General features: G+C 63.5%; 43 protein-coding genes (2 of these 43 cut by a window edge). 25 read left to right on the top strand and 18 right to left on the bottom strand.

Going from position 1 to position 57,671, the window contains the following annotated elements:
- Positions 1-159, top strand: the 3' end of a protein-coding gene (locus ACQY7R_RS01455) for a transposase (protein ID WP_428303823.1). It extends 720 nt beyond the left edge of the window; only the last 159 of its 879 coding nucleotides appear in the window; its start codon lies off the left edge, out of view; the stop codon is at positions 157-159.
- Positions 160-287: 128 nt separating this feature from the next.
- Here the strand turns inward: ACQY7R_RS01455 and ACQY7R_RS01450 are convergent, their stop codons facing one another.
- Positions 288-4,184, bottom strand: a complete 3,897-nt coding sequence (locus ACQY7R_RS01450; protein WP_428303822.1) for a hypothetical protein — start codon at positions 4,182-4,184, stop codon at positions 288-290.
- Positions 4,185-4,679: 495 nt separating this feature from the next.
- Here ACQY7R_RS01450 and ACQY7R_RS01445 point away from each other — a divergent pair, with 495 nt between their 5' ends.
- Positions 4,680-5,642 (top strand): GNAT family N-acetyltransferase, encoded by a 963-nt coding sequence (locus ACQY7R_RS01445; protein ID WP_428303821.1) that lies wholly within the window; start codon positions 4,680-4,682, stop codon positions 5,640-5,642.
- A 436-nt stretch (positions 5,643-6,078) separates the two neighbouring features.
- The gene (dnaA, locus tag ACQY7R_RS01440) at positions 6,079-7,548 is read left to right on the top strand and encodes a chromosomal replication initiator protein DnaA (protein WP_428303820.1); all 1,470 of its coding nucleotides are present in this window, start codon (positions 6,079-6,081) and stop codon (positions 7,546-7,548) included.
- A 68-nt stretch (positions 7,549-7,616) separates the two neighbouring features.
- On the opposite strand, the gene ACQY7R_RS01435 is transcribed toward dnaA, so the two are convergent.
- On the bottom strand, positions 7,617-9,512 hold the full coding sequence (locus ACQY7R_RS01435) for a sigma 54-interacting transcriptional regulator (RefSeq protein WP_428303819.1): 1,896 nt from the start codon (positions 9,510-9,512) through the stop codon (positions 7,617-7,619).
- 301 nt (positions 9,513-9,813) lie between these two features.
- On the opposite strand from ACQY7R_RS01435, the gene ACQY7R_RS01430 reads away from it, so the two are divergent.
- On the top strand, positions 9,814-10,644 hold the full coding sequence (locus tag ACQY7R_RS01430; protein WP_428303818.1) for an enoyl-ACP reductase FabI: 831 nt from the start codon (positions 9,814-9,816) through the stop codon (positions 10,642-10,644).
- A 495-nt stretch (positions 10,645-11,139) separates the two neighbouring features.
- Positions 11,140-12,123, top strand: a complete 984-nt coding sequence (locus ACQY7R_RS01425) for a hypothetical protein (RefSeq protein WP_428303817.1) — start codon at positions 11,140-11,142, stop codon at positions 12,121-12,123.
- 130 nt (positions 12,124-12,253) lie between these two features.
- Here ACQY7R_RS01425 and ACQY7R_RS01420 read toward each other — a convergent pair whose 3' ends face one another.
- From ACQY7R_RS01420 to ACQY7R_RS01395, 6 genes are all read right to left on the bottom strand, one after another.
- On the bottom strand, positions 12,254-13,198 hold the full coding sequence (locus ACQY7R_RS01420; protein WP_428303816.1) for a phosphatidate cytidylyltransferase: 945 nt from the start codon (positions 13,196-13,198) through the stop codon (positions 12,254-12,256).
- 2 nt (positions 13,199-13,200) lie between these two features.
- The gene (locus ACQY7R_RS01415; protein ID WP_152099266.1) at positions 13,201-13,803 is read right to left on the bottom strand and encodes a lysophospholipid acyltransferase family protein; all 603 of its coding nucleotides are present in this window, start codon (positions 13,801-13,803) and stop codon (positions 13,201-13,203) included.
- Between the two features lie 315 nt (positions 13,804-14,118).
- A complete protein-coding gene (locus ACQY7R_RS01410; RefSeq protein ID WP_428303815.1) occupies positions 14,119-15,351 on the bottom strand; it encodes a glycosyltransferase in 1,233 nt (410 codons plus the stop codon).
- A 23-nt stretch (positions 15,352-15,374) separates the two neighbouring features.
- Entirely contained in the window at positions 15,375-16,934 is a 1,560-nt protein-coding gene (locus ACQY7R_RS01405) for a lipopolysaccharide biosynthesis protein (protein ID WP_428303814.1), read from the bottom strand.
- Between the two features lie 101 nt (positions 16,935-17,035).
- Positions 17,036-17,905 (bottom strand): polysaccharide deacetylase family protein, encoded by an 870-nt coding sequence (locus ACQY7R_RS01400; RefSeq protein WP_428303813.1) that lies wholly within the window; start codon positions 17,903-17,905, stop codon positions 17,036-17,038.
- Between the two features lie 52 nt (positions 17,906-17,957).
- On the bottom strand, positions 17,958-19,073 hold the full coding sequence (locus ACQY7R_RS01395) for a GNAT family N-acetyltransferase (RefSeq protein WP_428303812.1): 1,116 nt from the start codon (positions 19,071-19,073) through the stop codon (positions 17,958-17,960).
- A 311-nt stretch (positions 19,074-19,384) separates the two neighbouring features.
- On the opposite strand from ACQY7R_RS01395, the gene ACQY7R_RS01390 reads away from it, so the two are divergent.
- Genes ACQY7R_RS01390 through ACQY7R_RS01375 form a run of 4 tightly spaced genes read left to right on the top strand, consistent with a single transcriptional unit; the run spans position 19,385 to position 24,748 of the window.
- On the top strand, positions 19,385-21,223 hold the full coding sequence (locus ACQY7R_RS01390) for a GumC family protein (RefSeq protein WP_428303811.1): 1,839 nt from the start codon (positions 19,385-19,387) through the stop codon (positions 21,221-21,223).
- 28 nt (positions 21,224-21,251) lie between these two features.
- A complete protein-coding gene (locus ACQY7R_RS01385) occupies positions 21,252-22,643 on the top strand; it encodes an O-antigen ligase family protein (RefSeq protein WP_428303810.1) in 1,392 nt (463 codons plus the stop codon).
- Positions 22,644-22,682: 39 nt separating this feature from the next.
- Positions 22,683-23,477 carry a WecB/TagA/CpsF family glycosyltransferase gene (locus tag ACQY7R_RS01380; protein ID WP_428303809.1) on the top strand — a complete coding sequence of 265 codons (795 nt, stop codon included), beginning with the start codon at positions 22,683-22,685 and terminating at the stop codon, positions 23,475-23,477.
- A gap of 53 nt (positions 23,478-23,530) precedes the next feature.
- Positions 23,531-24,748 (top strand): sulfatase-like hydrolase/transferase, encoded by a 1,218-nt coding sequence (locus ACQY7R_RS01375; RefSeq protein ID WP_428303808.1) that lies wholly within the window; start codon positions 23,531-23,533, stop codon positions 24,746-24,748.
- Positions 24,749-24,868: 120 nt separating this feature from the next.
- On the opposite strand, the gene ACQY7R_RS01370 is transcribed toward ACQY7R_RS01375, so the two are convergent.
- On the bottom strand, positions 24,869-25,837 hold the full coding sequence (locus tag ACQY7R_RS01370; RefSeq protein WP_428303807.1) for a DUF6690 family protein: 969 nt from the start codon (positions 25,835-25,837) through the stop codon (positions 24,869-24,871).
- Between the two features lie 202 nt (positions 25,838-26,039).
- Here ACQY7R_RS01370 and ACQY7R_RS01365 point away from each other — a divergent pair, with 202 nt between their 5' ends.
- The 5 genes from ACQY7R_RS01365 (at position 26,040) to ACQY7R_RS01345 (ending at position 31,526) form a co-directional block, all read left to right on the top strand.
- On the top strand, positions 26,040-27,257 hold the full coding sequence (locus ACQY7R_RS01365; protein ID WP_428303806.1) for a THUMP-like domain-containing protein: 1,218 nt from the start codon (positions 26,040-26,042) through the stop codon (positions 27,255-27,257).
- 223 nt (positions 27,258-27,480) lie between these two features.
- Positions 27,481-28,350, top strand: a complete 870-nt coding sequence (locus ACQY7R_RS01360) for a sugar phosphate isomerase/epimerase family protein (protein WP_428303805.1) — start codon at positions 27,481-27,483, stop codon at positions 28,348-28,350.
- Positions 28,347-29,099, top strand: a complete 753-nt coding sequence (locus ACQY7R_RS01355; protein WP_428303804.1) for a UbiA family prenyltransferase — start codon at positions 28,347-28,349, stop codon at positions 29,097-29,099. Before ACQY7R_RS01360 ends, ACQY7R_RS01355 begins: the two co-directional genes overlap by 4 nt.
- Positions 29,100-29,254: 155 nt before the next feature.
- Positions 29,255-30,088, top strand: coding sequence for a sugar phosphate isomerase/epimerase family protein (locus ACQY7R_RS01350; RefSeq protein WP_428303803.1), 834 nt, complete (start codon positions 29,255-29,257; stop codon positions 30,086-30,088).
- 112 nt (positions 30,089-30,200) lie between these two features.
- On the top strand, positions 30,201-31,526 hold the full coding sequence (locus ACQY7R_RS01345; RefSeq protein WP_428303802.1) for an alkaline phosphatase family protein: 1,326 nt from the start codon (positions 30,201-30,203) through the stop codon (positions 31,524-31,526).
- An 87-nt stretch (positions 31,527-31,613) separates the two neighbouring features.
- On the opposite strand, the gene ACQY7R_RS01340 is transcribed toward ACQY7R_RS01345, so the two are convergent.
- A complete protein-coding gene (locus tag ACQY7R_RS01340) occupies positions 31,614-32,426 on the bottom strand; it encodes a TatD family hydrolase (RefSeq protein WP_428303801.1) in 813 nt (270 codons plus the stop codon).
- 112 nt (positions 32,427-32,538) lie between these two features.
- Positions 32,539-32,793 carry a hypothetical protein gene (locus ACQY7R_RS01335; protein WP_428303800.1) on the bottom strand — a complete coding sequence of 85 codons (255 nt, stop codon included), beginning with the start codon at positions 32,791-32,793 and terminating at the stop codon, positions 32,539-32,541.
- Positions 32,794-33,117: 324 nt separating this feature from the next.
- Here ACQY7R_RS01335 and ACQY7R_RS01330 point away from each other — a divergent pair, with 324 nt between their 5' ends.
- Together ACQY7R_RS01330 and ACQY7R_RS01325 are read left to right on the top strand one after the other, a co-directional pair.
- Positions 33,118-34,776, top strand: a complete 1,659-nt coding sequence (locus ACQY7R_RS01330) for a HEAT repeat domain-containing protein (RefSeq protein ID WP_428303799.1) — start codon at positions 33,118-33,120, stop codon at positions 34,774-34,776.
- A complete protein-coding gene (locus ACQY7R_RS01325; RefSeq protein ID WP_428303798.1) occupies positions 34,773-35,183 on the top strand; it encodes a hypothetical protein in 411 nt (136 codons plus the stop codon). Before ACQY7R_RS01330 ends, ACQY7R_RS01325 begins: the two co-directional genes overlap by 4 nt.
- Positions 35,184-35,395: 212 nt before the next feature.
- Here ACQY7R_RS01325 and ccsA read toward each other — a convergent pair whose 3' ends face one another.
- The 4 genes from ccsA to ACQY7R_RS01305 form a co-directional block, all read right to left on the bottom strand.
- Positions 35,396-39,079, bottom strand: a complete 3,684-nt coding sequence (ccsA, locus tag ACQY7R_RS01320) for a cytochrome c biogenesis protein CcsA (protein WP_428303797.1) — start codon at positions 39,077-39,079, stop codon at positions 35,396-35,398.
- A gap of 15 nt (positions 39,080-39,094) precedes the next feature.
- Complete coding sequence (locus tag ACQY7R_RS01315) at positions 39,095-40,363, bottom strand: hypothetical protein (protein WP_428303796.1); 1,269 nt, start codon at positions 40,361-40,363, stop codon at positions 39,095-39,097.
- Positions 40,364-40,656: 293 nt separating this feature from the next.
- Positions 40,657-42,207, bottom strand: coding sequence for a helix-turn-helix domain-containing protein (locus ACQY7R_RS01310; RefSeq protein WP_428303795.1), 1,551 nt, complete (start codon positions 42,205-42,207; stop codon positions 40,657-40,659).
- A 113-nt stretch (positions 42,208-42,320) separates the two neighbouring features.
- Positions 42,321-42,659: a hypothetical protein gene (locus ACQY7R_RS01305; RefSeq protein ID WP_428303794.1), complete on the bottom strand. Its 339-nt coding sequence runs from the start codon at positions 42,657-42,659 to the stop codon at positions 42,321-42,323.
- A 404-nt stretch (positions 42,660-43,063) separates the two neighbouring features.
- On the opposite strand from ACQY7R_RS01305, the gene hisN reads away from it, so the two are divergent.
- From hisN to ACQY7R_RS01280, 5 genes are all read left to right on the top strand, one after another.
- Entirely contained in the window at positions 43,064-43,882 is an 819-nt protein-coding gene (gene hisN / locus ACQY7R_RS01300) for a histidinol-phosphatase (RefSeq protein WP_428303793.1), read from the top strand.
- Positions 43,883-43,936: 54 nt separating this feature from the next.
- Entirely contained in the window at positions 43,937-45,118 is a 1,182-nt protein-coding gene (locus tag ACQY7R_RS01295; protein WP_428303792.1) for an SGNH/GDSL hydrolase family protein, read from the top strand.
- A 43-nt stretch (positions 45,119-45,161) separates the two neighbouring features.
- Positions 45,162-45,713, top strand: a complete 552-nt coding sequence (locus tag ACQY7R_RS01290; RefSeq protein WP_428303791.1) for a DUF1697 domain-containing protein — start codon at positions 45,162-45,164, stop codon at positions 45,711-45,713.
- 180 nt (positions 45,714-45,893) lie between these two features.
- Positions 45,894-47,261: a dockerin type I domain-containing protein gene (locus tag ACQY7R_RS01285; RefSeq protein WP_428303790.1), complete on the top strand. Its 1,368-nt coding sequence runs from the start codon at positions 45,894-45,896 to the stop codon at positions 47,259-47,261.
- Positions 47,262-47,343: 82 nt separating this feature from the next.
- Positions 47,344-48,441, top strand: coding sequence for an NADH:flavin oxidoreductase/NADH oxidase (locus ACQY7R_RS01280; protein ID WP_428303789.1), 1,098 nt, complete (start codon positions 47,344-47,346; stop codon positions 48,439-48,441).
- 82 nt (positions 48,442-48,523) lie between these two features.
- On the opposite strand, the gene ACQY7R_RS01275 is transcribed toward ACQY7R_RS01280, so the two are convergent.
- From ACQY7R_RS01275 to ACQY7R_RS01265, 3 genes are all read right to left on the bottom strand, one after another.
- On the bottom strand, positions 48,524-49,915 hold the full coding sequence (locus ACQY7R_RS01275) for a DUF1254 domain-containing protein (RefSeq protein WP_428303788.1): 1,392 nt from the start codon (positions 49,913-49,915) through the stop codon (positions 48,524-48,526).
- A 216-nt stretch (positions 49,916-50,131) separates the two neighbouring features.
- A complete protein-coding gene (locus ACQY7R_RS01270; protein WP_428303787.1) occupies positions 50,132-52,507 on the bottom strand; it encodes an arylsulfatase in 2,376 nt (791 codons plus the stop codon).
- Positions 52,508-52,629: 122 nt separating this feature from the next.
- A complete protein-coding gene (locus ACQY7R_RS01265; RefSeq protein ID WP_428303786.1) occupies positions 52,630-54,300 on the bottom strand; it encodes an arylsulfatase in 1,671 nt (556 codons plus the stop codon).
- A 285-nt stretch (positions 54,301-54,585) separates the two neighbouring features.
- Between ACQY7R_RS01265 and ACQY7R_RS01260 the strand changes: the two genes are divergently transcribed.
- The 4 genes from ACQY7R_RS01260 to ACQY7R_RS01245 form a co-directional block, all read left to right on the top strand.
- A complete protein-coding gene (locus ACQY7R_RS01260) occupies positions 54,586-55,671 on the top strand; it encodes a linear amide C-N hydrolase (RefSeq protein WP_428303785.1) in 1,086 nt (361 codons plus the stop codon).
- A 153-nt stretch (positions 55,672-55,824) separates the two neighbouring features.
- The gene (locus tag ACQY7R_RS01255) at positions 55,825-56,541 is read left to right on the top strand and encodes a YMGG-like glycine zipper-containing protein (RefSeq protein ID WP_428303784.1); all 717 of its coding nucleotides are present in this window, start codon (positions 55,825-55,827) and stop codon (positions 56,539-56,541) included.
- Between the two features lie 83 nt (positions 56,542-56,624).
- Complete coding sequence (locus tag ACQY7R_RS01250; protein WP_428303783.1) at positions 56,625-57,437, top strand: transporter; 813 nt, start codon at positions 56,625-56,627, stop codon at positions 57,435-57,437.
- 181 nt (positions 57,438-57,618) lie between these two features.
- Positions 57,619-57,671, top strand: the start of a protein-coding gene (locus tag ACQY7R_RS01245) for an arylsulfatase (protein ID WP_428303782.1). It continues 1,546 nt past the right edge of the window; only the first 53 of its 1,599 coding nucleotides appear in the window; it begins with the start codon at positions 57,619-57,621; its stop codon lies beyond the right edge, outside the window.

The raw sequence follows: 57,671 nt of genomic DNA, 5'->3' as shown, positions 1-57,671 counted from the left end.
CAGTTCGGCGTCTTGGCAAGCACCGGAGGAGTCTTAGCCCCGCTGCCAGCCTGGGTGCGACGCTTCCACCGAGTCCGACATTGGGTGCAAGCCAAATTCATTCTCAACGGCCTCCGGTGGATCAAAATCCGGCAACCGGAACTGCTGGCACTTGCATAATCCTCCTCAAGGGGAGGGGACCTCAACATTCACTATCTGTTAAGGTCGACGCCGCAACGCTTAGCGGAATGGTGAGCGACCCCCGGGCGGAGCCCGGGGCTAGGGTTGATGCGCTGCATCGACTCGCGTTAACGCAGAATGCGCGGCACCATGCCGCGGAGGCGGTCGCTGATGCCGCGTTGCTCTTCGGCTGAGGAACCAGCCGTTGGCGTCGGCAAGACATCGTTCGGCTTGGCGGCGATGCTTGCGATCGGAGCTTGCTCCACGAACAGCCGTGGCCAGTAGCCGTCGATCAGGCGCTGGCAGTCCATCAGTTGGCCGTCGTCGAGGGCCGACTTTGCGGCGTAGAGCCGCTTGGAGATTTGGTATCGCTGCTCTTTCGAGAAGCGAAGGTCGTACAGCCGCACGTCGTCGATCCAGGCTTCGCCGTGGCCGACGAGGTGGAACTGTAGCCGCATTTGGCCCGTGCTGGCGAGCGGCAGGTCGTCGACGGCGAACTCGTACTCAGTCCACGCGGCGTTGAGCTGCTGCTCGCCGCCGACGGCGACGTAGCGTTGCCGCGTGACGCCGGCTGCTTCGTATTCGAACCAGGCGTAGAGCTGCGATTTCGCGGCTCCCGCGGCGCCATGAATTCTGGCGCGGACGGTGAGTTGGCCGGTCGGCGGAATCGGGAAGAGGTGGCTTTGCACGGCGACGCCGAGGGCGTCTTCGCTGTGGAGGTGGAGCGAGTGGCCGGTGACTGGTTCGGTTTCGGGGGCGAGGTCGACGACGCCGGCGGCGCCGATTCGCGGTTGCCAGCCGAGCATTTGGCCCGCTTCGCCGGTGAGTTCGAAGTCGGGGTTTTGCAGTTCGCTGTAGACGCGTTCGAAATCGAGCGCCGCCATCCGCTGTTCGAATTCGGCGAGCCGGCGGGCGAGTTCGGCCTTGGCGGCGGGGCTCATCTTCACTGTCCACGCGCCGATCTTCACCGCTGGCGACGAGAAGCGGCGGGCTTGCACCCCGTGCGGCGGCAGAATTGTCGTCCAATTTTTGGGGCCGTTCGGCAGCGTGCCGCTGATCGTCGGATCGCTCGCGGCTTGCGATGCTTCGAGCGTGGGATCGACGCCCAGTCGGCGCCACACCATCGTGCCGCTGGCTTCGAGCGGGATGGTGAGTTCGAGCGGCCAGGCCGATTCGTTGACGACGCAGAGGGTCGTCGACTCGGCTTCGCGGTAAATGCGAAGCGTGACCGGTTGCTTGCGTTCGGTGCGCGTTTCGCCGCCAGCGGCGGGGAGCTCTTGGAAGAGCCGCATCGCATCGCGGTGGATGTCGCCGTCGGCCAGTGGGAATTGCGTGCCGCCGCTGATGGCGAGATTGAAGTCGCGGGCCGTGAGAGCGGCGGCGATGCCGCGCGTCGACTGCTCGTGCGCTGCGGTCGACGCGGCGACGAGCGTGAGGTTCGTATGGCTGGCGCCGAACGGGCTTTGGGCGTCGAAGGTCGCCAATCGCAACTCGCTCGGCACGTGGTAGAGCTCTTCGCCGCAGCTGACGCGACTGACGAACAGCTGTTCCAACTCGGGGGCATGGTTCAGACGGAGATCGGTCGCTGAGGCGTCGACGGAGTCTTCCGAGGCGATGCGCCGCGGCCGGAGGAGCGTAACGCCAGGCGTCTTCGCGAGTTGGGCGAGATCGAGGCCCGTTTCGGCAATCGCGTCGTCGAGCGTTGCCCGGCCGGAGACCGCTTGGCGGAGGCGTTCGGCAGCATTGGCGCCGGCGAAGAGGTCTTCGGTACAGAGAATCAGGCGTGCATCAGGCCGACGATTGGATAGCTGCGATGCGACGTTCGCGTAGAAGTTCGTCGTTTGCTGGTAACGCCACGCGTTCCATGCGGGAGCCAGCGGGCCACGGGCTTGTTCGCCGCGGCGGGCGAAGCGCTCGTGGCCATCGACGAGCAGTGCGGTTTCGCTGGCGACGGCGAAGCTGGTCGCCGTTTCGTCGTCCATGCCCCACGCGATGCCGGGCGTGACGCCGTAGCCGCCGCCGTGGAGTTGCAGGGCGACGCCGCCCCAGGCAGGATGCGTGTCGTAACGCTGAGCGATGCGATCGACGACTGCGGCGAGTTCGGTTTGCACGTCGGCGTGCAAAAGGTTGTAGTGGGGCGTCGTCGCGGTGGGCGGATGCTGACTCATCGCCCACGATTGGCCGTCGACGCCAATCCATTCGATACCGCCGACGCCGGCTGCGGCGGTGCGACGGATTGCTTCAAGCGCCGGCAGTGGCGACGCGAGTTCCACGGCAGGAACGAGCGTGAGGCCTTCGCGATCGAAAATGCGGAGCAGCACTTCGAGCACGTCTTTGCGGATCGGATCTTCGCCGGTCGCGGCGAGCAGGCCCGAATCGAAACGCGGCGACACGCCGAGTCCCGCGACGGGCGCGAGCGAGGCGCCTTCGCTGGCGATCGAGAGGACGGCGCCGTTGTAGCCGGCGGCATGCAGTTGCTGGGCGAGCCGATTGGCGGCGGTGAGGAACGTGTGCCACGTTTCGATGCTGCGGCCACTCTCGGCGTCGTACTCGCCGGCGGCGCCGAAGGAATCGGCAAACGTTGGCGCCGCGATGTAGGCGGCGGCCAGACGCTGTTTCGCTGCGGGGCTGGCGGGATCGTTCGGCGCGGCCTTCGTCGTGCGATGTTGGAGACGAATTTTGCCGTAGAGGGCGCCATGCTCGTGCGAGCGATTGGCGATCAGCACGGCAGGCGATTTCGTGCGCGGCCAGAAAGCGATGCGATGCGTGACGACGCCGGTTTTCGCGTCGACGGTTTGCGTGGTTTGATCGGCGGTAAAAACGCCCCAGTCGCGGCCGAACGTGCGGACTTCGCCGGCGGCGTCGGGTTCGATGATGCTGACGGCGAGGTGTTGCTCGTAGTCGCGCGGGACTTCAATCTCGATGCCGTGCGGCTCGCCGACGCTTTTTACGGGCAGCAGATAGGCTTGCCAGGCGAGATCGTCGGACGGGGACGTGGGCGGCAGTTCAACGAGGCTTTGGCCGAGCGGCGAGAGGAGCGGTTTGACGTTGCCAAGCGGCCGCGGCGTCGAGAAGCCGGGCAGCTTTTCGACCTGCGTCCAGTGGGGCAGGCGTTGCCACCACGACGAACTCGTGGCGTCGATCATCGCGACCGTTTCCCATTCGTCGGTGAGACGCGGAAGCTTGGCAGCGGGATCGACGACGACGAAGCCGATGTTGCGAGCGGCGAGTTCCGAACCTTTTTCCCAAGGCGCCAAGCGGCTGGCGAAGCCGGCCGGGCGTTCGACGAGCGTGATCCGCAGGCGGTAGGCGCCTTCGGCTTTCGGGACGGCGAGTTCGACGGGAATTTCGCTCAGGTTTTGCGGATCGCAGGCGAAGGTCGCTTGCCAGAGAACGGCGGACGATCCCTGGCGGTAGAGTTTCGCTTCAAGCGTCGCGGGCGCCGTGAGGATCGTAGCGACTTGCGGTCGCAGCGTCAGCCGCAGCGACTCTTCGGGATTGAACACCAAATGATCGCGATTGAGTTGCACGCGGAGCAGGTCGCCCGGGGCGCGCTCGACGCGGACGTAACTGCCGAGATCGTCGAGCGGCGTTTGCTGCTTGGCGGCAGCGAGGTCGCCGAGTTTGAACTCAATCGGCTTGACTGGTTCTTCAGGAGACTTGCGGAGATCGACGACGACGCTCGCGGTTTCATCCGCGCGGATGGTGACGTCGCAGCCGTCGGCTTGGCGGCGGAGCAGGGGGGCGATGGCGACGCGATTCTCGATTAGCCGAACGGCGGCCGCTTCGTCGGCTTCGACGCCGAGGGGTTGCAGGTCGCTCAGTTCACCGCCGGCGACGGCAATGGAGCCGATCCATTTTTGCTGCGACTGAGCGTTAGCGCCCCAGCCGAAGCGGAGGCGAACTTCGATCGTTTCGGCAAGTGCGCACTCCGAGCCGAACGCCAGCGCCGCGATGGCCGCCACAAGGGCGACGAATCGCGTCGGCGCGTTGGGCCGGCAGATCGGACTTCCTTGTCCGAGCATCGCGTGACGATCCTAGAGTGCGAGCAGTGAATGCTGAGAGCAACGGAGGAGCCCGGCGAGCGGCCAAATCCGTGGCAGCGCGGCGGGATTGTAGGAGGCGGTAGGTTGCCTCACTAGGTCACTTATCGGGTGCAAGTGAAGTGAAACTCGCGACTTGCGCCGATTTTTGCGGCAGTGCCCCGTCGTTGACGGAACCACGCTAGCGTCGGCTGAATGCGCTAAGGGCCGTGGCTTAGAATGAGGCCCAAAGAATGCGGCGATGCCTCGATTTACGTTGGTTGAAAGCCATGAACGCCCGAAAATTGGCGAGAATGGGGTGCGTGTAGCCTTCAGCTAAAGAGGCTGCCCTGCGCGTATTCACCATCCTAGGGCGTCTGGGGGATGGGCTTGCCCAGGAGGTTCGAGCAACGGAAAACCTTCCGCGATGCGTGGCGTTGGCTTCGTCGCCCCGCTCGCGCTGCAGCGAGTCGCCCGCCCATCAGTTATGCTGTCGCGATGCCTGAGAAGTCGTGCACCGTCGTCCGCTGTCCACCGCATTGGCGGCCCGCTGCGCTTCGCAAGTTGCACGACAGCTTGCCCGCGGAACTGCAAGCTGGGCTGGCACAGGCTCTGCATACAACCGGCGTGGCGACCGCCACGGCATGGGATGGCTTGCTCATCGCGGCGTCCGATTCGGCCGCTCCAGTGAACATCGAGATCAGTCCCGATTCCATCACGGGAGTCGCCTGGGTCCAAAGGCTGCCGGGCGAGACGGCCTGCCTGTGGATCCCCCCCAATCAGGGCGCCATCGGCAGCGCGATAATGCGGGCCGCGGCGGCCTTCGTCGACGAGCGGCAAATTCCGCTGACGCAACTGGTGGTAAGCCCCGACGACGGTTATTCAGACGCCGAATGCTCGGCTGCGGGTTTCCCGAAGTTTGCGACGCTGCGGTACCTCTACGTCGACCTTGCGGACGATTCACGTCGTGTTGATTCGCGAGGGCCATCGCTAACGCCCTCGCCGCTCGCGTTCGCCGCGCATGCGGAACGCGAATCAGGCCGCCTGGAGCGCATCGTTGAGCAAACGTACGTCGGCACGCTCGATTGTCCGGGTCTCGACGGCGTTCGCCCTCTCGCCGAGGTACTGCAGGGCTATCGCGCGCAAGGAACGCATCGCCCCGAGCACTGGTACCTCGCGCAAACCGAGGGACAAGATGTAGGGGCTCTCATCCTCGCGGAACACCCTGGGTTGGGGAATTGGGAGCTCGTCTACATGGGGATCACCGCCGAAGCGCGCGGCCGCGGCTACGGCGCACGCATCGTGGAGTTCGCCATCGACGTTGCCGCGCGCCATCATGCCGAACGGTTGGTGCTCGCCGTCGATGCGGCCAACGAACCCGCGCTTCGCGTCTACGGTCGACTCGGTTTTATCACGTGGGCTGAGCGTATTGTGTACGCCCGTTTACGCGCGCGAGCGTAACAAACGCTGCGATCAAGACTTCTGTTGCGAGTGTCGAATCATCCGACATTTTCCGACTCATTCGCATTCGTCGGCGAATCGCCGATACAAATTCCGACCCCAACACGTTATCCACGCACGGCCTTCTCGGGAGTTTAATTTTTTTCGCCGCGAGCGCACGATCGGGAGGGCCCGTTTCTCGACCCTTTTCATGAGCGGCGAAAAGTACGCGACGCCGAATGAAGTCAAGGGCTTTGACAGGAGTGCTAGCGTCCCTAGAATCGCCTCTCGCAGGTGACAACGAACAACGTCGATCGGCCGTTCACGCGACCGATCGCTTCTCCAACGGGTGGGCGCACGCACGAGTAATCAGCGGGGGCGATCGGGTAAATGAATTTCCCGGGTCGTTTCCGTCGCGGTCGTGTTGCGCGCTTTTGAAAGCTCACAGGAAGTGGTCATGGACGATTCGGACAGGCTGTCCGCATTGCGCCAAGAGTTACGCCGTAACCTCGGAAACGAGCGTTACGAGTTGTGGCTCGGGCCGCAAACGACGCTTACGCTCGCCGACGGCGTGCTGCTGGTGGGCTGCGCTTCGCAAATGGAAGTGCAATGGCTCCGCCGCAATCTGCACGAAGCGCTCGCCTCATGCAGCGCGAGCGTCTTTGGTTCGTCGCCGTCCGTGGAGTTTGCCGCAACCTCGCAACCTGCTCAATCCTCGCCAGCCGCCGCTAACGGCGAAGTGGCGACCCTCAAACGCGCCCCGCGCCACACGCGCCGCAAACAATACTGCCAGTCGCAGTTGTCGCTAGACGGCATCGTCGAGACTAGCGTCGTTTCGCAGCCCGCCGCTCAACCGCTGCCGGCGCTGCCCGAACAATCGGCCGAACGCAAACGCCCGCGTTGGACCTTCGAAGATTTTGTCGTCGGTGATTCGAATCGCATGGCGGCCGAAGCGGCCCGCACGGCGACTCAACAGCTGGGGCGCTTCAGCCCGCTGCTGATCTACGGCCCGTCGGGCACCGGCAAGTCGCATCTGCTCAGCGCCGTCGCGGCGATGGGGCGCGCCTCGCGGCAACGCCCGCGCGTGATGCAACTCACTGCCGAGCAGTTCACCGCGCAGTTTCTCGAAGCCCTCGATAAGCGGTCGCTCCCGGGTTTGCGGCAGAAGACCCGCAACCTGGACCTGCTGGCCATCGACGACGTCCACTTCCTCAACAACAAGCGGGCGACGCTCGAAGAACTGCTATACACGATCGACGCTGTGCAAAGCCGTGGCGGGCAGGTTGTGTTGTCGAGCGATCGGCAGGCTTCGGAACTCCAAGCCGTCAGCGTCGAACTTGCGTCGCGGATCTCGGCCGGCCTCGCGGTTGCGATCGATCCGCCCGATTACGCGACGCGGCTCGGCATCGTGCGGGCGATGAGCAGCCGCATGGACATCGCGATGGGCGAGGATGTGATGCAACTCGTCGCGCAGCAAGTCGTCGGCAGTGGCCGATTGATTAGCGGCGCCATCAACCGTCTGGTCGCCGCAAGCATGGCGGCCCGCAAGCCGATCACGTTCGAACTCGCCGGCGGAGCGATCGCCGACTTCTGCCGCCAACACTCGCCGCAAGTCCGGCTGATCGACATCCAGAAGGCCGTCTGCGAAGTCTTCGGCGTCGAGTCGACGAGCCTTAAGTCGCAACGCAAGTCGCGTGCGGTCGCCGAACCGCGGATGCTGGCGATGTGGCTCGCCCGCAAGTTCACCCGGGCCGCCCTCAGCGAAATCGGCGACTTCTTCGGCCGCCGCAGCCACAGCACGGTTGTTTCCGCGCAACGAAAGTTCGACGGACTCATCGCCGAGCGGGGCGAGATCGTCGTCGGCGATCAGCTCTGCCAGGTTGAGGAAGCGGTCCGCCGCATTGAAGCCAAACTCCGCACTGCGTAGCACGTTACCCCCCCGGTTCTTCAAACCGTTGGAATGCGGACCGCCAACCTCCGTGACACCCCGCATACCTACTCGTCCCCCTCATCCTCCGCCCCATCCGTCGCCATCCCCAACTGCCGCATTTTGCGGTAGAGATTCGACCGGTGCAGCCCCAACCGCTTCGCCGCGCTGCTCATATTGCCGCGCGAGCCATCGATCGTCTTGCGAATGTAGTGCTGCTGAAAGTCGCGAGTTGCATCGGCGAGCGAACCCTCGAACTCGGCGAGCCGATCGGCGTCGCTCCCGCCCGAGTCGATCAGCACCAAGTCGTCGACTTCAACGACGTCGCCAGTGGTGAGATAGGCGAGCCGTTCGGCCAGGTTGCGCAACTCGCGGACGTTGCCGGGCCAGTTATGCGACAGCAATCGCTTCCGCGCGGCGGCCGAGAACTTCGGCGCCTTCCGCCCCATCGTTCGGCAGAATGTCTGCAGAAAGTGATCGGCCAGCCGCAGCACGTCTTCGCCGCGCTCTCGGAGCGGCGGCAGTTCGAGGCTCACCACATTCAGCCGGAAGAACAAATCCTCGCGGAACCGTTTGGCACGGACCATCGCGCTGAGGTTTTGGTTCGTCGCTGCGAGGATGCGAACCTCGGTATGAATCGGCGTCGACCCGCCGACGCGGACCACCGTTTTGTCTTCGAGCACCCGCAGCAGCTTGGCCTGCCCGCCAAGGCTCATGTCGCCGATTTCGTCAAGAAACAGCGTGCCGCCCGAGGCGAGCTCGAACTTGCCCGGCCGCGATTCGCGGGCGTCGGTGAACGCCCCTTTTTCATGGCCGAAGAGTTCGCTCTCGAGCAGCGTCTCGGCGATCGCCGCGCAATTCACCGCGATAAACGGCTGTTCGCGTCGGCGGCTGAGGTAGTGAATCGATCGCGCCACGACTTCTTTGCCGGTGCCGTTGTCACCCAGGATAAGAATCGCGAGATCGGTGTCGGCAATCCGCCGAATCGTTGAGCGCACGGCCTCGACGGCCGGACTCTCGCCAATGAGTTGCAGTCCCTGGGCCGCTTCCGCGACCAGCTGTTGATGCTTCGTCAGCAGCTCTTCAAATTCTTGCGTATTCTGCAGCGCCACCGCGGCGTGAGCGGCGAGCTCGATCAGCCCGCGCTCGTCGTCATCCGTAAAGTGCCCCTGGCGTTTGTTGAGGACTTCAAAGGCGCCCAGGCAGCGGCCATTCGGCGCGAGCAGTGGCACGCAGAGAATTGAGTGCGTCGTGTAACCAGTCGAGCGGTCGACGTCGCGATCGATTTGCTCGTCGCCGAGCCCGCCGCCGACGCGACGCGGTTCGCCGCTGTGGATCACTTGGCCGACGATGCCCGAATCATCAGGGATACGCAGCTCGTTTCCTTTCACGCCAAGCGCTGGCCGACCGACCAGTTCGTGCTTGGGCCGATCCCACAGAAAGATGCTCGCGCGGTCGCCTTGCAGTAGTTCGGTGGCGGCTTCGGCCATCGCCTTAAGCAGCGCCTCCATTGAGTTCGTCTGCCGCCAGGCGTGGGTGATTTCGAGAATCGTCTCCAGCCGACGAATGCGATGCTCACGCCGTTGCCGGCCGAGCACCGAACGATCGGCCGCCGCGAGCCCTTCGGCAAACTGCCGGAACGCCGCCTGATCGCTCAGCCCGCGCGCCGCAATCGCATAACCCTCGCCGAGCGGAGCGGCCAGCCAATCAGCGCTGGAAGCAACGCCGTCGCGGTCGATCGCATCAGCGACGAGTTCCGCCGGAACCTGCCGCTCGCCCATGCCGCTGGCCGACTGCACCTCCCACTTGGGCGGGTTCGAGTGAACCACCACCAGCGAAGCGGCCGGTAGGAGCTCCCGCGCTTCCGGCAAAACCTCGTCGAGCAGCCCCTTGAGGGTGTCATGCCGGCCTGAGCTAGCGAGCAGCAGGCGGAGCAGCGGGATTTGATCGGTAGTGTTGGCCACGGGGCTGTTCTCAGTTTATGCCAGGGGAGTAATCGATCGGTGCAGCTGCAGCGGCAAGTGACATCTTTTAGACTCACGGCAAGTGTATCCTTTTGTAGACGTCAGGTCAAGCGGCTGTGTTGTCTAAATGATTTGCCGGGGCCAAATTCCGCGGAAATGCAGGGGTAAAACGCCCCCCTACCGTTGCCGGCGATAGCGGTGTATCCTGCGACGCTCGCGGATCCGCTCGGAGGGTCGGCGACTGCCGTGGGTCGTCCGACCCCGGCACTCCAGGGCATTCGCGGCGATTTAGGAGCGGGTTATGGGCATGTTCAGCGGCAAAAAGGGTCTCATCACCGGCGTCTTCAACGAGAAGTCGATCGCTTGGGCCATCGCGGAGCTGATCATGCGTGAGGGGGGCGTCTGCGGCTTCACCTACATGCCCGACAAGGCCGACGACGCCCGCCAGAAGAACCTCGGCCGCATCTCGAAGCTGGTCGAAGGCCAGGAGAACGCCAAGTTCTTCACCCCGATGGACGCTACCAACGACGAGCACATCGCCGCGGCGATGACCCGTTGCGAGGCCGAGATTGGCAAGATCGACTTCCTGCTCCACTCGATCGCCTTCGCCCCGCCGGAAGACCTGAAGGGCGACACGCTCGACACGAGTCGCGAAGGCTTCAAGATCGCGATGGAAATTAGCGCCTACAGCTTGATCGCGCTCACCAAGGGGGCGAAGGGCGTACTGAAGGATGGCGCCAGCGTGCTGACGCTTACCTACTACGGCGGCGAAAAATGCGTCCCCGGCTACAACATCATGGGCGTCTGCAAGGCGGCCCTCGACTCGATCGTAAAGTACTTGGCGTTCGACCTCGGCCCGCGCGGCATCCGCGTCAACGCCCTCAGCGCCGGTCCGCTGCAAACGATCTCGGGCCGCGGCGCCGGCGTTGATCAAATGCTGTCGCTCTACGAAGCGATGGCTCCGCTGGGCCGCAACATCACGCACGAAGAAGCGGGCAAGTGCGGTGCGTTCCTGCTGTCGGATATGTCCGCCGGCGTCACTGCCGAGATCCTGCACCTCGACGGCGGCTACAACGCGATGGGCTCGCCCGGGCGCATGGTCGACCAGATCAAAGCCGCGCAAGCGAAGTAGTACCAACTGCGAGCCGGAGGGTTTATCCCCTCCGGTCTTGGTTGTGGCTTCGATATTCAACACGCGCCGGGGCCGAGACGGCCCGGCTCGCTTCGCGCATTTTCACGAATCGCGATGCGCGTCGCCGCACGCACGCCTTGCCGTGCTAGCACCACTTCTCCACTTTTCTCATTCAATCGCTCTTTGCCAATTTACGGCGAGTGCGGTAAATTCTGCAAACCTTGACGGAACGGAACCCCCGCTATCGTGACCCGTAAGTCTACGATTTCGTCCCGTTAATCCCCGCCTTGACCCTCGAATCGGCAAGCTCTGAGTTAACGGCCGGATGGATTCGGCCCCACAGTTGCTCTACACGCAGGCCGCATGCGAACGTCTCGACGCTAGCCCCGCAGCTATCGTCGCGATCCCAGGACAAGGATGGTCCTTTAATCGCAAAGGAAGAGCATGGACGCTCAGGTCTCTCGGAGCCTTCGTAGGCTTATTGCGCTGTCGTTGTTGGCAGCGATCGTTGCTGCCGTGTCGCCGCTCTCGCACGCGGCCGGCTACCGCACCGTGAATTTCACCGTCGACGCCCCGACGCCGCAACTCGCCAAGGAAATCGGCGACTCGGCCGAAGTCTGGCGCTGCGACCTGGCGAAGGAATGGCTCGGCAAAGAGTTGCCGCGTTGGAGCCAACCTTGCCCCATCAAAGCGACCGTCGCTCCTCACCTCGGCGCTGGCGGCGCCACGAGCTTCGTCTTCAACCAAGGCCAGGTCTACGACTGGCGGATGAACATCCAAGGTTCGCGCGAACGGGTGCTCGACTCGGTCCTGCCGCACGAAATCACGCACACGATCTTCGCCACCCACTTCCGCCAGCCGCTACCGCGCTGGGCCGACGAAGGCGCTTGCACGACGGTCGAGCACCATAGCGAAATCCAGAAACAAGAGCGGATGCTGATCGACTTCCTGAAGACGAAGCGCGGCATTCGTTTCGACGAGATGTTCGCGATGACCGAGTACCCTGCCGACGTGCTACCCCTCTACGCCCAGGGCCACTCGCTCTCGCAGTTCCTTATCTCGCAGCGCGGCAAGCAGGTTTTCCTGAACTTCCTCGCCGATGGCATGCGGACGAACGATTGGCGGGCTGCCATCCAAAGCCACTATGAGTACGAGCACCTGCTCGCGCTGCAAAACTCGTGGATGGACTGGGTTCGCGCGGGTCGTCCGCCGCTGCAGCTTGTCGGCGGTGGCGGCACGATGCTCGCCTCGGCTCAAGTGACGGTTCCGGCTCAGCAATCGACGGCGAGCAGCGCCTCGGCGACGATCACCCCGACGGCCAGCCCCGTCGGCAACGTCGCCGCCCGCCCGCAGAGCGTCTACGGCGAGAGCACCAACTGGGTGCCGGCTCGCAACTCGCAACCCGTTGCCGCGACGGCCGGCTACGAATCGGGCCGCCCGATCATGATGAGCGGCGGGCGTGAGAATGCAATGCGGTAAGCGTTAAGGGGTCGGGGGCGTTTTGCCACTAGCGGCTTTCGCCCGAATTGACGACTGCAAGTGGCAAAACGCCCCCGACCCCGTCCACCGTGCCAGCTCCCCCCGGTTTGAAGAACCGGGGGCTAAGTGCTCAACCCGCGCCGAAGAAGTACCGCGTCACGTGATAAAACACCGGCGCCGCGAAGCAGATCGAATCGATCCGGCTCAGCACGCCGCCGTGCCCTTCGACAAAGTTCCCGCTTGAAACCTCGCCGCGGTCTTTCTTGATCGCCGACATCGTTAGCGATCCGGCCGCTCCGGTCAGGGCGATCAATAGCGCCATCGCCGAGGTCTGCCACCAATACTGGAACGGCGACGCCCACTGCAGCAGCACGCCCAACAGGGCCGTCGACGCCGCCCCGGCCAGCACCCCTTCCCACGACATCACGGGATCGACCTTCTGAGCAATCAGGTGCCTTGCATAAATCCGGCTCCAGAACCATTCGAGCAGGTCCGAGGCGAGCACGATCGTGATGAAGAAGAACAGCATCCCGGCAGGATAGTACCGTTCCGGCGTGTCGAGCTTCAGGTACAGCAAGGCCGGTGCGAAGCTCAAGCAGTAGACGCAAATCATTAGCGCACACTGCACCTTGGCGATCCGCTCCAAGAAGCGGTCGTAATCGCCGTACACAGCCGCCCGCGCGGCGATGAAGAGGAACGCGAATACTGGGATCAACACGCTATAGAGTCCGTACTTGTCGAGGTAGACAAGCAAAAACTGCATCGGCGTGAAGAAGAAAAAGACCCAAAACAATGCCCGGTGGTCGCCGATGCGCGTCGGCGTCAGCGTCACGAACTCCCGCAGCGCCCAAAATGCAATAAACGCGAACAGCACCACGGTCAGCCATGGCAACAGGAACGCGATGACGATCACGGCAGTGAAGAACCACCATGCCTGGATGCGTGAATTGAAGGATTCGATCGCTCGGCGATCGAGCGCCGGCGACTCTCGCTTTCGCAGCCACTGACCGACGAACGTCGCCACTCCCAAGAGCAGCAGCACCGTTCCGACGAAGATTAACAGGTTCGGATTCATCGTCAGACCTCCTTCAGGCGGAGGATCGCGTCGCGGGCACGGGCGAGGAAATCGGGCTTCGGTTCGCTGGCCTCGAGCCACAACGGCGGGCCGAACGTCACCGACGACAACAGCGGCACGGGCAGAAACTCGCCGCGCGGCAAAATGCGATTCATGTTGTTGATGTAGACCGGCACCAATTCAAGGTCGGGCCGCTTCTTCGCGAGGTAATAGAGCCCGCTCTTGAACTCGCCGACCGATTCGCCGCTCGAACGCCCCCCCTCGGGGAACATGATGATCGACTGTGTCCGGCCAATCTCGCGGACCATCAGGTCGACGGGGCTCTGGTGGACCTTGATCTCGGTCCGGTCGATCAGCATCGCGTTGAAGCTCTTCGCGAGCCGCGGCTTGAGCCAGCCCTTCGACCAGTAATCCTTCGCAGCGACTGGCCGGGTGAGCCGCCGGACCGGCGTCGGCAGGGCCGACCAGACCAGGATCACGTCGAGATGGCTCGTGTGGTTGGCGAAGTAAACCCGTTGGCAGGTATCGGGTTGCGATTCGACCCAGCGCACGCTGGCCCCGCTTATCGCGCGGGCAATCCAAGTGAGGAGGGTTTCGGTGACCATGTCAGACTGCGGGGTTTCGGAAAATGGCGAAGCTGTATGGTAATGGCGGGGCGAGTCGAGCGGAATGCACGCGATTTGGGCATTCTCAACTCGCCGAACGCTCCCGATTCCGCCCGCACACAACCGCGCCAAAAATTGATTGTTCTGGTCCCCTCCCCCTTGAGGGGAGGGTTAGGGAGGGGGGCGTGGCTGGTACCCGCTTTAACCCCCTCCCCCCGCCCGGTGCTACGCACAGACTACCGCCTGCGCTCGCTCGCCGCTGGCGACCGTGCTCGTTGCTCCCTCAAGGGGGAGGGAGCCACAAGAAAAAATCTCTTACATCGTCCCTTTCGCATTTCGCCGCGGCAAAACGCCCGTCAAAAACGGCAGCGTGCTCGGCCCCTCGTCGTCGTCCGTCGCCAGGGCGGGCGCCAATTTCGCCACCTGCTTCGAGACAAAAATCCGCTCGATCAGCTCTTCGTAGCCGCGGACCATCGCCTCCAGCGACCAGCGGGCCTCGACCCGTCGCCGTCCTTCTTCGCCCAGCCGGCGGGCCTCTTCCTGATTCTGCAGTAGTTCTACGGTCGCCCCGACGAACGCTCCCTCGTCGCCCGGCGCAAACAGCCGCCCCGTGACGCCGTCGACCACCGTCTCGCGGACCGAGCCGACGTTCGACGCCACGACCGGGACGCCACAGGCGAGGGCTTCGAGGATCGATACCGGCGACGCCTCGTTGTGCGAAGTAAGCGCCACGACGTTGCACGCCGCGAGCAGCGCGGGGACGTCGCTCCGCGAACCGACGAAGTGCACCGCCTCGGCAATCCCGAGATTTTTCGCCAACGTTTGCAGTTCGTTCCGCTTCAGCCCGTCGCCGACGATGATGAAGTGCGCCGCCGGCAGCGTTTGGCGAATCGCCGCGGCGCCGTGCAGGAACAGTTCGTGATTCTTTTCGGGGCGCAGCGCGGCGAGGATGCCGACCACCGGTGCGTCGGCAGCGATGCCAAGCTCACTGCGAATCGGCGTGGCATCTTGCGGTGAGAATCGCTCGCAATCGACGCCGTTGTAAATCGTGTTGACCTTCGCGGCGGGGAAGCATTCGTTCTCCACGAGGTGGACCGCGTGCGCATCGGCGACGCCGATAAAGGCGTCGGTGATCCGCGTCAGCATCCGGTTGAGCCGACCAACGCCGTCAGGCCAACCGGTGCTGTGGAGCGCCGACGCCACCACCGGCACGCCTGCGAGATACGCGGCGAGCCGTCCCCAAAACATCTTGTCGCCTGCGCCGACGGTCACCACCGCATCGGCCTGCGGCCGCCGCATCAGCGACCACAAGCGCGGCAGAATCCGCACGTCGTATTTGCAGGCCAGCAAATCGTGATGCACCGGCATCTCGTCCGCCAGCATTTCGCCGAGCGGCCCCGGCTCTTTGAGGCAGACGATCTCCGGCGCGAACCGCCTCCGATCGAGGCGGCGCACCAGGTTCACCAGCAGCGTCTCGGCGCCGCCGACCGGCATGCTCGTCAGCAAGAACAAGACGCGCAGTGGTTTCGAACGTTCGACAGTTTCCATCGCAAGCCTCGCAACTTAGCGGATCAGTTCGCCGCTCGAACGCGCGGACGCCGCAGCACGGGAAGCACCTTGGCGAGCGATTCGAAGGCGAAGTGTTTGAGTTCGTATTGTTCCAACGGGTTAAGGATCCATGGCGTCAGCAAGCTCGCAGCGAGCACGGCAGTAGTGACAACTGTCGCCGGCCACAGGCCGAACCCAAGCGCGAATGGCGCCATCGACAGCAGCCATGTCCCCAGGTCGACGCGCATCCCATGCCGGCGATTGAGGCCGAGCACCACGACCAAACAGAGGCAGGTCGAAATGGCCGTCGCGAATACCGCCCCATGCAACCCGTAGATCGGCAGCAGAATGAAATTGAGAATGATGTTCGTCACCAGCCCGATGAATAGCGGGACGGTCGAGAGTTTGGCCTTCTCGGCGCACCAAAGATAGTTCTGGCCGATGATGTAAATTCCGTACCAGACGCAACCAGCCAGCGTCCACGGCAGTACGTGCAAACCGTCGTCGTACTTACTTTGCAGCACGCTATGGAACAGCACTGGCGCGACGGAAAGCACCGCGACGCCGAACACCATCATGCTGATCGCCGCTAGTTTGATCGTCACATTCAGTCGCTTTGAAACGTTCTCCGGTCGGCCTGCTTCCCAATCGTGGCTGAGGTGCGGCATGACCAACCCGCTCAGTAGGTCGGCGACCGAAACCATCAGCAACGGGATGATTCGACTGCTGTGGTAGTGCCCCACTTGCTCCAACGCTTCGGTCGGCGTCAGACCAGCGCAGTGCACGATCATGTACCGATCAACGATCGCAAATAGATGCGTCAGCAGATTGGTCACCCAGACGAAGAACGCGAATCGCAGCAGCTTCGTCCAAAACTCGCGGTGGACCAAATCGTCTTCGGGCCGATCGAGATGGGTGAACGCCGGCCACGCCCAAATGATGGCGCCGACTGACGAAATCAAACAGGCGATCGAGTACCCGAACAGAATGCTGTTCATCGTCGGGTACTTCCACATCAACCCGAGCGAAATCACCGCGAATAAGATGCTCTGCACGAACTGCATCGCCGAGACGATCCGCACCAGTCGCAGCGCCGTCAGCAGCGCGGTCAGTGTGTGCTGCAGGATAATCGTTAGCAGGCAGAAGCCGATGTTTCGCATGACGTCGGCGTATTTCGCGTCGCCGAACATCATTTGCGAGAGCTGTGGCGCCATCAGTTCGATGATCGCCACCGAGATCAACCCGCACGCTGTCGTCCAGATCGTCGCCCGGTTGAGGAACGTCCGCAAATGCCCGCGTTGCCGGTAATGTTCGGCGTAACGGCCGAACGACCCCGGCACGCCGAGCACCGCGAGCGGCGCCGCCAGCATCAAAAAGCTGTACACCATCTCCCACTCGCCGAGCGACTCAGGGCTCAGCCAGCGGCAGAATAAGATCCCGCGGCCAAAGCCAACGGTTCGCTGGACGACCGTCACCACGAGCAGAATGATGACGCTCGCGGCGAGCGTATCAGCCTCCAGGTTTCGGCGCTTGTCCAGCGTCTTCGAGTTGTCAGCTTCAGTAGCGATAGATCCGACTCTCATAAAGCCGCCGACGTCGTCGGCGGTGCATCACGTTTGGTTATCGTTTTCGAACATTCGTCCACCGTCAGAGACGGTGGCTTTCACAATTCAGCGCTTCGGTGCTATTTGCCCATTAGCCCCGCACCCCCGCGAAAGTCCCCCGCATCAAACCGCGGAATCCGCCGAAACTTCCGCGGATCGGCAGTCATCCAATTGCAGAACCGCGCCCAACTCGGGTCGCCGTGAATGCGTTGGATGTGGAACGGATCGTCGCCCGGCATGTTGTAGCCGCCGTACGCCGAGCAGACGCCCCAGTATCCGGCGCGAAACGCCGTCGCGAACGCCTGTTGCGACAGATTCGCATGCAGTCCGAACGGAAACGCAAAGTAGCGCACCGATCGGCCGATGATTTTTTCTAAATCGATTTTCGAGCCAATGATTTCGCTGTCGAGAATCTGCTGCGAGGTGATCGGACCGAGATTGATGTGGTTGCGCGTGTGGGCGCCAATCTCGACGCCCGCTTCGGCCAACACGCGAATTTGCTCCGGAGTGTTCGGCTCGAGCGGCTTGCCTTGCCGCACGTCGTGCACGAACGGCCGGCCTTCGAGGACGTTCCCCGAAGCGACGAAGTAAGTGAACGGAATGTCTTGCTCGATCAGCCACGGGAGGGCTTCGCGGCAGTTGTCGGCGTAGCCGTCATCGAACGTGATGCACACCGCCGCGGTACGGTTCGCCTCCGACCCCATCCGCTGCTGCGCTTCGGTGAGCGAAATGATCTCGAACCGCTCCCGCAGCCAGATCATCTCTTCTTTAAATCGCTGGTTCGAGATCGTCCAGTCGTTCGGACTCTCGTCGGCAACGCGATGGTAGAAGAGCGACATGATCGGCGCTTGCCCCGCGGCGACCAATTGCGCAGCCCGACGACGACGCAACGGTAGCGTTGCGAGGTAGTACATGCCCAGCAGTGGTTCTTTGCAAGCTTCGGCTAGCATGTGAAACACCTCAGGGGGGCGGAAAAACGCGGAGGTCTGCGGCATCGACTCGTTAACTAAACAGCGAGGTGAGTTGCTTGGCGGTCGTTCGTAAGTTGGTCGCGCTCCCGCGCACCCGGTCGCGCAACCGCGGCCAGAGTCGATGCGGAACTGCAGTCAATCGATAGGCCTGGCGGGGCGTTGCGCGCCAGTGGGCTTTGTATGGTTCGTCGCCGCGGAGGAAGTCAAACTGCGATTGTCCGGCGGCGATTGCGTGGCGGATTGAGCAAATGGTCGACAGTTGCCCCGGCTCGTCAGCAAGCCGCGTCGGATCGACGCCTCCTTGATAGGCCCAAGTCGCTTCGGCGTTGCCGACGTGGTATTCCGCGGCAATCGGCTGGCCGTCGAGCGTGAGCGTCGAGAGCCGCAATCGGCCTTCGGCGAGCAATTGCTGAGCAACGTCCCAATGAAACGCCGCCCAGGTCGGCGAGGCAAAGCAACCCGGCTCGCCGAGCGATTGCCGCCGACGTTGATGCAAGTCGACCAGCGTTTGCCACGCATCGCCGAATTCCTCCGGCGATGCGATCATCCGCCACTCGGCCCGCGGCGAGTCGAGCACGCGGCGTTCCATCTGGCGAATCTGTTTGCGGTGCGACTTCGACTGCAGGGCGAGGAACTCGTCCCACGTCGCCGGCAAGTCGATCGCCCAACAGCGGTCGGTCGACATCCGCCGCGTCGTGAAGTCGCGGCGAGCCAAGCTCCCCAGCAGATTCATCGTCGCGGTGTCGGCGTCGTCGATCGCCGTGAAATCAACCAGATCGATCTCGCCAATGGCGGCGATCGCTTCAGCGATGCCGTCCACCGCATCGGTTTCAAACGCCGGATCGAGAATTACTCCCAGATGTTCGCTGCAAACTTCCCCATCGCCTAGCAGCCGCAAGACGCAGCCCTGCGTCCAGGTCGTTTCACAGTACGCGGGCAAAATGGCGCGAACGCTATCTGCTGAATCGGACGCGTCGCTGAACGCGATCCATACGCTCAGTTCGCGCTCGGCCTGCTCTTCGCCGTAGTGCCGCCACCATGCCGCCAGCCACGTCCAACGACGGAACGGCAGCCCACCAGCGAGCCGATCCCAGGCGTCGCGGTAGGGCAGCAGGTCGTTCAGATTGTCGAAGCGTTGGAGTCGCACCGTGGCAATCCTGAAATGATTCGTAAAACGCCGGCGTCGGCCGCACCCGCGCGCAACGCTCGCGCACGGGCGGCCCGTCCACCGTCCGAAAGTCAGCGAAAACATAGGTCGGGATTCGCAAAATGATGACAACGGAATCCCGAAGTAGCGACTGTAACGGCTCGGCCGGTCAGGCCAGCCGCACCGCATCCCCGGCGGCCGACGATTCCGCCGGCAGCGATCCTCCATGAGCTAAGTTCGTGTATCGGGAGGGGAGCCCTGCGCGAGCGGATTGCCGCGCGCTCTCCGCCCTCATCGATCGAGCCCACGCGATGAATGCCGCTCCCTTTCCCTCGCTCACGCCCCACGAACTCGCCCGCTTGCTGTGGCGGAAGAAGGCGCTAATTCTCGCGCCCGCCATCGTCGGCGGCGTGCTCGCGGCCGCCTACTCGCTGGTGATGCCGCGCTACTGGGAAGCGTCGCAAGGCCTCGTCGTGCGGCAGGAAACTGCCGGCGCCCGCGGTCCCACGCCCGGCAAGTTCGCCGATCTGTACGAGATGCGCACGTTGCAGGAAACGATTCTCGAAGTCGCCAAGAGTCAGCAAGTCGTCGTCGGCACGCTCAAGGCCGTTAACCAAGAACTCAACGGCGCCGCCGGCGAGCCCGACGCCGAGGAGATCGACAAGTTTCGCGAGCACCTCAAAATGCTCCCGCCCCACGGCGGCGAGTTCGGCAAGACCGAGGTCTTCTACTTCTATATGAAAGATCCCGATCGCAAGCGTGCGATCGCCCTCGTCGGCGAACTTTGCCGGCAGCTCGATCTCGCCCTCAAGCAGCTCCGCACCGAACGGGCCCAAAGCCTCGTCGCCGAACTGCAGGAGCAGGTCGATCTCGCCACGACGATGAACAACGAACAAACGGCCAAGCTGGCGTCGCTCGAAACCGAAGTCGGCGCCGACCTCGGCGAGCTCCGGATGCTCCACTCCGGTTCGAGCGGGCAAAGCGACCTCCGCACGGAGCTCGTGCAGCTTGAATCTGATCTGCGGAAGTTCCAAACGCAGGTCCGCGAAGCGGGCGAGCTGATCTCGCTGCTCGAAGCGGCCCAACAAGACGCCCAACAGCTGATCGCGACCCCGAATAGCTTGCTGACGACGCAACCTGCGTTGCGGCAACTGAAGGATGGCCTCATCAAGGCCCAAATCACCACCGCGCAACTTTCTGGCACCCGTTCGGATGAACATCCGCAAGTAAAGGCAGCCATTGAAAGCGAAGCGCAGATCCGCAACGATCTCCACCGCGAACTCGATACCGCCGTCAACGGCGCCGAGGTTGAAAAGAGCCTCGCCGAGCAACGTGTCACCGCCACGGAGACGCGGCTGCACGCCCTGCAAGCCCGGCTCGTCAAACTGGCCGAGCAACGGGCCGAGTATGCCAACCGTATCGCCGCGGTCGACAACAGCCGCGCGACGCTTAACCAGGCCCGTCACAATCTGAGCACCGCGAAGGCTGCCGAAGCCGCCGCCCAGGGCGCCAGCCTCGTGACTCGCATCGGCACGCCTGAAACGGGCCCCCGCCCGGTTGGGCCGGGCCGCACGATTATCGCGCTCGCCGGCGCCGTCGGCGGCGGGATGCTAGGCGTCGCGCTCATTTTCTTCACTACCGTCGGGGCGCCGCAAGAATCGACGCAGTCGGTCGTGGGAGTTCGTCCCGCTCCATCGCAAACGATTCCATATGCGCCGGCACCAACGCAACGTCGTGCTGAAACATTCGAACCCGTTCCCGCACGCGAACCGCTGCAGCCCGTGGAACACTTCGCGGCAGCCGCGCCGTCACAAGCGTCGGCAATGCCGCGCAGTGCGCAGCCGTGGGACGTCGAAACTCGCCCACCGGCGGAACATTGGAGCGGCCTCGGCACGAGCGCTGAACTCGCCGCCGCGTCGAAACATTTGCTGGGCACCGGCCGCCCGGCCGCAGCGCAAGTAACGAGCGCCAGCGCAACCGCCACGGTCGCCGCGCCGGTCGCGACGATGCCCGAACGCAAACCCTCGCTGCCGCTTCCTCCCGGTGCGCTGCCAAGTGCCCTCGGCAGCCTGCCGCCCGCCGGCGTCGCTGTCGCCCCGGCCATGTCGTTGCAAGAAGCGATCCAAGTCGCCAAGCAATCCGCTAACTGATCGACGACCGCAGTTCTCGCAATGCCCTATGGAAGTCGCCATCGCCATCGCTGCCCTCGGCGGACTGCTCTGGTGGGCGGCGTATGCGCGGTGGGGTTCGCTCTGGATGGGCTGCGGGGCCTTCATCGCCCTCGGCTACGTCCTCGCGCCGCCGTTGTGGACTGCTCACATTGGCCCGATCCCGCTCACCGTCGACCGCGTCCTGCTGATCGGGTTCGGCGCCGCCTACATTTGGAAATGGCGGCAAGGCGAACTCGCGCTGCGACACATCTCGCCGGCCGATTGGTTGTTGCTCGCCGCGATTGGGTACTTCACCGTTCGCTGCGCGATGACGCCCACGCCGCCGCCCGACGGTTCTACCGTGAAACCTTGGTGGCGACTCATTGCTGCGTTCTGGATTCCCGCCGCTCTGTACCTCGCCGCTCGCACGTCGAACGACGGCGAGCGCCGCTGGCGCGGGATGCTTTGGATTCTCGCCGGCCTCGGCGGGTTCCTCGCGTTCACCGCGTTCGCCGAAATCACCAAACAGTGGTGGGCCGTCTTCCCTCGCTATATTTCCGACCCGCTGCTCGGCACCCACTTCGGCCGTGCCCGCGGCCCGTCGCTCAACTCAGCGAGCTTGGGCATCATGCTCACCGTCTGCTTCTGGGCGGCGTGGATGTTGTGGCCCAAACTTTCGCGACTCGCGCAAGGCGCCGTCGCCGGATTGCTGCTCGCCATCGCCGGCGGCATCTTCCTCACGTTCACTCGTTCAACCTGGATCGGCCTTGCCGCGGGTCTCGCTGTTGTTCCTGCACTTCAACTCCCCAAGTGGCGCACCGCTTTGGCGATTGGCGTCATCCTCGGTGGCGCCATCGGCGTCGTCGCCCTTGGCGACAAGGTGACAAACCTCAGCCGCAAAGATTCCGACGCCTCCGCCGAGCACTCGGTCTACCAACGGGCGTCGTTCGTGTACGTCTCTATGCGGATGTGGCGCGACGCCCCGCTCCTCGGCTGCGGGTTTGGTCGCTACTACGACCTAAAGATGCCGTACCTCTCCGATCGTAGCCAGCAGCTCGAACTCGAATCGCTCCGCAACCTCGACCACCACAACACGGTCCTTAGCATCCTGGTCGAGACCGGCATCGTCGGCGTGACGCTATTCCTCGCGTTGCTCGTCGCCTGGACGCGGATGGCGTGGCAGCTGTATCGCGCCGAAGACCTACCGATGTGGGAACGCTCCCAAGGCCTATTCCAACTCGCCGTCGTCATCAACTACCTGTCGTCGGCGCTGTTCCACGACTTGACGCTGCTCCCCACCGAACACTGGCCGCTGTTCCTCAGCGCCGGCGTTTCGTCAGCGCTGCTAGCCCGGCGCGCAGAACACGTCACAGCCACGCAACCAGTTCCAACCGCGCCGTGGCACGCCCTCCCCGCATAACTGCCCACTGACAACCGCCCACTGCCAATTGACACTCCAATGCCCATCCCCCAAATCAACCTGTTCGGTATGACGATCCACGCGCTCGACATGCCTGAGAGCATCAGCACGATTCTCGATTGGTGTCGCACGCCCCGCGAGCGTCGCTGCCAGTACGTGGTGACGCCGAACGTCGATCACACGGTGATGTACCAGACGAACGCCGCGCTCCGCGCGTCGTACGCCGACGCGTCGCTGATCCTCGCCGACGGGGCGCCGGTGATTTGGGCCTCGCGATTGCTTGGCCGCGCGCTTCCCGAGCGCGTCGCCGGCAGCGACCTCGCTCCGGCGCTGTTCAAGCGGGCGAATGCCGACACTGAACAAAGCCAGCCGCCGCTGCGGGTTTATTTGCTCGGCGCCGCGCCAGGCGTCGCCGAACGGGCCGCCGCGAACGTCATCGCTCGCTGGCCGCATGTTGAAATCGTCGGCACGCTCTCGCCGCCGATGGGCTTCGAGAAAGACCCGGCGGAGAACGAAAAAATCTTCGCCGCCGTCGCCGCCGCTCAGCCCGATCTGTTGATCCTCGGTCTCGGCGCGCCCAAGCAAGAGCTTTGGATTCACGCCCACGCCGCCGAGCTGCAAGCGAAGGTCGCCCTGTGCGTCGGCGCCACGATCGACTTCCTCGCCGGCGAAAAGAGCCGCGCCCCGCGCTGGATGCGCCGCGTCGGCCTCGAATGGCTCCACCGCCTCTCGAGCGAACCGGGCCGCCTCGCGAAGCGTTACCTTCGCGATGCCTGGGTCTTTCCGCAGTTGGTGTGGCAAGATTGGCGTCGCCGGGCGCTCGCCCCGCACTAGCGTTTACCCAACTGCTCGCAGTTTCGCGGCGTTCATTTTGATATAGTGGCCCCATGCCCCCACGCCACGCTATTGTCATTGCCGTCGACGGACTCCGCGCTTCCGCCCTCGGCGCCTACGGAAACACCTGGCACCCGACCCCCGCGCTCGATCGGCTTGCGAGCGAGTCGCTGTTGTTCGATTGGATGATGGTCGATTCGCCGGCCCTCGCCGGGTTTTACCGCGCCGCCTGGCTCGGCGCACCTGCACCGCACGACGGCGTCGAACCGACGAACCTCAAGCCCCTTGCCGCCGCGCATCCCGCCGGCCTGCTGCCGCAACTCCTGGCAGCAGGCGTCGCGACGTCGCTCACCACCGACGACGTTTGGCTTGCCGAGCAAGGCGATCAACTTGGCTTCCGCGATGTCCGCGCACTTGAGTTTCCCCATCCCGCGACGGCTGAGAGCATGGCCGACACGGAACTCGCGCAGCTCTTTGCGATCGCCGCCGACCAACTCGAACAGTGGAGCGTCGCGGGAGATTCAGCGACAGCTGGCGCCGAGCCTCCCCGCTTACTCTGGCTCCATGCCCGCGGCTATCACGGCGCGTGGGACGCCCCGCTCGAACTCCGCCAATCGCTCCTCGACGAAGACGACCCAGAGGCACCGACGTTCGTGACGCCGCCGCTACGTTTGGAAACGGCGAACCTCGACGAGTTGCTGCTGCAACGCGCCGCCTACGCCGCGCAAACGGCGATTCTCGACGAGTGCGTCGGTATGCTGATCGACATGCTTGCTGAAACAGGACTCGCCGACTCGACGGCGGTCGTCGTCATCGGCTGCCGCGGCTTCGCCCTCGGTGAACATGGCGCCGCGGGAAGCGAGGTCCACGACCTCTACGGCGAAGTGACGCACATTCCTTGCTTGCTCCGTCGGCCTGACGGCGCGCCAGTTGCGCCGCCGCGTGCGAGCGAACTTGCCCAGCCTGCCGACCTCGCGCCCTACCTGCTCGAATGGCTCGGCTGTTCCCTCCCGCCGTCGCCGGGCGATGCCTCACCGTTGGCGTCCGCGCGCGATCGCGTTGTTGCCATCGGCAAGCATGGCGAGCTTGCCTTGCGAACGCAGAGCTGGCTACTGCGGCAAGCAACGAAACCCGGCGAGCTTGGCGAGGCCGAGCCAACCATCGAACTCTTCGCCAAACCGGACGACCGTTGGGAAGCCAACGAAATCGCCGACCGCTGCCCTGAAGACGTCGCCGAGCTGCTGGCGGAGATCGAGTCCTTCTCAAACTAATAGCCGTTGGCCAACAGTGCCCTCGTCGTCCAGGGCCACGGTCAGCAAGCGCTCAACGAAAATTGGAATGCTGCCTTACGACCGTGAGCGCGCTGGTTTCTTGATCGCTACGGGCGACTGCTAATAAATCCCGTTGCGATTGAGCTGGTTGAGCTGCCCCTCGCTTGCCCGGCTGCGGGGACGGAACGATTCCCACAGCGACTTTTTCTCCGCGGCTGGCTCTTCCTTCTTCTCCGCCTGAGCCGTTTCGGTCGGCTTGGCCTCCTCGGCGGCGGGCTTAGCGGCTGTGGCAGCCTTTGGATCTGCGGGAACCGTCGACGTGCCCGGCGCCGCCGGCGGAGGCGTCGAGACCGACGCAACTTGCGGCTTCAGCGGTTTGGCCGTAGCGGGGTCTTGTAGTTCGAACTCCACCGTAAAACTGTCGTGCGGGTTGCTGGTGTTCAGGATCGACGCCACCTGCGTGCGGAGTTCGCTGATGACGTCGTCTCCCTGTCGGACCTGCAGGACCTGTTGGCCGGCGATCACCGTCGGCACCGCCTGCAGGCCGAAGCGTTGGTGCAGTAGCATCGCCAGTTGCGTCGTATCGCCGGTCCAACCGCGGAATGAAATCCGCTTCACCCGTCCGTCGGCGCCAAAGAAGTAGGTGAGCGAACCGGCAATGTCGTACACCTGCGTGCCGCTCACGAGCGGGACGCGGACGCCGAAAAGATCGAGATCGGCGAGCGCCGTCGATTTTCGATCCCAGCGCTGGTAGACCCACTCTTTCGTGACGTCGAACCGCAAGATTTCGGGGAGCGCGTAGGTCATCGCCGACGTCCGCGGCGTCGGTGCGGGGAGCAGCGGCGTGGCGGCGTGGGCAAACGGCGAGGCAGGCGTAGAGTTCGCGGCGTTATTGGCTGGAGTTGCGCCGGCGGCGGGGGCTACGGCGGCCGCTGCATTGTGCGCAGAGGCGGCCGGAGCCGGCGTCGCGGGAGCCGTCGCGGCCGGTTTGCGCATTTGCTCGGCCCATTCGGGGGCGTTCGTCGCGACGTAGGGAACCGCCACCGATGCGGCCAGCAGCGCGGGCATGGCTAAAGTTCGTGAGATCATCTTCCCCGTCGCTCCCCGGCTCGCGAGGTGGTGAGTACGATAGACCCTCCCCCCTAGAATCCTGTTCGACCACTTCGCGACTGCAACTTGCTTTGACGCTCAAGCGCCGCCGCACCTTACTCCACGCCTAAACGCGCCACATCCCCGACGCGCGTAGCAGGCGTCGCGACCCCACTTCGGCGACACTCGCACGACCCACGCTATGGTAAACCTTGACGACTATGCGTGGCTGACGGGCGACGAAGCGGCGGCTGCGGCGCTCGCAGCGTACGCCGACGACCCGCGGTCGGAATTGCAGCAGCAGAACGAACTGCGGAAGCAGTTCACGCCGGAGCGGGCGCGGCTGGTGCTCGAGCAGATTGGCTTGCGACGCCGCGGGGTGCAGAAGTTCGGCCCGCTCGCGATGCGGATGTTCTTCGCGCCGGTGGCGCTCGAGCAGGCGACTGACGGGGAAATCGCGGCCTACAAGGCGGCGCGGTTTCGAGCGGATGGGGCAGGGCGGTTGGTGCACGATTACTGCTGCGGGATTGGCGGCGATTTGCTAGCGCTCGCGGCGGCGGGACCGGCGATTGGTTGGGATTCGTCGCCGGTGGTGCGGCTGCTCGCCGAGCAAAACTTGGCCGCGGCCGCGATGGCGGTCGGGGTGATTGCGAGTCAGGGCGAAGTTCGCGAGGGGGATGTGGCCGAACTGACGCCGGATGCAGGCGAGGCGTGGCATGTCGATCCAGACCGCCGCGCGGATGGGCGGCGATCGACGACGCTCGAGAATCACTCGCCCGGTCCGGAGGTGATCGATCGGTGGCGCGCCGCCGCGCCCGACGGCGCCGTTAAACTCTCGCCAGCCAGCACGCCTCCCAAAGATTGGGAACGCGAGGGTGAACTCGAATGGATCACCTCGCAGCGCGAGTGCCGGCAGCTGGTCGCTTGGTTCGGGCAGCTCGCGCTCGCGCCGGGACAGCGGCGGGCGACGATCGCGCTCGGCGGTTCGCAGAGCGCGAGCTTCGTCGGCGAGGTAGAAATTGACTGCGTCGCCGCAAACGAGCCACTACGTTACGTGTACGATCCCGACCCGTCGCTGATCGCCGCCCACTTACTGGGTGCGATCGCCGAGCACCATGAGTTGACGTCGCTGGGCGCGGGGGGCGTTTATCTCACCGGCGACGAACCGATTGCCGATCCGCTGCTTGCGAGCTTCGCTATCGAGGAAGTCTTCCCGCTGCGTGTTGCCGCAGTGGGGAGTTGGCTATCCGCACGCAACGTCGGGAAGCTCGAGGTGAAGAAACGGGGCGTGACGATCGACCCTGAAAAATTTCGCCGCGATCTGAAACTGCGCGGCGACGATGCGGCGACGCTGATTCTCACCCGTATCGGGAAACGGCAGGTGGCGATCGTAGCCCGCAGATTGGCGACGGCGACGTAGGGCTGCACAGCGGGCGTCATCCCGGATCTGGCGGATCGAAACTGCTTCTAGATTCCTCGCTCCGCTCGGAATGACGTTTCAATGCTGCGTTGACCTCCAATGCCGCAATGACCTTAGGCGGTGCGGTGACCTTCAGCCGTGCGTTGACAGGGGTAACTTCCGCCCCCTTCGCAGGCTAAAATGGGAGCTTACCCATCCTCAGCCCAGTCGCGGTTGCCGCCGTATGAAACTTGCCTTTAGTTCCAACGCTTATCTTCGCTACACGCTAAAGGAAACAGTGCGGCGGATTGCCGAAATCGGTTACGAGGGGATCGAGCTTCTCGCCGACGTGCCGCATGCGTGGCCCGCGGGGATGTTGCCGGAGCAACTCGAAGAGATCCGCCAGACGATCGCCGACTCGGGGCTGACGATTTCGAACATCAACGCGTTCATGATGAACGCCGTCGCCGATCCGCGGCAGCCGTATTGGCATCCGGGGTGGACCGATCCCGATCCGCACTACCGCGCGATCCGCCGCGAGCATACGAAGCGGGCGCTCAAGCTGGCGGCCCAACTTGGCGCGCCGCACATCACCACTGAACCAGGCGGGCAACTCGCGCCGGGGCAGTCGCGGGCCGATGCGAGCCAGATTTTTTACGACGAGCTGATGCCGTGCCTCGAAGTGGCGGAACAACTCGGCGTCGGGCTACTCATCGAGCCGGAGCCTGACCTGCTAATCGAGCGATTCGACGAGTACCTGGAGTTCGTCGAGCGGATCGACTCGCCGCAGTTGGGACTGAACTTCGACGTCGGCCATGCGTACTGCGTCGGCGAGGACCCGCAAGACTGGGTTGCGAAGATGGCAGACCACACAGTCCACTATCACCTGGAAGATATCGCCGACACTCGTATCCATCAGCACATGGTGCCAGGGCAGGGGGCGATCGATTTCCCGGCGACGTTGCGGGAGATTCAAAAGACCGGCTACGACGGCTGGCTGACGGTGGAACTGTACCCCTACGGCGTGAGCCCCGACCCCGCGGCGCGGGAAGCCCGCGAATTTCTCACCCGTGCCCTCCGCGACCTTGGCGTGCCGGAGACTTCCCCGTCATGAGCAGCGTCGCGCAGCCTGGTCGGATGCTCGCCTGGTGGCAACTGCTGCGTGCGGCCAACGTTTTTACCGCGGCCTCGAACGTGCTGGCCGGATTTTTGATCGTGCAGCGCAGTTTTGAACCGGCGGAGGCGCTCGCCGCGCTTGTGGCGAGTTCGGCCTGCTTGTATCTCGCCGGCATGGTGCTGAACGACTTTTTTGATGCCGAGATCGACAGCGTTGAACGGCCGGAGAGGCCGATTCCTTCGGGGCGAATTCCGCGCGGCGTCGCGGGGTTAGTTGGCTGGTCGCTATTGGCGATCGGCGTCTTGCTCGCGCTCGCGATTAGCTACCAACAGGCGAACATCGCGCCGGGGCTTATCGGCGTGCTGCTGGCGATCGCGGTGGTGCAGTACGACGGCGGGCTGAAGAAGACGCGATTCGGGCCGTACGCGATGGGCTGGTGCCGGGTGCTCAACGTGTTGCTGGGGGCGAGCGTGGCGATTGATCTGTCACACCGTGTCGTGCCGTTCGCGTATGCCGTGATGATCGGAGCGTACACAGTGGGCCTCACCTATGTGGCGCGGAGCGAAATGGTGGGCAACTTTGCGCGGAGCTTGCACATTCGCAACGTGGTAACGCGGCTATTGCAGGGATTTATTGTGATCGACGCGATTGCCGCGACGCTGGCCGCCGGTTGGATCGCGGGGTTGGCGGTGCTTTGTTTGTTGATTCCGACGTTGATTATCGCGCGTTGGGCGGCGATGACGTAAAAGCAGTCGGCAGTCGGCAGTAGAATCTCCCTCCCTTGAAGGGAGGGGCTAGGGGAGGGATTAAAATAGTCACCCAGCAAAAACAAGATTGACGCCACACGCCACTCACAAACATCTTCTGCCCACTGCCCACTGCCCACTGCCCACTCACGCCCATGCACCTCGGTTACGTCACTAACGGCTTCGCCCACCACAGCCTGCCGGCGGCGCTGGAGGTGTTGGCGGGCATCGGGTACCGCAGCGTCGCGATCACGCTCGATCATGGTTCGCTCAATCCGTTTGCCGCGGATTTTGAGCGAGAGTTGCACGCGACAGCGGAGTTGCTGGCGAAGTACCAGCTGCGCAGCGTCATCGAAACCGGCGCGCGGTTCCTACTCGATCCACATGTAAAACATGAGCCGACGCTCGTGTCGCAGCGGGAAGAAGATCGCCTACGGCGAATCGATTTTCTGCAGCGGGCGATCAACGCGGCGAAGTTCCTCGGCAGCGATTGCGTCTCGCTTTGGGCGGGCGTCGTTCATCACGCGGCGGGTCGCGATGCGGCGCTGGCTGATCTCACGGCGGGGCTGCAGCGCGTCGTCGACTATGCCGAACGTCGCGACGTGACGATTGGCTTCGAGCCCGAGCCGGGGATGCTGATCGACACGATGGGTTCGTTCGCGGAACTGCTCGATCGCGTTGATTCGCCGCGGCTGCAGCTGACGCTCGACGTCGGCCACCTCCACTGCCTCAACGAAACGCCGATCGCCGACGTGATTCGCCGTTGGGGCGAGCGGATCGTCAACGTTCACATCGAAGACATGCGGGCCGGGGTGCACGATCACCTGATGTTCGGCGACGGCGAAATGGACTTTCCGTCGATCATCGCGGCGCTCCGCGAGGTCGACTATGATGGCGGCGTTCACGTGGAACTAAGCCGCCATAGCCACGACGCGCCGCGCGTGGCGAAACTGGCGTTTGAATTTTTGTCACCATTGATGAAGAGGTAGCCGCGAAAAGGCACAAAGCACGCAAAAAAGGTAAGCAATCCAGGTCACTGCAAGACTCTGCACCCATTTTTTGCGTCCCTTGCGCCTCTTTGCGGCTAAAAAGAAAATAGCCATGCCCGAATACGTCATCTTGCTCACCGTCCCTGGCCTGCGTCGTCAGGATCTCGCTCACATGCCGCGGTTGGCGGCGCTCACTGCCGGCGGCGATCAGGCGGAACTGGCGCCGACGTTTCCCGCCGTCACCTGCACGGTGCAGTCGAGCATCACCACCGGCACGCCGCCGAGCGAGCATGGCGTCATCGCGAACGGTTTTTACTGGCGCGATCGGCAGGCGGTCGAGATGTGGACGACGCCGAACGAGTGCGTCGACCGGCCGCAGATTTGGGATACGCTGCACGAGCAGGCGCCTGGCGTGACGTCGGCGGTGTGGTTCCCGCTCCATGCGAAGCATTGCGGGGCCGATTACGTTTGCCTGCCGGCGCCGGTACACAACCCCGACGGCAGCGAGTCGCTGTGGTGCTACACGAAGCCCGAGATGCTGTACGGCGACTTCCTCGCGAAGCTCGGCCACTTCCCGCTGATGAACTACTGGGGGCCGATGTCGAACATCAAGTCGACCGAGTGGATCGTCTCGTCGGCGATTCAGGCGGCCGAGCAGTTCAAGCCGAACTTTTTTTACTTGTACATGCAGCATCTCGACTACGCGCCGCAGAAGTTCGGGCCCGATAGCCCCGAGGCGCGACAAGCGCTCGTCGATCTCGATGCGGAGATTGGCCGGCTGGTTGATGGGTTCGCCACGGCCTATGGCGATGCGAAACCGCTATGGCTCGTAGCCAGCGAGTATGTCATCACCGCGGTTGATCACGTGATTTACCCCAACCGATTGCTCCGCGACGCGGGGCTGCTGACGGTGAAGGAAGTCGACGGCGGCGAGTTGATCGACTTCGCGGCGAGCCGCGCGTGGGCGCTGGCCGATCACCAATTCTCGCATATCTTCGTCCGCGATCAGGATGCGGCGACGATCAAAGAAGTACGGGCGCTGTTTGAAAGGCTCAAGGGCGTTGCAGAGGTGTTCGAACCGAAGAATGCCCCGCAGTACGATCTCAACCACGAGCGGAGCGGCGAGCTTGTCGTCGTCAGCGAGCCGAACAGCTGGCAGGCGTATTACTGGTGGAACGACGACGCGCGGGCGCCAGAGTTCGCCCGCAGCGTCGACATCCACCGCAAGCCAGGCTACGACCCCGTGGAGATGTTCTTCGACCCGGCGACGCGTGGCATCCCGCTCGATGCCACGCTAGTCAAAGGCTCGCACGGTGCGCCGGCGAACGACGCCGCCCAACGCGGCGTGCTACTCAGCTCGCAGAAGGGCGTCTTCGTCGAAGGGCCGACGGCCGACACCGACGTGGCAGAAATCGTGCTGCGGCAGTTCGGGCTCTAAGAGAAAGCCCGCGAATGACGCTAATTGGCGCGAATAGACAAGCGATCACTGCATTGCTTATTCGCGAAAATTCGCGTGATTCGCGGGTCACTTCTTCTCTTCAAACCGAAAGCCGCGGCTCTGCCCGAAGAACTTCAGCGGGTTGTCGTAGACGACGCGGCGGATCAGCGATTCAGCGTGGCCGCGTTTGCGCATCTCCATGATGAAATCGGGGACCGCGGTCGGCTTCGACGGGCCCCAGTCGCCGGCGGAATTTACCAGCAGCCGCTCGGGGCCGTAGATTTCGACCATGTCGCACGCCCGTTGCGGGGTGCATTTGCTCACCGGGTAGAGGGTCATTCCAGCCCAAAAGCCTTGGTCGAGCACCAGCCCGACGGTGTGCTCTTCAACATGATCGACCAGCACGCGGTCGCGTTGCAGGCGGCCGTCGCCGGTGAGCATGTCGAGAATCATCCGCGTCCCCTGGTATTTGTCTTCCAGGTGAGGGGTGTGGATGAGAATCTGCTCGTTCGTCTTCACCGCGAGGTCGATGTGTTCGAGGAATACGGTCGCTTCGTTGCGGGTATTCTTGTTGAGGCCGATCTCGCCAATGCCGAGCACGCCGGGGCGGTCGAGGAACTCGGGGATCATCGCGATCACTTCGCGGGAGAGGGCGACGTTCTCCGCTTCCTTGGCGTTGATGCAGAGCCAAGTGAAGTGTTGGATGCCGTACCAACCGGCGCGTTTCGGTTCGAACGCGGTGAGTTGTTCGAAATAGTCGCGAAAGCCGTCGACGCTGCCGCGATCGTAGCCAGCCCAGAAGGCCGGCTCGCTGACGGCGACGCAGCCCATTTTGGCGAGCGTTTCGTAATCGTCCGTGGTCCGCGAGACCATGTGGATATGGGGGTCGATGTAGTACACCGCGCTGTTCGCCGCCGTTTCAAGCCACCGGTTTTGCGGTGGGCGTTATGGATCTGGGATCGAAAACGGTTCGTCCACCGGCGGAGCCGGCGGCTTTTATTGCTCGCGTTGGTTACACCTCAAGGCGCGTGCGCCACTGTTCGTCGTAGTCGCGGCTGAAGAGGAGCTGTACGCGGGCGGCGCGGCTCGGGTCCTCGGCCAGCAGCAATTGGATCGCCTTTTCAAGCCGTTCACGGCGACCGCCGTCGTCGCCGGCCGGGAGGGCGCGGTCGAGCCGATCAAGGCCTGCCGCAATTTCCAGAATCTTGGCCCGCAGCGGCAGGAACTCTTGCTCCAGCACGGCGTCGCGCGTTCGTTCGCCAGTCATTGTCGATCTCTCCTTCATGGCACGCGTTTCCTGCCGCGGTGGCGTCGTAACGGTCGTCCGACGCCTGCTCCTTCAGCTCAGACTTCCAGTTTCGCCGACCGCCGAGCGGGTTGCAATGACCGGCACGGCGGCCCGTATTCCGACGGTATCGATTAGAGCGGCTATCCGGCGGCGAAATTCGGCTGCACCTTTCCACAGCGGCGGCGTGCGCGAAACCGCCAATTCGGTCGTAACTTCGTGTCGATTTCTGCGGCATGGTCGCCCACACGGCGTAGATTTCAGCGTCAACCCACGGTGCGCGGCGACGCTGCGCATTTGTGAACCTTGCATTTCCCGTTCGTCGGCCTCGCCCCGCGCGAGCCAGCACCGGTGCATCCACTCCAGCGAACCATCGACGCCCTGGCGAAGAGCCACAACGAGGCGGCCACGCCGGCGCTAATTGCTGCGCTCGGCACGCAGTCGATTGAAGTCTTCGACGGCGTCGTGCGGGCGCTTTGCGCGCGCCGCAGCAAAGTCGGGCATCTTGCCGTACTCCGCTACTGGGAGGTGCTAACGCCGTCGCAGAAACTGATCGTCGAAAAAGGGCGTTGCCGCATGGGCGTCGCCCTTCGCGAAGCGCTACTCGACGGCGACGACAAGCTGTTCGGCGCCGCGTACGAATTTGTCGAAGCTTCCGGCGATTACGATCTCGTGCCGACGCTCGTGATGGTCGCCGAGCAAACTTGCGGCGAACGGGCCGATGCCGCGGTATCGCTGACGCTCAACCTGGTCGACCAGCTTTGCCGCTGGCTGGCCGCCGAGCGCGAACCTGTGCTGGGACGCGATCCAGAAACCATTCGTTACTGCGTGCTGGAGAGCTTGGAACGCTCCGTCGAGCGCTACCGGCAGCATCACCGCACCGAGTTGCTCGAAGCGTTCGTCGTTCTCGCCGGGCCCGACAGCAAGTTGCTTCGCAGCATCTTGGAATCGCCGCACCACCCGTGCCACCAGAGCATCGTCAAGTCGCTGACCGCGAGCATCAGCCCGAGCATGCTGCGGCTCTTGACGACAATGTACGCCTACCGCGAAGCTCCGCCTGCGGTACGCAACGTCGTCGCGAAGCGAACCGACCAACCGTTCATCGATGCCTTCCTGGCGATTCCGCTCGATTCGAAGAATGCGTTGCTGCAGCGCAATCTCATTCGGACGAAGGGCATCGCCTGCTGTGAAGCGAACCCGGCCATCCTGGCGCAGTTGACCGACGAACAGCAAGCGACCGCGATGCGGATGCTGGCCGCGTCGGGCACGAGCGAGGATCATAAGCTGAGCCTCGCCGAAATCTTGATGAAGCATGGGCCGGTCGAGGGGCGGATCGCCGCCTGCGAGGCGCTGCGGACTATCAACGGGCAACGTGCGAATCAACTCGCCCTGCAAGCCTTGCAAGACGAGCATGGCGAAGTGCAAGCCGCCGCCGTCCGACAACTGCGCGAGCGGCGAATCCCGGGCGCGATGAACAAGCTGCTGGAACTCGTGCAGAGCCCGATCGAAGCGGTCAGTTCCGCGGCGCGTGATGCGCTGTGGGAATTCATGTTCGATAATTTCGTCGCCCGTTTCGATTTGCTTGACGAATCGGCACGGCGCGATATGGGCGTGCGGGTCGCGCTGGTTGACCAAACGAGCGTCGCACGGCTCGCTGCAGAGCTTGCCAATCCGGCGCGGCGGCATCGATTGCGGGCCATCGAGATGGCGGCCGCGATGGGGCTGCTGCCGAAGCTGGCCGACGCGCTCATCGAACGGCTGCAAGACGAAGATCACATGGTCCGCACGGCCGCCGCCGATGCGCTGCAGTACTGCACGGCCGACGACGTGCGAAACGCGCTGCTTGCGGCGATCGGCGACAGCAGCGTCGCCGTGCAGATGGCCGCGCGGAACAGTTTGCGAACCCTCGGGGCCGACGTGCCTGGCGGCGATCAGCCGACGGTGATCGGGAGGGTGGCGCCATGAGCGGCAACGTCACGCTTGCCGTCGCCTTATTGGGCGAAATCGGCGACAACTTCCCGCAGTCGGGGCGACGACTCAACTGGTCGGACCTGTGGGCCTACGGGATCGCCGTGGTGCTTGGCGCTATCGTGACGGCCATGCTGCTGTACTGGCGCCGTCGCAACGACATGTCGATTCACTGCAACAATTCGTGGAAGCTATTCCGCGAGCTGTGCCAAATCCACGAGCTCGACCTGCCGAGCCAGCGGCTGCTCGCCGCGCTGGCGACCGCCCGCGGGTACGAACAACCGACGCAGGTCTTCCTGGCGCCGGAGGCGTTCGAGGTGAGCGACCTGCCGCCGTCGTGGCAACTGAGCGCCGGGCATCTGCATCGCTTGAAGCAGGTGCTGTTTGATTTGCAGCGCGGTTGATTGCGGCGTCACGCCATCTTCTCGCCCCGCGCTGCCGAGTTAATTCAACAGCCAGCCACGGGGAGCACAGAAGAATGAAACTCTGAGGTCCCCTCCCCTTGAGGGGGAGGGTTAGGGAGGGGTGACGGCAGCGGGTACCAGCGATCTACCCCCTCCCCAGCCCTCCCCTCAAGGGGGGAGGGAGCCAGAGCATTTGTGTGTGGCGATTCTCGCTACGCGGCTGGCATTGCTCCGTCGCGCGGGCCGCCGCTCGGCGCGGCGGTGATTAGCGGCCAGGCGTACGCCAGCGCGATGATCGCCAGTTGGCTCAGCATAAAGATCCCAAGCCAGAACTGGCGGCCTTCGGTGAAGCCGTACGAGTGGAGCCCGACGCCCATTTCGTTGACGCCGAACCATGACCAGAGCGTGACGATGTTGCCGCAGACGGCAAGCGCCGCGAGGCCTCGCTCGCCGACCATTTTGCCCCAGCGGGCGTGCAGCACGATCGCGTTCCAAATGACGATCATCAACGCGCCGTTTTCCTTCGGATCCCAGCCCCAGAATCGGCCCCACGAGTCGTCGGCCCACAGGCCGCCGAGAATCGTGCCGATGAAGCTGAAGAAGATCGCGAAGCAAATCGTCCCGTAGGTCATGCGGGTGAGCTGCCGGCGATGATCTTCGTTGAGCTTGCCAGTAAGCAGGCCAAGCACGATCGTCAGAATGCCGAGCGCCCCCGCCACCAGTGTCGTCGCATAGCCGAGCGTGATGCACACGACGTGCGTGGCGAGCCAGAAGTTCGTATCGAGCACCGCCTGCATAACGCCGATCGTGTCACCGTCGTTATCGAACGTCAGGTAGTAGGCGATGATCATCGTCGGGAAGCCAAGCGCCGCGGCCAGCAGGTTGCCGACGCCGAGCTTGTAGATCACTTCGAACAGTAGTGCGAAGAAGACCGCCGCCCAGCCAATGAAGACCGCCGAAGAGTAAAGATTGGTGATCGGTGGGCGGCCGGAAATGTAAATTCGGCAGATCAGACCAAACGTGTGGAGCGCGAACGTGAACCAGAGGAGCCAGTTCGCCGAGCGGTTGAAGCCTTCCGACCAACCAAGCCACGCGAGCACGGCAAGCACGAACGCGCAAATGTAAAGGACGATGCAGAGCGTGAACGGACTGAAGTTGTTGAAGTAGGCTTCGAAGCCGATGCGATCGAGGTTAAGCCGTTCGGCCGGCTTACGCGTGGCGGCGTCCGTTTTCACCGCGGCCGCATCTTCATGCTGAGCCTCGGCCACGGCTCGTTCTTTGACGAGCTTCCGGTAATCGGCCACCGCGGTGTTGAAGTCCTGAGACTTTCCGTCGGCGTAGGCGTCGAGGATTTTTCTTAGCGTAGTGGCGGCGTCGTCGGGCCGTCCGCCATTGGGCGCAAACTTCGAAATGAGCGTGTCCATCTCGGCCGCCAGCATTGTCCGCCAATCGGCCTCCGGGGTGAGCGGCGGCACGGGTCGCGGGGCTCCCCCCTCGTTCATGCTTTGGATTTGAGCAACGGTGCGCTGGATGTTGTCGCGCACTTCATCCTCGGTTTGCCCATCGAGGATCGGCGGGCCAAAGGCGTCCATCAGCGTGAACACGGCGCTTAGCTTGCGACCCAGCTCGACGAACTTCTTCTGGGTGAGATTGCGTTTCGCTTCGGGAACCTCGCGGGCAAGATCGATTTGCCGCTGCAGTTCAGCGCGATTATCGCCGCCGTAAAGTTCCGCCAAACTGTAACGGAATCCATGCCTTGGCTTCAGCTTGAGGGCCTGCAATACGTCGAGGTTCTCGACCTTGATCACCTTGTGCTGCGCAGCCGGCTTGCTTTGCGTGATGACGTCGAGCAACCAGCGGATGGCGGGCTGCTTCTTGTCGAAGCGAGCATCCTCGTAGGTTTCTTTGCCCGAGAGGGTCCGCAGGGCGTTGCTGGCCAGCGAATCCATCGGCTGAGTCCGGCCACCGTAGGCGACTGGCAGCTTGGCGAATTCGTGAATCTGGGCTTCGCCAGCCGCTTCCTTCGCTGGCCGCGACTTGCCGACGACGTACCCGGCGAAGAGCAAGACGAGCAGGGCCGGAATCCAGACTTCCATGCGTCCCCAGTCGGAGAGGCTCAGCCCGCGCCGCACGACGACGTCGCCGCCAGCCTCGACCGCTTTGATCGCCTCGTTTTCACGCCGATAGACAAATCGCACGACCATTTGCAGGAAGTGAATTAACATCCCCACAGCGACGATCATGCACGCGACGTAGGGGATCATCCAGCCGGCGTTGCTGACGATTTGCAGCGTCGTGCTTTGCAGATTTTCAGGATCGTAGCTTGCCTGATAAATCGTCTCGCCGGCATAGCGAATCGGATTGTTCATGTAAACCGACAGGGGAACGTCGACGTTTTGCGCGGGATCGCGGAGCCGAACAAACGCCTGAAAGTTCTTCGCCGTGACGCTTCCCTCGTACGTTTCGTACTTGAATTTATCGAGCGTGAGCGAGTAATTCTTCGGGACGCGTTTGTAGCGCAGGCCGACGTTGTAAACCTTGCCGTCGACTTCGATCACTTCGCCGCCGAGCAACGACCACAGCAAGAACTTGCCGACCGACGTCGAATCGTCGGCAGTTTTGCCATCCTTCCTGAAAAGTTCGACGACTGCCGCGGGGGCGTCGGGAATCGAACCGGTGCTGACGCCGTTGTTCAGTTCCAGCGGCATGACCACCCGCAACTGGCCGAACCCGGCGTTGGCGGGACTCGTTTCCCCCGGATGGGCGCGGCGGGTCGTAGCGTTCGGCATCGCCTCGAGCACGCGAATGTCGAAGGGGAGGGCTTCGTCGGTGATCAGCTTCCCTTTGTCGACGATCTTTTCCTTGCCGTCGACGAATTCCATCTTCGGCGCCGCGGCGTCGATGATCGCGCCGGGCACGATCGAGACGACGTCGCGCTTCGGATCAGTGACGTCGGTGATCGCCAGTTCCCATGACCGCGTATCGTCGGCGTACGCCTTGGTTTCGCCTTCGACGAGCCGCATCTGGGCTTCGCCGACGTATTGAGAGGTGTAAAGTTCGCCGAACATGAGCAGCGCAACGCCGCCGTGGAGCAGCACGACGCCGCCCCGTTTCCCGAACAACGCCCAGCAGGCGAGGCCGAGGACGATGCTCGCCGAGGTTCCTTTCGCGAGTTGCCACAAGATGCGCAGGCCCGCGGCGTCGAGGCGGACGTCGGGGTTCGCGAACAACCAGACGGCAAGGCCAATGAGGATTGCCGCAGCCGCAGCGCCGAACCACCAGAGCCAGACGCCGGCCGATTCCCACGCTTTGCGGCGCGTGAGTGCGAGGATGTAAGCGAGCGTTAGCGAGACGGCGCCCAAGCCCGCCCGCATCGCGTGCCACAGGTTGTTGAGGAACGACTCCGGGAGCTCGCTTTCAATCGTCGAATTCGAACCGCTGACAATCACGCCATAAGTGATCGCCACGCCTGCGGCGAGCAGCGCGAGCCCGCCCCACAACCGACTGCCGCGGGCGGTGATTTTGAAACGCAGCCCATGCGCGGCGAGCAGGTTGATCGCCAGAAAGACGCCGAGCATTTCACCGCCCGGGAAGGGGAAGCGGATGTTCGGCACGTCCCACGCGCGCGGGAGGAATATCTTCAGCTCGACCCACGCGATTGGCGTGCGAAAATAGTCGTCGACGACGCGCCACACGTCGTAGTCGATTTGCGCGAGCGTGCCCGCCAGCACCAAGAACAGCGAGAGCGACAGCAGCATTACCGTGAGCTGCAGCGACGCCAGCGGCGTCAGCAGTTGCACGAGCAGCGGCTTCTGCTGGGTTCGCCCGCCGACGCGCCCCGCGCCATCGCCGGGGAGATCCATCGAACCGTGCCGTGGGAGATCGACTGTCGCCATACTTCGCCGCCTCGTTTACTTGCCGTCGCCGGCAAACTTGATCGACTCGATGAATTTGTTGAACGGTTCGCGCTGCGCTTCGACGAGCGTGCGGTCGCCGGTCATTTTGAAGAACCACACCATGTCGCCCTGCTTGACCATCGCTGCGAGGATGCCCATCGGCTTCGCTTCGCTGTCGGGGCCGAGCAGTTCGAACGACTCGCCGTCGGCGCCGCTGATTTGGAGTGGCTTCGAGGCGGCTTTCACTTCGTCCGGCGACATCGTGAGACCGACCTGGCCGGCCCAGCGTTGGGCTTGAGCCACGGGGTCGCCCATCATGCCGGTGGCAGGGAAAGGCATCACCGTGACTTCCGCCTTCTGATCGCCGTCGACGACGTTGAACGCCGCCGTCCGCATGCTGCTCATCACGCCCGGCTGCCAACCTTCGGGAGGGGTGTAAGTGAACTCCTTCGGCTTCGGCATTTCGGTCGCCGGCGTTCCGCCGCCGCCCATGGGGGGCATCGGCTGACGCATTGGCGGGGTCGTCGCGGCTACCGGCGGGGCGTTGGGCGCTGCGGCTGCAGGAGCCGTGCCGGCCGGCATTTCAGCGTCTGTGGTTGAGGACGAATCGGCGCCGGCGACTGGCGGATGGCCCGCCGGCATTCCGCCGACGCCCGGCATCGCACCGCTCATCGGCTGCATGACGCCGATGAGCTCGATGAACGTCGCCTGCACCGCATCGTCGGCCGTCGGCTTCTCCTTCACCAACTTGGCGATCTCATCGGCAGAGAGCTTCGATTGCTGCATCTGGCCGACCCACCGATCGATGTTCACTTTGCGGAACTCTTCCCAGTCGGCCGTCAGCGGCAGCGACGACACGGCGAGTTCCAGCGTCTTACCTTCGTACGGAATCTCGATCGTCGCGACCCGCATGGCGCTCGCCGGCTTTTCGCCCCAGCCCTCGGGGAGCGTCCAACTCGGCGTCTTGCCGGCGCCGTTCAGCTTCACCGTGGAGAGGAACTCGTCGAACGACTTGCGGAGCGGATCGAGCCCTTCGCCGCGGGCGACCAGCTTGAAGAACCAGGCTTGGCTCTGCTGCGGATCGGCCGCCTTCTCGGCGATGATCGCCGCGAGCATGTGATCGGTTCCGGCGCGGACCTCCGCGACGTCGACCACCGTGCGAAACTTTTCGGTCGCCGGGGTTTCGTAGGTGGTGACTTTTGGATCCTCGCCGCAACCGGCGAGAGCCGGGACAATTGCCGCGAGAAGGGTAAGAGCGAGCCAGCCGGGACAGACGGGACGCACAGCGCGTCCGGAGCGGCAATTGGTAGGCATCAGGATCGGCGGGAATGAGGTGGAAGGCCTGCCCGGCGCACCACCGGCGCCGCGCAGCAAATCAGCCACTCATTATAAGGCGGTCCCCCTCCCCAGGGATACCGCTATCGCCGCTTGGTAGCCGCGGGGCAACGCCCCCGCCGGAGCGAGTTCAATCGCGGCTCGAACCCACAGATTATCGAACAAACGACGATACGCGTCGGCATGGACGCACCGCGACCACCGGTCGCGGCTTTGCCGCCCAGCACGCAGGATTTGCCCAACTACCGCATCCCGAACATGCCGCCAATCGATTCGAGCAGCGAATCGTTGAGCGTCAGGTTGTCTTCCCAACTCCAGATGTTGCGGACCATGTCGAGCGACAGGACGCCGGCGAACATCAGCAGGAAGAAGCAGGAAGCCAGGCCGACGATGTTCATCACCGAATATTCGCCCTGGCTGCGAGCCGCTGCCGCCGGAGCGCCGGAAAACGCCGCCATTTCGAATTCGCCCGGTGCGCCGTCGCCGTAGTCGTCGCTGAGGACGACGCCGTCGTCTCCTTCGATTTCTGCGAAGGCGTCGTCGCCGAGCAGGCCGGCCTCTTCCGTGCCGCCCAAATCGCCGAGGTCGGCGTCGAGGGCGATCACCTGCGAACTGCTGTCGCCATCGTCATCAGTTTCGTTAAGCGGCGTGAGCCGGAACGAATCGTCGGTCTGCAGCTTGGGCGCGGCAGCCGGTTTGATGTCGCTGCCGACGAGCGAGAGGTCGGATTCGCCGTTGCCGCCGCCGAGGGTGAGCGAGTCGAGAATCGCCGAGCCGCCGATTTCGAGCGGAATGTCGTCGAGCGCCAGACCGCTGTCCGACGGCGAGAGATTGATGCCGCTGTCGCCGCTGTCGAGGGTGATGTCGCTGCCGCCGTCGGTCGCGAGGACGAAGTCGTCTTCGTCCGTGGCGAGTTCCAGATCGGAAGTAGGGCCAGCGTTCGCCTTTGCCTTGCCCGCGTCGAGGTCGATTTCCGGCACCGGGTCGGTGCCGTCGTCGAGTTCCAGGTCGTCTTCGATCTTCAGATCGCTATCGGGCGGAGCAAGTTGCTGAGCGAAGTTCGACTTCTCTTCCGCAGCCACCGGCTGGGCTGAGCCAAGGCCCAAGCTCGATTCGGCTGCGAGATCGAGTTCCAGTTCTTCGAGGTCTTCGAACGCGCTCGTGGCGCCCGACTCTTTTTCAAGTTCGTCGAGAACGCCCGAACCGGCAACGCCTGCCGAGAGGACGTTCGAGGCGCCCCCGGCGAGGGCGACGTCGCTGCCGTCGAGCGACAGGTCGTCTTCCGTCACCAGCTCCAGGTCGGCGTCGGGCGAGTTCTGCTTGCTGCGGCCGATAATCGTGCTGGCCGCGGGCAGCGATTCGCCGAGTTCTTCTTCGCTCAGCAAGATGGAATCGGAGGGGTCGTTCGCTTCGACCGGTTCATCGTGGATGCTGAGCTGCGGATCGCTGCCGCCGGCCGTAACGGTGTCGTCCTGGTCCTCAGCGAGTTCCAACTCGCTCCCTAGGGAGAAGTCGTCGTCTCCGGCGAGCTGCAAATCGTCGAGATCGTCGAGCCCGACCAGCGGCGAGGAATCGACCAGATCGTCGGCGCCAATGAGGCTGATGTCGCTCGGCGGGGGCGAATCGGGAATCCCCTCAGTCGCGAGCCGTTCAATTTCGTCGCTGCGGAATTTCCAGCTGGAGCCGTCGCGGTAGGCCCGCAACTCTCCATCCTCGCGGAGCTGGTTGAGACGCTCCGAAGTGATTCCGAGCTTTTCGACGGCCTCTTCGAATTTGACGAACTTCTGCTCCATCGCAACCTCGCGTTAGCTCGGGCCCCCATGGGGGGTTCGAGGGTTCTCGCGCGGCGCGACTCCATTGCTGCAGTCCGCGTGAAAAGTGATCTGTCTGTTCTCTCGAACGGAGGCTACTGCTTCCGCTCGATCCCCTGCATGATCTCCGACGGCAGGGGGCTTCCGCTGTTCCAATAGTCGAGTCCAAGATCGCCGCTGATGTTCCGTGCGCTTTTCAGCGTGATCTCTCCCGACGTTTTGTCGATGTGGTAGACGACAATCCTCTTCGTCGCCGGTTCCACAATCGTCAACGCCGTCGGTTTGGCGTCGGTCGAGGGAATCAGGTAAGTGATCAGTTGCCCGGCGCCGCCGAAGCTGGGCATCGACGCCGGCTGTTGAGCCTGTGCCGACCACACCAACCCCGCCGCCGCGATCACAACTGCCAGTCCGACCCCTCGATACGACTTGCCCACGGTTCCATCCTCCAGCGCTGGCGACCTCGCGGCCGCGCTTCTGGAAGAGGCGAATGAACTCCTGTTCATTCTAAATGGGCCGCTCCCAGGTTCAAGAAAAAATCAACCGATCCTGTTGCCCTGCCTTAAGTTACTCCACGGCCCGCATAACCGCTACAATCGCCGCCGTGGCCGCACAGTCTACCCCGGCTCGCTAGTCTCCCACAACGCCACTCAGGAGTCGGCTGGGCGTTCAGACCGGCCTCCGCGGAGACGACTGTCGCCTGCAACAGCGGGCCGCCGCACGCTCCAACCGAAATGACTGCGTTTCGTCGCCGCCGGCCCGGCCAAAAACCTCACCGGCAGTGCCGAACCGTGCTACATTGGCTAGCTAGTTCCCCGACTTCTTTGGTAGTTTGCTCAGCATGAGCTCCACTTCTCCCGCCGATCCCGCCACCCAATCCCGCCTCGATTTGGCCGTTTCCGCCGCCCGGGCCGCCGGGACCGCCACGCTCCAGTGGTTCCGCCAGTCGGCCCTCGCCGTTGAGCGGAAGGGTGACGGCTCGCCAGTGACCGCCGCCGACCGGGCCGCCGAATCGCTCCTCCGCGAGCAGATTTCGGCCCAGTTCCCCGACGATGCGATCCTAGGCGAAGAATTCGGCGAGAAGGCGGGAACCTCCGCTTACCAATGGGTGCTCGACCCGATCGACGGGACGAAGAGCTTCATCAGCGGGGTTCCGCTGTATACGACACTCGTCGCCGTGCTGAAGGACAATCAACCGCTCGTCGGCGTCATCTATTCCCCGGCGACGAAAGAAATCGTCTACGCCGCCGCGGGTGGACAGAGCATGTACGAGAACGGCGACGGTCGGGCCGTCGAGGCGCGGGTCTCCGGCACCGAGCGCCTGGCCGAAGCGACCTTCCTCACCACCGAACTGAAGACGTTCGACGAAGTGGGCGAAAAAGGTTCCCGCGGCGTCTACAACCAGCTCGAAAAGGCCTGCCGCCTCACCCGCACTTGGGGCGACGCCTACGGCTACATGCTGATCGCCACCGGCCGGGCCGACGTGATGATCGACCCGATCATGAACCTGTGGGACGCCGCAGCGTTGCAACCGATTATCGAAGGGGCAGGGGGCTACTACTCCGATTGGCAAGGTCGGCCCTCGGTCCACACGGGCAACTCGCTGGCGACCAACCCGCAACTGGCGGGGTTGGTGCTGAGCATCACCCGCGAAGGGTGATGCAGATATTCGTTCGCTCCCTATGGCCGGAAGCATGAGCGCCCGGAGCAGCCCGTGACTAGCTTTCCGCAACGCTCCCTCGCCCTCATCGCGTTTGCCGCTGCGTTACTCATCGCCAGCGCGAGGGCCGACGCCGCCCTCTATAGCAAGCTCATCATCTTCGGCGACAGCCTCTCCGACGTTGGCAACGTCGCCAGCTCCTCCTTCGGCATTTATCCCGGAAAATACTACACGAACAACCGATTTTCGAACGGCCCGGTCTGGGTCGAGACGCTCGCAGCCAGCCTTGGTCTCCCTGCCGTCACGCGCAGTACAGCCGGCGGCGACAACTTTGCGTACGGCGGCGCCCAAACGACCGGCACTGGCGGCATCGAGGGAGCCTTCATCCGCGACATCGACGAGCAGGTGACGCAGTACCTCAACCAGCGCACCGTCGATCCGGCGGCGCTGTATGTCGTCTTCGCTGGCGCGAACGATTTCATCGGCGGCAAAACTAACGTGGCGCCACCCGCCGCAAAGCTGACCGCCGACATTTCACGTCTGATCACCGCCGGCGCCCGCAACTTTCTCGTGCCGAACCTACCGCTCCTCGGCGGTACGCCCCGCTTCAACGGCAACGCGACGACGGCGGCGACCTACAACGCCCGCACATCGCAGTTCAACGCCACGATGGACGCGTCGCTGCTCGACTTGAGTGATGACGCTGCAGGGCTGGCGTTCTTCCGCCTCGACGTCGCCGGCCTCTTCGCGGAGGCGATCGCGACGCCGGCGAAGTTTGGACTCGTGAACGTCACGAATGCCGCAGCGCCAGGTCTCTCGCCCGGCGATAGCAGCTACAACACGGCGCTCATCGCCCCGAACGCCAACCAATATTTATTTTGGGACGACCTTCATCCCACGACGGCGGTCCACACGATTCTCGCCGCACGCGCTCATGCACTCCTCGACGGCACGCCGGGCGATTTCAATGCCGACGGACTCGTCGACGCCGGCGATTTGGAACTCTGGAAACTCAGCTTCGGCGTCGGCGAGGCCGCCACGCGCAGTCAGGGGGATGCAAACAACGACGGCGCCGTCGATGGCGCCGATTTTTTGCTGTGGCAGCGAAACGCAACCCCTGTCGCCTCGGTCTCCGCGATCCCCGAACCAGCGTCCTGGCTGGTCGCGGTCGGGGGCGTGCTCGTCGCCTATCGCTTCCGTTCACAGCGGGTGCATAAGGCGCCTCGAACTCGCTAAGTTGAAGCAGCGCTGGTTCCGCCCCATTCTGAGAGTGACCAACATGCAGACGTACATCGCTCTCCTCCGCGCCATCAATGTCGGCGGCAATTCCAAGATTGCCATGGCCGACCTCAAGGCGATGCTCGTCGACCTGGGCGTCGACGCCCCGCAGACGCTGCTCCAGACAGGCAACGTCGTGTTCCAAACGGCGAAGTCGACCTGCGACAAGCTTGAAGCCAAGCTTGAGCAGGCCCTCGCCGAGCGATTCGAGCTGACGACCGACGTCTTCGTGCGTACGGCCGAGGAGTGGCGCCACGCGATCGCAGCCAATCCATTCGCCAAAGAGGCGGCGAACGATCCAAGCCATCTGCTCATCATGCCGTTGAAAAAGGCGCCGACGAAACAGCAGGTGGAAGATCTCCAAACCGCGATCCATGGCCGCGAGTTCGTCGCGGCAGTCGGCCGAGAACTTTTCATCGTCTACCCCGACGGCATCGGCCGTTCGAAGCTCACAAATAAGCTGATCGAGACGCGGTTGGCGGCGCGCGGCACGGGGCGAAATTGGAATACGGCGCTTAAGCTGGAGCAGTTGGCTGAGTCGGTCAGCGGCTGATTCGGTTCGCCGCTATTTGAAGGACAGGGGGTTGCCTCCGTCGCGCGCGAGGCGACAATTCTGCCACTTTCCCCAGGCCGCGACGCACCTGTGCGCGAGTCGAGGGTTACACTGTTATCGGCTGCTCAGTTCCACTGGCAGCCAAAATCGCGTCAGGCGGCGCCACTCGAAGAAACCACCATGCTGTCACGCCGACTACGCGCTCTCGCCGTTTCGCTTGCCCCGTTCGCTGCGGCTTGTTCGCCAGCGATAGCCGCCGAAGATCCCAACGGCATCTACATTCTCAGCACCGCGGTGAACAATCCCAACACGCCGCAAGACGATCGGCTGGGGAACATCCGCGACTACGATTTCGTCTCGGGCTACACGCTGCGGCTGTTTTGGAACGACCTCGAAACGTCGCCGGGCGTTTACAACTTCAACGTCATCAACGAGGCCGTCAATCTGCTGGCGCCCCTCAACCAAGGGTTGAGTCTTGAGATTTTCACCGGCGAAGAGCCGCAGTACGTCCTCGACGGCGCAGCGGCCAAGTACACCGATCATCGCGGCGGGCTGAACCCCGTGCCGTGGGACGCCTTCGCCCAGTCGCGACATGCGGCGCTATATTCAGCGCTCGGCGACTACGTCGTCACGGCCGGCGGTTCCACGCACGCGCTGCGGGACGATCCGACGCTCCGCTCGATCGACGCGGCGCCGGTCGGGCTGAACTTCGGCGTCCGCGATCTCAACGGCGCCATTCGCGCGCATCCCGACTACACCCAACAGCGTTACGTCGATAGCGTTGCAGCGGGAGTCGCCACAGCAGCCGCGGCGTTTCCGCACGATCAAAACTTCCTCGCCTTCTTCGCGTTCAACGATAGCCAGCCCGGCTTGCCGGTCGACGAGCAACTGATCGCGCGGCTCGCCCCCCTCTACAACGGCCCCGGCCAGCCGGGCCTCGCGTTCTTCATCGAGAACCTTTCCGACGACGGCCCGCTGCCGCAACCGAACGGCATGGGCGCCGGCAACAATCTGCTCGATTGGTCGAACCTCGGCGGCCCCTCAATGATCCAGACGCTCGACTCGTGGCTTGTCCACCGCCCGGAGCGTGACGCACAACTTGACAGCCGCAACCCGGCCACCGGCATCGAACTCGCTTACAACGCGTATCGTACTAGGTTCTTTGAACTCTACGTCGCCGACATCGATGGCGCGATGAACGGAGCCCTCGACGCCGCGGGGCAGCCAATCATTGACGACCTGCGGGCATGGCATTCGATCCTCACGCAAGCGGCGGTCAGCGCCGACTTCGACGGCAACGGCGTCGTCGACGCGGCCGACCTCGCCATTTGGAAGCAAGGGTTTGGCAATCCCGGCAGCACGCTCCCCGAACAGGGCGACGCCAACGGGGACGGCATCGTCGACGGCGCCGACTTTTTAGATTGGCAACGACAGGCGGGGGGCGGCAATGCCGCGCTGGCAGCCGTTGCAGTTCCCGAGCCCGCAGCGATGATGCTGGCGCTAATCGCCGCCGGCTGCATGTTGCGAATGCAACGGCGGCTAGCCTGAGCGGTCGCTACATTCTACGATCACCCGGTACGCGAGATCTTTTGCTGGGGTGAGAAATCCCGAACTCACATGAAGGGCGCCGATGGCCGGCATTTTTGAAACGTTTCAACTGAAGGGCGTTACGCTCCGCAATCGCACGGTCGTGTCGCCGATGTGCCAGTACATGGCTCACGATGGCGAGATGAACGATTGGCACCGCGTTCATTACCCGTCGTTCGCCCGTGGCGGCGCCGGCCTGGTGATCGTCGAAGCGACGGCCGTCTCGCCGGAAGGCCGCATCACGTGGGCCGATTCTGGATTGTGGAACGACCGGCAGGCCGAACTATTCGCGCCGATCGTCAGTAGCGTGAAGCAGTGGGGCGCGGCGGCGGGTATTCAAATCGCGCACGCTGGCCGCAAAGCGGCGACGAATCGTCCGTGGGAAGGGGACGATCAGATTCCGCTCGGCGAGCCGAACTCGTGGGAAGCGATCGCTCCGTCGGCGCTCGCGTTCGGCAGCCCCGGCATGATGCGGGCGCCGCGCGAGATGACGCTCGAAGACATTGCTCGCGTGCAGGCCGACACCGTCGCCACCGCCGTGCGAGCCCGCGACGTCGGCTTCGACTGGCTGCAACTCCACATGGCTCACGGTTACCTCGCGCAGAATTTCTTCTCGCCGATCTCCAACCACCGCACCGATCGCTACGGCGGGAGCGCCGAGAATCGTGCGCGTTACTTGCTGGAAACCTTCACCGCCGTGCGCAAAGTCTGGCCGGAGAACCGGCCGCTGCAGGTACGACTCGGCTGCATAGAATTCCACGGCGACGACGAGGCGATGCTTGGCGAGAGCATCGCGCTGTTGCAACAGATGCAGCGCGAAGGGCTGGATTCGGTCGACGTTTCGATCGGTTTTAATACGCCGGAAGCGAAGATTCCCTGGGGCGCCAACTTCATGGGCGACGTCGCCGCACGCGTGCGCCGCGCGACGGGTCTGCCCACGACAACGAGTTGGTACGTCTCCGATCCGAAAGAAGCCGACGCGCTGGTCCGCGAGGAGAAGATCGACCTCGTGACGCTCGGCCGCCCCTTCCTGGCCAATCCCCACTGGCCGTACCGCGCCGCGAAGGAACTCGGCATGGAGTACGCCGCGTGGTCGACGCTGCCGGCGGCCTACGCCCATTGGTTGGCGCGGTATCGCTAACGGCATTTGCGCGTCGGGTGCCCTGCGCTGTGCGTCCGATTTGCCGCGCGACGTGTGACGCTAGATTAGTGGGCGATAGCTCTCACTTCTGCAGTTCGATCTTCGGCGGCGTCCACGAACCGTCGAGCACCGCCAGTTGCGGCCAGTACGCCCGAATGAACAGCGAAAAGTCGGCGTCTTTCGGCGTCGGCAGCCAGTTCGCTTCGTGCTCAGCGCCCGGCGACTCGCTCTGCACATAGAGCGTTAGCGATCCATCGGCATTTTCTTTCAGCGTCTTCGCGTTCTTGGTTCCCAGCGAATAGCGATTGAGCGCGTTGGGCGAGAAGAGGTGCTTGTCGTTGTAGACGGTGAGCGACCAGAAGCCGCTCACCGGCGGCGTTTGGCCCTTCGGGAACGTCACCGTGTACTTATTCGCGCTATTCAGCCGCGCTCCGGTCGAATCGTAATCGGCGTAAATATACCGCGTGGTGCTCGGCGCGTTGTCGTACATGTTCGACCGCGCCGTGGCCGCACGCGAGAGGTAGTCAACGCCCCACGCCGCGCCGTTGGAAGGAGAATTCCAACCATTCCCCACCGGTCGGCCATTGTTGTGAAATTCAAACAGCGGTTTGATGAGCGACTCTTCCGCGTCGATCGCCGTCTGCGTGAGGATCGCTTTGATCTTCGGATCCTTCGCCGCCGCATCGAGCACCGCTTGGAATTGGGCGTAGAGCGATTCCTCGCCCGGCAGCGGCGGGATCTCCTTCATGACTTGCGGAAGTTCATCGAAGAACTTCTCGGGGATTACCCACTTCGTTTCGCCCGAGCCTGCTCCGGCGGGCGACGGGAATGCCGGCGTCTTGTGCCAATCCTTCGTCTTCATCGTGCCGTCGAACTCGCTGAGCGGGTAGACGACAATCTGGCTGAGCAGCGGCTGGATCGCCGCCTTATCGGCGGGATCGTCGCTCTGGAAGACGCGAGGAAAAATCACGGCTAAGTCTGTCGACGAACGATAGACCTCCGTCACGCCGTCTGGTTTCTTGCCCTGCCATTCGGGGCCGACGATCAAATAGAACCCAGGCTTCGTACCATTCTGCTGGCCCATGTTGCAGAAGGCGTTGGTACGAGCGTCGCACAGTTGGTACGTCCAGAATCGATCGCCGAAATCAGGCACCTGCAAGATGACGGGCTTGGAGTTCAAACGCTGGTAGCCCGCGCCGTAGACTGTGTCCTGGTTGGGGCAGGTGACGAACCGCTCTTCGGCGTCGATGTAATCGGTCAGCATCGAAATCTGCCCCGGCGGAGAGACCGGCACGATGCCGCCCATTCGCCCCGGCTCGGGAAGATTTTTGATCGCCTCCGAGCGGTTGTAGTTGTTCACCAACGGCCAGCCCCAGAGGTAGGCCATTCGGCCGACCGTCTCGACGTATTCCTTCGTCATCACGGTGCCGGCCGGAGTACCGGGAACCTCGGCGGCGGATTCGGGCGGGGGCACTTGGTCCGCACGTACGTCAATCAGAGTCGTCCCCAACAATGCGAAGCACCATTGGCAGCGGATGAACGTTCGCGCCAAGCGACTAGCCAACGTGTTTCGCGCATCGCTGGATCGTAAGTGACGCATCAAACCGACCTCCCCGATGTTACTATTTGCCGACTGTCGCTCCGGTGGCGACGCCAACTCCATGGACGCATTCACGGAACACTCCACGGCCTACTCAAGATCAACCGTCACGCTTTCAATCTCGCCGTTGAACGCAAACGGCGGCTTGTAGTCGAAGGAAACCGCGGAGCCGACGTCCATGCCGACGTCGAGGCCCTCGCTGATCGACATCTGAATCGGAATCGTCCGCTCCAAGCGACCTTCGGCGATCTTCTTTCCGTTGACTGACAGCGTGACCGTGCCCCCCTGGCCCATGTCGGCGTAGTTCTGCGGGTTCGGCTTGCCGTCGTACTTGAACTCAGCGACCAGCGTCGCCTTCCCTTTCGGTAACGGTTCGTCGGCCGCGAGCGCCGTCCGATCGCCGGCGAGGAAGTTGTAGACGAACGTCGGCTTGCCCTCTTTCAGATAAAGGCCATAGCCCCCTTCGAGTCCGCCTTGCGTGACGATCATTCCCTCGGCCTTTTCGGGCACGTCGATCTTCGCCGTCACCTTCCAAGACTTGTTCAGCATCGGCGGCGAAGCGGCGTCGGGCAGGCCGACCGTTCCCGGGTAATAAGTGATGTGGTTGCGTCCCCGCACCAGGCTGGGGCGTCCCATCGCCTCGGCGTTCATCCGAATCGTGCCGCGCCAATCGAGCGGCAGCACATTGTGCTCGGCCGCCTCGACCCACCACAGGTCTTGCAACTCGCGGAGCTTTGCCGGCTCCTTCGCGGCCAGATCCTCGGCCTGTGAGAAATCTTCGTCAACGTGATAGAGTTCCCACTTCTGCTTGTCGGGATCAAATCCCTCGCGGGTCGCTTGCCACGGCGGGAACGATACGGCCGACGCCATCCATCCCTCGTGGTAGATGCCGCGATTGAGCGCCATTTCAAAATACTGAGTCGTGCGTTGCTCCTTCGCCTTCGCGTCGTCGAACGCCGCGGCAAAGCTCATGCCTTCGATTGGCTTCTGCTCGATGCCGTTCAGCTCCGTCGGCGCCGTGATGCCACAGACCTCGTAGATGGTCGGCACGACGTCGATCGTATGAATGAACTGCGAACGCAGCCCTCCCTGATCCTTAATTTTCGCTGGCCACGAGATGATCATCGGATTGCGCGTCCCGCCGAAGTGGGACGCCACCTGCTTCGTCCACTGAAACGGCGTGTTCATCGCGTGGGCCCAGGCGCTCGGGAAGTGATTGAAATGCTTCGGCCCGCCGAGTTCGTCGATTGCCTTGATGTTGTCTTGCCACTTTTCCGCAAATCCGTTGAAGAACATGTTTTCGCTGAGCGAGCCTTCGATGCCTCCCTCGGCGCTCGAACCATTGTCGCCGGCGATGTAGATGATCACCGTGTTGTCGGCGTCGGGCAGGGCTTTTATCGCTTCGACGATGCGGCCCATCTCGTGATCGCAGTGAGCGCCGTAGGCGCAAAAGACTTCCATCATCCGCGCGTAGAGCCGCTTCTGATCGGCGTTGAGCGACTCCCACGCCGGCAGGCCGTCGGGCCGCGCCGTCAGTTCCGCATTCGCCGGGATGACGCCAAGCTTCTTCTGCCGCGCGAACGTTTCCTTGCGGTACTCATCCCAGCCGTTATCGAACTTCCCCTTAAACTTCGCGATCCAATCTTTGGGCGCCTGGTGCGGCGCATGCGTCGCCCCCGGCGCCACGTAGAGGAAAAACGGCTTGTCGGGCGAGATGCTTTTTGCCTTGCGCAGCCACGCAATCGAGTGGTCGGCCAGGTCTTCGGTGAGATGATAGTTCGGATCCTCCGATGCTGGCACGAGATTGCGATTCTCGTACAGCACCGGGTTCCAATGGTTCATGTCGCCGGCGTTGAACCCATAGAAATAGTCGAACCCCAGCCCATTCGCCCAACGATCGAACGGCCCCGCGTCGCTCAGTTCCCACGTCGGCGTGTTGTGATTCTTGCCGATCCACGCCGTGTTGTAGCCATTCTGCCGCAGCACCTCGCCCACCGTGCCGCAGCTGCGCGGCAAGATGCAGGTGTAGCCGTCGTAGCCGGTGGCGAGTTCGGTGATTCCCGCGAACGCCGCCGAGTGATGGTTGCGGCCGGTGATCAGCGCCGCCCGCGTCGGGCTGCAAAGCGCGGTGGTGTGGAAGCGATTGAATCGCAACCCTTCCTTCGCCAGTCGATCCATCGTCGGCGAGGGGACGCCGCCGCCGAACGTGTTGAACTGCCCAAAGCCGGCGTCGTCGAGCAAGATGAGCACGACGTTCGGCGCCCCCTTTGGCGCTTTTACGGGCTGCGGGAATTGGGCGGGATCGGAATCAAGGTAAGTGCGGCCGACATTGCCGGGGAAATGGAAGTCGGGTCGCGGGAGCACCGCGGGCGTTGGTTCGGCCGCGAGCGCAACGTCCGCGACGCTCGCCAAACAGATCGAAAGGAGGCACGAGAGTTTCAACGCACGACGAAGTCGCTGGAACATGACGGTTCTCCGGCGCAGTGACAAGGGACGAGCCCGGGGTGATGGCTGCAGAGTCGCTAAGAAACGCAGCAACGACCAAGGACTGCTGAAGCAGCCCTTGGTCGTTGCGCATGACCTCGCGATTACTTCTGAGGCGCTTCCCCTTCCTTCAACATCGGAAACGCCGCTTCAATCTTCTTCTTCGCTTTGATCTCCCGCAGCGTCTCGTCAAGGATCGTCGCCGGATTGAAGCTGGGCGGCGTCGAGCGCGGCGGGAATTCTTCGAACGTCTCCGCAAACACGAAGACGTCGTTCATCACGCCATACATCATTTGGACGTGATTCATCTGCCAGTCCCAGAACGTGTTCGACGTGATGTCGGCCCGTTCGTAGGGGTCTTGGAACAAATTAAAGATCTTCTGCAGCCGCAGCTTTGTGAACGGCTCGGCCCAGACTTGCATCGTGCCGGGCGAGCGTTGTTCTTCGAAGACGTACTTGTAGTCGCCTTGCCGATAGCCGACGAGTTCGCCGTCATCGTCGCTGTAGAAGAAATCGTTGCGGGCGCTCTTGGCGCCGTTGTTCTTGCCCGCCGTACCCTCGACCGACGTGAGGAACTTCGACTGATCGTGCCCGTCGAGGTGAACCTTATAATCCTTGCCGTTGGCCTTGTAGCCTTGCTTCAGCTTGTCGACGATCGCCGGCTCGCCCGCGATCGAGCAGAGCGTCGGCGCCCAGTCGTTGTGACTCATCAGCTCGTTGGTGATGGTTCCCGGCTTGATCTTCCCTGGCCACCGCACCAGGCACGGCACGCGGAAGGCCCCCTCCCAGTTAGTATTCTTCTCCGAACGAAACGGCGTCATCGCCCCGTCAGGCCAGGTGTTCATGTGGGGGCCGTTGTCGCTTGAGTAAACGACGATCGTGTTGTCGGCGATCCCCATGTCATCGAGCGCCTTGAGGATCGAGCCGATCGTCTCGTCATGCTCGATCATGCCGTCGACGTACTCGCTGTCGCCATGCGTGTAGCGGCCGCGATGCTCGGGCCGCACATGGGTCCGCAAGTGCATCCGCGTCGAGTTGAACCAGCAGAAGAACGGCTTGCCTGCGTCGTGTTGCCGCTTCATGTAGTCGATCGCCGCCGCCGAAGTTTCGTCGTCGATCGTCTCCATCCGCTTCTTCGTGAGGGCGCCGGTGTCTTCGATCTTCTGCTTACCAATCTTGCCGAACCGGGGGTCAACGGTCGGATCGTCGACGTCGGTCGCCGTGCACTTCAGCACGCCGCGCGGGCCGTACTTCTTCAGGTACGCCGGATCCTTCGGGTAGTCGGGCAACTCTGGCTCTTCCTCGGCGTTGAGGTGGTAGAGGTTGCCGAAGAACTCGTCAAAGCCGTTCACCGTCGGCAGCGATTCATTGCGATCGCCGACATGGTTCTTGCCGAACTGGCCGGTCGCGTAGCCGAGATTCTTCAGCAACCCGCCAATGCTGGGATCGAGCTGATTCATTCCCATCGGAGCGCCTGGGAAGCCGACTTTCGTCAGTCCTGAACGCAATCCATGCTGGCCGGTGAGAAACGCCGCGCGGCCGGCGGTGCACGATTGCTCGCCGTAGTAATGGAGGAACCGCAGCCCCTCGTTCGCCAAGCGATCGATGTTCGGCGTCTCGTAGCCCATGACGCCGTCGCTGTAGGCGCTGACGTTGGCGATGCCGATGTCGTCGCCGAAAATAACCAGAATGTTCGGCTTCTCATCGGCCGCTTGAACCTGGGCGACGCTCGCCGCCGCCAACAACAGACACGCACGCCACGCGAGAGCGTTCATCGTAGCCTCCGAAGATGTTCGTTGTGCAGAAAAGCGATTCGCGCGGGCTTCAGCTCGGCGAAATCGACCATCGGCGCCCGCGGCAAGTATAGCTTGCTACGATCGGCAAAGTCCACAATTCCCGCATGATCGACCGCAATTGCGGCGAACGGTGCGGCGCGAATTGCCCGTTCTACACGCAGCGCCGATCGCAGCGGAAAACCGCCCTCGCATCGAAACCTATAGTAATGACGAACGCCGACGCTCTCATGTCTCGGCGACTTCCGTTTGCACTGCGAGGTGACGATGCGCTCACGATTCTCTGTCAGCCTGTTGGCGACCTTACTCATCGCCGGCGGATTCCTCGCGGTGACGCGACTCGACGCCTGCTCACGGGCCGTCTACCTCGGCCCGAACCACACAATCATCACCGTTCGCAGCATGGACTGGGTGAGCAACATCGGCACGAACCTGTGGGTGATGCCCCGCGGCATCGCTCGCGACGGCGCCGCCGGTGCCAACTCGATGAAGTGGACCTCCAAGTACGGCAGCGTCATTGGCTCCGCCTTCGACGCCGCCACCTGCGACGGCATGAACGAGCAAGGCCTCGTGACGAACCTGCTCTACCTCGCCGAATCCGAGTACCCAACGCCCAAGCCCAACGACCCGCGCCGCACGATGTCGATCTCCGCGTGGGCGCAATACGTGCTCGACAACTATTCGACGGTCGCCGAAGCAGTCGAGGCCCTCAGCAAAGAAGAGTTCTACGTCGTCCCGGTCGAAACGCCCGATGGGCACGCCGGCACGGTCCACCTTGCCATCTCCGACCCGACCGGCGACTCGGCGATCTTCGAGTACGTCGACGGCCAGCTCGTCATCCACCACGGCCGCGAGTACCAGGTGATGACCAACTCGCCGATCTACTCACAGCAACTCGCGCTCGACGCCTACTGGCAACAAATCGGCGGCACGACGATGCTGCCGGGCACGAACCGCGCTTCCGACCGCTTCGTGCGGGCTTCGTTCTACATCAACGCCGTTCCGCAAACCGACAAAATTGAAGAAGCGATCGCGAGCGCGTTCAGCGTCATCCGCAACGTTTCGGTGCCGCTCGGCATCTCGACGCCGGGACAACCGAACATTTCGTCGACGCTGTGGCGCACCCTCTCCGACCACAAGAACCGCCGCTACTTTTTCGAATCGACCAGCAGCCCAAGCATTTTTTGGGTCGACCTGGCTGACCTTGATCTCAAGGTAGGGGCGCCGGTGAAGAAGCTGACCGTCAACGACGGTGCGATTTTCTCTGGCGACGCGGCCGACGAGTTCAAGCCGACGCCGGCGTTCAAGTTCCTGCCGGCCGTCCCGCCGGCTGCGAGCGAGGCGAAGAAATAGCCTCCTTCTCGCTGCCTACGCGACAGCAGCTAGCATCGACGGCGCCGCCGCGGCTCCACTTGATGTTGTGGCCCCGGCCAATGGTCGATACATCACTCTAGCGGCGTTCCACTCGCACGGAATCGCCGCCCACCCCGTGATGGCTAGACCGCAATGACTTTCGCACCACTCGCCCGCCTAGCGTCGCATCGTCGCACTGCGCGCACGCTGCTCGGCTTGCTCCACCTCGGCGGCGGCCTCGCCGCGATCGCTGCCGCCACGCCGGCTGTCGCTCAGCAATACTATTATCAACCGGCGCCAAGCTACTACCGCAACGACACCGTCGGCGGCGCCGTCGTGGGCGGCGGACTCGGCGCCGTGACCGGAGCGCTCATCGGCGGCCGCGACCAGCGCGGCGAAGGCGCTCTCATCGGCGCCGGCGTCGGAGCGCTTACCGGCGGACTTATCGGCAACTCGGTCGACCAAGCCGATCGCCGCGCGACGGCCACAGGAGTCGCCGTCGCCAATCAAGCGAACGCACAAGTCGCCGCCCAAGCGGTCACCAGTTTCGACCTCGTCGAAATGACCCGCGCCGGCGTGAGCGAAGACCTCATCATTAGCACCATGCGCAGCCGCGGCAGCCGACTCGATCTCAGCCCCAACGGCCTGATCGCGCTCAAGCAAAGCGGCGTGAGCGATCGCGTCGTCATGGCGGCTCAATCGTCAGCCCCCAGCGGCTACGCTCCCGCGTACGTCGCCGCGGCCCCGGCTGGGGTGATCGCCCCGCGCCCAGTGGTGTACGTAGAACCAGCTCCGGTGATCCATTATTACTCTGGCCCGAGTTGGGGATATCACTATCATTATCACGGTCATCACCGCGGGCATTGGTAGGCAGGAACCCGATTGGATAGGCGTGGCTGCCTGTAGGTTCCTCCCACCGGCGCCCGCAGCCATCTAGTCGAAGCGTGTTCTTGATGCGTCACTTTCTTCCGCTGCTGCTGGCCGCACTCCTGAGCCTCGCGGCGTCGTCGGTGGCATTAGCGCAAGATGGCGAAGAACTTCCGCTTGAGACCGACCGCGATTCATTCACGCCGGCGACGACCACCGCCGGCGCTGGTCGGGTGATCATCGAATCAGGGTACTCGTTCATCGACAATCGCTCGGTCCCCGAGACGCACAGCTTCCCCGAACTGATCACGCGCTACGGCGTCACGGAGTGGCTTGAAATTCGCCTCGGCTCAAACTACGAAGTCGGCGGAGCGTCGAACGCGATCTCCGGCGGCGCGGGCGGCGGCGACGACGATTTTGAGTCCGCCGAAGTCGAAGCCGAAGCGAAAGTGATCTACGGCATGAAGGCGGCGCTCTCCGAGCAAAATGGCTGGATGCCACGCAGCGTCGCCATTTTGCAAGCCGCCACTCCGACCAGTGGAAACGAATCGGCCACCCACTTCATCGGGACATATGCCTGGGGGTGGGACGTCGACCGCGTCTTGCTGTTGGATTCAGCCATCAGGTATAGCGACGCCGGCGCCATGGGCGAATCGTTCGACCGCTGGGCGCCCTCGACGGTGCTCAAATGCAACATCGACGGGCAGTGGAACGCTCACCTCGAATACTTCGGCATCTACACCGACGGCCGCGCCGAGGAACTCAGTCAGTCGTACGTCAGCCCCGGCGTCCATTACCTCATCACGCCCGACTTTGAAGTCGGCGTTCGCGTCGGCTGGGGCCTCGGCGACGACGCGGCCAACTTCTTCTCCAACGTCGGCGTCGGCGTTCGTTACTAGCCTGCTACGGCCAAATCGCTTAGCGGCCCCGCTCTGCACAATTGCCCGTGCATGAGGGCTATCCCCCACAAAGTACAGGATTCTCATTGCTTCTTCGATCGGAGTAGGCCACCCTTAATGGGAAGCACTACGCGCTGTAACTCCCTCTACTCTCACCCCTCTGATCGAAAGGAGCCGCGATATGACCAGTCCATATCGTTGCTTGATCGCCGCCGCCATTCTCTGCGGCCATCT

It is taken from the genome of Lacipirellula sp. (genome assembly GCF_965279485.1).
In the GTDB taxonomy this organism is placed as follows: domain Bacteria; phylum Planctomycetota; class Planctomycetia; order Pirellulales; family Lacipirellulaceae; genus Lacipirellula.
Note: the sequence above shows the minus strand (reverse complement) of the source record. Positions and strands in the feature narration are given on the sequence as shown.

Excerpts from the sequence above, each read along its gene's own strand:
- ACQY7R_RS01450 (WP_428303822.1), bottom strand. The coding sequence starts at position 4,184 with ATGCTCGGACAAGGAAGTCCGATCTGCCGGCCCAACGCGCCGACGCGA.
- ACQY7R_RS01445 (WP_428303821.1), top strand. The coding sequence starts at position 4,680 with ATGCCTGAGAAGTCGTGCACCGTCGTCCGCTGTCCACCGCATTGGCGG.
- dnaA (WP_428303820.1), top strand. The coding sequence starts at position 6,079 with ATGGACGATTCGGACAGGCTGTCCGCATTGCGCCAAGAGTTACGCCGT.
- ACQY7R_RS01430 (WP_428303818.1), top strand. The coding sequence starts at position 9,814 with ATGGGCATGTTCAGCGGCAAAAAGGGTCTCATCACCGGCGTCTTCAAC.
- ACQY7R_RS01420 (WP_428303816.1), bottom strand. The coding sequence starts at position 13,198 with ATGAATCCGAACCTGTTAATCTTCGTCGGAACGGTGCTGCTGCTCTTG.
- ACQY7R_RS01415 (WP_152099266.1), bottom strand. The coding sequence starts at position 13,803 with ATGGTCACCGAAACCCTCCTCACTTGGATTGCCCGCGCGATAAGCGGG.
- ACQY7R_RS01410 (WP_428303815.1), bottom strand. The coding sequence starts at position 15,351 with ATGGAAACTGTCGAACGTTCGAAACCACTGCGCGTCTTGTTCTTGCTG.
- ACQY7R_RS01405 (WP_428303814.1), bottom strand. The coding sequence starts at position 16,934 with ATGAGAGTCGGATCTATCGCTACTGAAGCTGACAACTCGAAGACGCTG.
- ACQY7R_RS01400 (WP_428303813.1), bottom strand. The coding sequence starts at position 17,905 with ATGCTAGCCGAAGCTTGCAAAGAACCACTGCTGGGCATGTACTACCTC.
- ACQY7R_RS01390 (WP_428303811.1), top strand. The coding sequence starts at position 19,385 with ATGAATGCCGCTCCCTTTCCCTCGCTCACGCCCCACGAACTCGCCCGC.
- ACQY7R_RS01385 (WP_428303810.1), top strand. The coding sequence starts at position 21,252 with ATGGAAGTCGCCATCGCCATCGCTGCCCTCGGCGGACTGCTCTGGTGG.
- ACQY7R_RS01380 (WP_428303809.1), top strand. The coding sequence starts at position 22,683 with ATGCCCATCCCCCAAATCAACCTGTTCGGTATGACGATCCACGCGCTC.
- ACQY7R_RS01375 (WP_428303808.1), top strand. The coding sequence starts at position 23,531 with ATGCCCCCACGCCACGCTATTGTCATTGCCGTCGACGGACTCCGCGCT.
- ACQY7R_RS01370 (WP_428303807.1), bottom strand. The coding sequence starts at position 25,837 with ATGATCTCACGAACTTTAGCCATGCCCGCGCTGCTGGCCGCATCGGTG.
- ACQY7R_RS01365 (WP_428303806.1), top strand. The coding sequence starts at position 26,040 with ATGGTAAACCTTGACGACTATGCGTGGCTGACGGGCGACGAAGCGGCG.
- ACQY7R_RS01360 (WP_428303805.1), top strand. The coding sequence starts at position 27,481 with ATGAAACTTGCCTTTAGTTCCAACGCTTATCTTCGCTACACGCTAAAG.
- ACQY7R_RS01355 (WP_428303804.1), top strand. The coding sequence starts at position 28,347 with ATGAGCAGCGTCGCGCAGCCTGGTCGGATGCTCGCCTGGTGGCAACTG.
- ACQY7R_RS01350 (WP_428303803.1), top strand. The coding sequence starts at position 29,255 with ATGCACCTCGGTTACGTCACTAACGGCTTCGCCCACCACAGCCTGCCG.
- ACQY7R_RS01345 (WP_428303802.1), top strand. The coding sequence starts at position 30,201 with ATGCCCGAATACGTCATCTTGCTCACCGTCCCTGGCCTGCGTCGTCAG.
- ACQY7R_RS01335 (WP_428303800.1), bottom strand. The coding sequence starts at position 32,793 with ATGACTGGCGAACGAACGCGCGACGCCGTGCTGGAGCAAGAGTTCCTG.
- ACQY7R_RS01325 (WP_428303798.1), top strand. The coding sequence starts at position 34,773 with ATGAGCGGCAACGTCACGCTTGCCGTCGCCTTATTGGGCGAAATCGGC.
- ccsA (WP_428303797.1), bottom strand. The coding sequence starts at position 39,079 with ATGGCGACAGTCGATCTCCCACGGCACGGTTCGATGGATCTCCCCGGC.
- ACQY7R_RS01310 (WP_428303795.1), bottom strand. The coding sequence starts at position 42,207 with ATGGAGCAGAAGTTCGTCAAATTCGAAGAGGCCGTCGAAAAGCTCGGA.
- hisN (WP_428303793.1), top strand. The coding sequence starts at position 43,064 with ATGAGCTCCACTTCTCCCGCCGATCCCGCCACCCAATCCCGCCTCGAT.
- ACQY7R_RS01290 (WP_428303791.1), top strand. The coding sequence starts at position 45,162 with ATGCAGACGTACATCGCTCTCCTCCGCGCCATCAATGTCGGCGGCAAT.
- ACQY7R_RS01285 (WP_428303790.1), top strand. The coding sequence starts at position 45,894 with ATGCTGTCACGCCGACTACGCGCTCTCGCCGTTTCGCTTGCCCCGTTC.
- ACQY7R_RS01280 (WP_428303789.1), top strand. The coding sequence starts at position 47,344 with ATGGCCGGCATTTTTGAAACGTTTCAACTGAAGGGCGTTACGCTCCGC.
- ACQY7R_RS01270 (WP_428303787.1), bottom strand. The coding sequence starts at position 52,507 with ATGTTCCAGCGACTTCGTCGTGCGTTGAAACTCTCGTGCCTCCTTTCG.
- ACQY7R_RS01265 (WP_428303786.1), bottom strand. The coding sequence starts at position 54,300 with ATGAACGCTCTCGCGTGGCGTGCGTGTCTGTTGTTGGCGGCGGCGAGC.
- ACQY7R_RS01260 (WP_428303785.1), top strand. The coding sequence starts at position 54,586 with ATGCGCTCACGATTCTCTGTCAGCCTGTTGGCGACCTTACTCATCGCC.
- ACQY7R_RS01255 (WP_428303784.1), top strand. The coding sequence starts at position 55,825 with ATGACTTTCGCACCACTCGCCCGCCTAGCGTCGCATCGTCGCACTGCG.
- ACQY7R_RS01250 (WP_428303783.1), top strand. The coding sequence starts at position 56,625 with ATGCGTCACTTTCTTCCGCTGCTGCTGGCCGCACTCCTGAGCCTCGCG.